Origin of the sequence: Klebsiella sp. 1SOBk10mer, from assembly GCF_046602535.1 — a bacterium.
Lineage (GTDB): Bacteria > Pseudomonadota > Gammaproteobacteria > Enterobacterales > Enterobacteriaceae > Klebsiella > Klebsiella quasipneumoniae.
This window is the reverse complement of sequence record NZ_JBKIUP010000012.1, coordinates 1-57,047: the sequence shown is the minus strand read 5'-3', so window position 1 is coordinate 57,047 and position 57,047 is coordinate 1. Positions and strand designations below refer to the sequence as shown.

Sequence of the window (57,047 nt, the reverse complement as noted above, 5' to 3'; positions counted from 1 at the left end):
GCGTACCTCATCGCGGCTGGCGGGGCGCGGGTTACACGGCGCGCACGGGTCGGCCAGCGCTTTGTCCAGCCAGCCTTCGATATCGGCTTTGCTGACGCCAAGCTGGCTGAAGCCCTGGGGGATCCCTACGCGTTTGCTCAGCGTGCGGATGGCATTGATGGCCTCCATGCTGGCAGCCTCATCGCTCATGCCGCGGGTATCGACGCCCATCGCCTGCGCCACGCGGGCGAAGCGCGCCACCGCGTTCGGGCGGTTAAAGTTTTCGATGATCGGCAGCAGGATGGCGTTGCACACTCCGTGTGGCAGGTTGTGGGTGGCGCCAGGCTGATGGGCCAGGGCGTGTACCAGCCCGAGACCGGCGCTGTTGAACGCCATGCCCGCCAGGTACTGGCCAAACGCCATCTGCTCGCGGGCCTGCAGATCGTGCCCATCGTCTACCGCTTTCGGCAGCCACAGGTTGATCAGGCGGATGGCCTCGAGGGCGTTGGCGTCGGTGAGGGGATGGGCGCCAACGGAGACAAAGGCCTCGATGGCGTGGGTCAGGGCGTCCATGCCGGTGGCGGCGGTAACGGCTGGTGGGATGTCGAGCATCACGCTGGCGTCGTCGACGGCGATATCCGGGATCAGGTTCGGGTCGATAATCACCTCTTTTACCTGACGCTCGCTATCGATAATCACGGCGTTGCTGGTCATCTCCGCCGCCGTGCCGGCGGTGGTGTTGATGGCCACCAGCGGCACGCCAGCGTTTTTCACTTTGCCGACGCCGGAGTAGGCGGTGGAGGGGCCTGGGTTGGCGGTGAGGATTTTTATCGCTTTGGCGGTATCAATCGGGCTGCCGCCGCCGAAGGCGATCAGGTAATCGCAGCGGGCCGCCTGGTACGCCGCATAGCCTTGCTGCACCAGCGCTTCGGTGGGGTTGGGGAACACGTCGTCAAACAGCTGATAAGCCATCTGCTGTTCATCCAGCGCGGAAAACAGACTGTCCAGCAGGCCCAGCTTCACCAGTTGACCGTCGGTGACGATCAGCGCCTTGCCCCACTGTTTGCCCGCTACCAGCTTGACCATATCACCGATAGCGCCTGCGCCGTGGAGGCTGATTTTAGGTAGTGCCAACATAAAACTCATGATAATTCTCCTTAATGTTGATTTTGGGATATCCGTTTCCCCTCATCCCGCCCTTCTCCCTTGGGGAGAGGGCCAGGGCGAGGGGGAAATTAACATCGTCTTCGCTGCAGCATCCGCCGGGCCATAATCGGCAGGGAGATCACCACGATCAGCATCGCGCCGATAATCACCGACATCACGATGCCGGGGACGTTCAGCAGGCTCAAGCCGAAGGTCACCAGCCCCATCAGAAAGGCGGCGATGATCACCCCGGGCATGCTGCCGGAACCGCCAAGAATATTGACGCCGCCGAGCACCTCCATGGTGACAACCGCCAGCTCCCAGCCCATCGCCAAAGTGGGGCGGGTACTGCCGAGCCGTGAGGTCAACAGGACCGCCGCCAGCCCGGCCATCAGCCCGACCAGCGCGAACAGCGCGAGGTTATGTCGCTTCACGTTGATCCCGGAGTACCAGGCGCCGGTCGGGTTATTGCCGATGGCGTAGGTTCGGCGGCCAAAGTTGGTTTTATGCAGCAGGAAGGTGAAGGCAGCCGCGAGGAGGATAAACAGCGCAAACTCAAAAGAGAGCGCCCCCCACACGTACCCCTGGCCGAACCAGGCAAAGCTCTCCGGGTAGTGGTTGAGCGCCTGATCGCCCAGCAGGATATAGGTGATGCCGCGATACAGGCTCATGGTGCCGATGGTGATCACAATGGACGACAAGTTAAAGCGAGTCACCAGCAAGCCGTTGAACAGGCCGCACAGCAGACCTACGCCCAGGCCGATGACCACCAGCAGCGGGGTGCCCATCCCCGCTGCCGCGCAGAAGCCCATCACCGTTGAGCTGAGCGCCATCGTCGAGGCCACCGACAGATCGATTTCCCGGGCGATAATCAGCATCGCCATCGGCAGGACGACGATCGCCTTCTCGGTAAAGGTAAAGGTCGCGTCCGAGAGGTTCCAGATATTGAGGAAGTACGGGGAAGCCACCGCGTTGCCGATAAATACCGCCAGGGTGACCGCCAGTAAAAACCCTTCCCAGCACAGCAGGCGGCGCAGCGGCGACGGCGCGGCCGGGGCGTTTTTCATCTCTTCAGATACCATCATCTTGCTCATGATTTTACCGCCTGTTTCTGTCGGGCTAACGCCGCGTTACGCAGGATTAACCGCCCGTGACCGCGATTGCCGCGCTCGTTAAGCAACACCGCCATGACGATCACCGCCCCGGAAATCGCCATTTGCCAGAACGGCGAGATGCCGATCACCGGCAGGGCATTATTGATGACCCCGAGGAACAGCGCGCCGCACAGGCAGCCCAGTACCCGTCCGCTTCCGCCCATGGTGCTGATACCGCCGATCACGCAGGCGGCGACCACCTGCAGCTCAAAGCCGTTCGCCACATCGACATAGGCGACGGCGAAGCGCGAGATCCACAGATAGCCGCAGAAGCCAGCCAGCGCGCCGGAGAGGCAGAAGCTGACGAACTGCATTTTCCCGGCGTTAATGCCGGTGTAATACGCCGCCGTCGCGTTGCCGCCCGCGGTATACAAGGCCCGGCCGGTGCGGCTGTAGCGCAGGAAGTAACCCACCAGCAGCAGCGCGGCGATGGCGCACCAGCTCAGCAGCGGCAATCCCAGGAGGGTGCTGCGCGGCAGACTGAGAAAATCAGCGCTCATCTGATGTGAGTTAACCCAGCCGCCGTCGGTCAGCAGGAAGATAATGCCGCGATAAATGCTCATGGTGCCCAGGGTCACCACGATGGCGGGAATGCCGAGGCGCCAGACCAGCAGGCCGTTAATCATCCCCATCAGCAGGCCCAGCAGGGTTGCCAGCGCCAGCAGCGCTACCACCGGAATACCCGGATTATGGGCATTGAGCAGGGCGACGATCATCCCGGTCAGCGCCAGGTTGGCGGCCATCGACAAATCGATGCCTTTGGTGAGCAGCACCATCATCTGTCCGAGGGCGAGAATGATAAGGATGGCGGTATCGTTAAACATCTCCACCAGATTACCCGGTGAAACGAACGACGGCGCCCGGCTGCCAATGGCGCCGATCATCAAAATGATGACCAGCGCCAGCAGCGCTTCGCGATGCTTCAGCCATGCGTGTCCCATCATGCTGCCTCCTGGCCGATGCCGCTGGCGGCGCTAACGATGGTTTCCGCCGTCGCTTCCCCGGCCCGGTACTCGGCGACCATCAGCCCTTCATGCATCACGATAATCCGGTCGGCCATGCCCATCACTTCCGGCAGCTCTGACGAGACTATAATCACCGCCAGCCCCTGGCTGACCAGCTCGGACATAAACTGATGCACAGCGGCTTTTGAGCCGATATCGATGCCTTTGGTCGGCTCATCGAGGATGATCACCTCGGGCTGGGTCGCCAGCCATTTGCCGATCACCACTTTCTGCTGGTTGCCGCCAGAGAGGGTCTCCACCGGCTGCCGCCAGCTGGAGGCTTTAACCTGCAGGCGCGAGGCGTACTCGTCCGCCAGCCGCCATTCCCGGGCGTCGTTCAGGACGCCGTTAGGATTGAGCTTGCTCAGCTGCGGCAGACTGATGTTCTGGGCGATAGGCAGGGCGATGATCGCCCCCTGTTTCTGTCGCTCTTCCGGTACGCAGACGATGCCCGCGCGGATAGCGTCGGCGGGTTGGCGAAAGCGCATGGGGCTGCCGTTCAGTCGGATCTCGCCGGAGGAGGGATGCGTTACGCCGGAGAGCGCCTGCATCAGCTCGGTGCGTCCGGCGCCCACCAGGCCGTAAAAGCCGAGAATTTCTCCCTTGCGCAGGCTGAAGCTGATATCGGCAAACTCGGTAGGATGACAAAGATCGTTGACCTCCAGCACCGTTTCCCCTGGGGTACAGTCGACTTTCGGGTAGGTTTGGCTGATCGCCCGGCCCACCATCATCGACACCATCCGCTCTTCGGTAATATCGCTCATTATCCCGGAGCTGACGTACACCCCATCGCGCAGGATGGTGTAATAGTCGGCCAGCTCGAAAATTTCATCGAACTTATGCGAGATAAACAGGATCGCTTTGCCGTCCTGCTTCAGACGCTCAACGATGTGATAAAACTCCAGGATTTCATGCTGGGAAAGCGCGGCGGTCGGCTCATCGAGGATCACCGCCTGGGCGTCGAAAGCCAGCGCCCGGGCAATCGCCACCATGTGCCGCTGGGCGATGCTGAGCGTTTTTAACGTTGCCCGCGGGTCGATCTGGACTTCCAGCCGGGCGAGGATCTCACCAGCCCGGCGGTGCATCGCCGGCCAGTCGAGCGTTTTGAGCAGCCCTTTATAAAGATACTGACCAACGAAAATATTTTCGCTGACCGAAAGTTCGTCAAACAGTATGGTTTCCTGGTGAATGGCGGTGATCCCCATCTTATGCGCCGACTCCGGCGTTGGCAGATGAATGGGAATCGCTTTATAGAGGATCTCCCCCTCTTCGGGCTGATAAATACCGGTCATCACTTTGACCAGCGTGGATTTCCCCGCGCCGTTTTCGCCGATGAGGGCGGTCACTTTGCCGGGCCAGAGATCGAGCTGCACGTTTTCAAGGGCGCGCACACCGGGAAAAATCTTGGTGATCCCCTTCAGCGACAGCAGTGGCGTTGATGCTGACATGATAGTTCTCCGTAAAATCGCCCCTCACCCTAACCCTCTCCCCAAAGGGGAGAGGGAACGGTCCGGCGCCCGCAGGCCGCATCGCGCAGAGGGCCAGCCATTCCCCCTCTCCCTCTGGGAGAGGGCCGGGGTGAGGGAACAAGGGTTAGAAAATTTTCGAGAACTTATCGATGTTGCTCGCATCGTAGACAAACGGCTCGGCCATCGCGCCATTCCCTTCGGCGTCCAGCTTCACTTTGCCCAGCTTGCCCATACTGGCTTCGGTTTTGGTCGCCGTGCCTTTGACTAAATCGTCGGCCAGATAGGTGGCGGCGTAACCGAGGTCAATCGGGTTCCAGATGGCGAAGCTTTTGCTGGCGCCAGACTTGATCGCGCCGGCCATTTCCGACGGCAGCCCCAGCCCGGTGACATAGACTTTGCCAATTTTTCCCTGGTCCTTCACCGCCTGCGCGGCGGCAACAATTCCCACCGATGACGGCGAAACAATGACTTTCAGATCCGGATATGATTTCAGCAGGCCCACCGCTTCGCGGTAGCTTTTATCCGACAGATCGTCACCGTAGGCGACGGTCACCAGATTGACGGACGGATACTGCGGCAGCACCTTTTTCATCTCCTCAATCCAGATATTCTGGTTAGTGGAGGTCGGGGTGGCGCTTAACACCGCCACATCCCCCTTCTCCACGTTCAGCGCCTTCAGCGCATCGGCGGCGAGCTTGACGTTGGTCTCGCCAATTAAGGCGTTATTGGAAGGATTAAGATGGATCTGGCGGCCTGCCGGCGCCACGCCGGAGTCCCAGGAAACCACTTTGATGCCGCGCTGCATCGCTTTTTTCAGCACCGGCACCACCGCGTCCGGATCGTTGGCGGAAATGGCGATCGCATCCACCCCCTGGGCGATCAACCCGTTCAGCACATCGATCTGCGCTTCGGCGGTGGTGGTGGTCGGGCCGGTGTAGATCACTTTGACATCACCTAACTCTTTGGCGGCCTGTTGGGCGCCAACGTTGGCGGCTTCGAAGAAGCCATTTCCCAGCGATTTCGCCACGAGGGCGATTTTAACTTCTGCTAAGGCGGAACCGGACAACGCCAGGGCGGCAACGGTGAGGATCAAGCTTGTCTTTGTTTTCATTGCTTTTACTCCACATGAGTCAGTTTTGTAGGGTTTGCAGGTGAGGCTTCGCCCCGTCTCGGTGAGCGGGGCGCGATGTTGTTATGGATAAAGATCTAACGCGGACTGCAGCGGCTGGACGTTGAAGCGTTTGCCAAGAGCGATAAGCTCTTCGCGAGTGATGGTCTGCTTCATCCCGCCCATGGATAGGACTTTCACCAGCACTTCGGCGGACTTCTCGGCAGTGTCGATCAGGCCGAAGGTCTCATCCAGGGTTGGGCCGCTGCCGAAGACGCCGTGGAACGGCCACAGCACCAGCGAGTGTTTTTGCATGGTTTCCGCAGTCGCCTGGCCGATTTCATCTGTGCCTGGCACCATCCACGGCAGAATGCCGACGCCATCCGGGAAGACCACCAGACATTCGGTGCTACCTTCCCACAGCTTGCGGGTGAACAGATCGCTGTGGTTCTCCAGGACGTAGGTCAGGGCGATCAGATTGGTGGCATGACAGTGCATGATCACCCGGTCCTTGCCGTCGGTCAGTTTGATGCGCTCGCTGTGCGACAGGAAGTGTGCCGGCAGCTCGGAGGTCGGCACCGCATCCTCCGTCAGACCCCACAGGATATGGTATCCCGCGCCGTCGCTGTCGACTTTCACCACGCCAAGGTTAGCGGCCGGGTCGAGCTGGACATTACGGAAGAATTTGCCGGAACCGGTGACGATAAACGGCTGGTTGGCCAGGGTTGGCATCGGCTGGCTGAGGGCGATATAGCGGGGTTTAGCGTGGAAATCCGCCGCGTAAGGTTCGATATCCGCCTCATCCAGACGCAGCGTCAGGTTGCCGCCGTTGCGCTCGTCCCAGCCTTTCAGCCAGGCGTCGGAGGTGGCTTTGATCATGCCCTGGACGAACCAGGCGTCGATAATGGTCTGCATAGTCTTGTCTTTCCTGTTAATTCGGTGGGGGTAGCCCCTCACCCTAACCCTCTCCCCACAGGGGAGAGGGAACGGTTCGGTGCGCTCTGGCAACATCGCGCAGTTCGTAGCCCGGGTAAGGCGTCAGCCGCGACCCGGGGAAGCCCGTGCATTACCCGCGCTGGCTCAGAACCGCATTCTCATAAGCCCGCACGTTGTCCAGCCACTGGCTGCCCGCCGGCGTGTCGTGACGCTGGCAGTACATCTCCCAGATGGCCTGCCACGGCAGGGATTTTTGCTCTTCGAGCAGTGCCAGGCGGGCGGTGTAATCGCCGTCGTTCTCCAGCTGGCGCAGCTGGTTGGTCGGTTCCAGCAGGGCGCGCAGCAGCGCTTTTTTCATATTGCGGGTACCAATCACCCAGGCCGCGATGCGGTTGATGGAGGCATCGAAGAAGTCGAGGCCGATGTGCACGCGGTCAAACAGGTTATGGCGAATGATTTCGCTGGCGATGGCCTGAGTCTCATCATCCAGCAGCACCACGTGGTCGCTGTCCCAGCGCACCGGGCGGCTGACGTGCAGCAGCAGGCGCGGGATGTAGAGCATGGCGGCGGAGATCTTGTCGGAGATGACCTCCGTCGGGTGGAAGTGGCCGGCATCCAGGCACAGCGCCGTCTGGCGGCTGGTGGCATAGCCCATATAGAACTCGTTGGAGCCGACGGTGTAGCTTTCGGCGCCGATACCGAACAGCTTGCTCTCGACGGCGTCAATGTGGTGCGCCGGGTCGAATTTTTCGCTGATGACTTCATCCAGCGCGTTCAGCAGCCGCTGGCGCGGCGCGAAGCGGTCAACGGTAATGTCCTTCATGCCGTCCGGCACCCAGATATTCATCACCGACGGGGTGCCCAGCTGCTCGCCAAAATAAGCGGATACGCGGCGGCTGGCTTTGCAGTGGTCGATCCAGAACTGGCGGATCTCATCGTTGGCATGCGACAGGGTAAAGCCGTCGGCGCTCAGCGGATGCGAGAAGCAGGAGGGGTTGAAATCCAGCCCCAGTTTGTTGGCTTTCGCCCACTCGACCCAGTTTTTAAAGTGCTCCGGCTTTATCTCATTGCGCGCCACCGGCGCGTCGGCTTCCAGATAAATAGCGTGCAGGTTGAGACGTTTTGGCCCCGGAATCAGGCTCAGCGCCTGCTCAAGGTCGGCGCGTAGCTCCTGAGCATTGCGCGCTTTGCCCGGGTAATTGCCGGTGGCCTGGATGCCGCCGGTCAGGCTTCCCGCCGGGTTTTCGAAACCGGCGACGTCGTCACCCTGCCAGCAGTGCATGGAGACGGGCAGACGGTCCAGCTGGCGCAGGGCCTCCTCGACATCCACGCCGACGGCGGCGTAGCGCTGCTTAGCAATTTCCCAGGCTTGTTCAAGTTGAGTGGTCATGCGCAAAGCTCCTTGGTCTGTTGTGGCTGAAACTGCGCCACGAAACGGGCAATTTCACTATCAGGATTGGGGGTAAAGGCGGTGAGGGACGCATTGCCGCGCACCACCTGACGAAACTCATCGACGCTGGCCAGCTCGTCGAGGGTCATTAACTGGATGCCGATATTGCCGAGGGTGGAGGCCTCTGTCGGGCCGGCCACGACGGCGATCCCGCAGGCGTCGGCGCACAGCTGGTTGAGCAGTTCGTTCTGGCAGCCGCCACCGACGATATGCAGCTGGCTGAAGGGCTGGCCGCGCAGCGCCGCCAGCTCGTTAAGCACCCGGGCGTAAAGCAGCGCCAGGCTGTCGAAAATGCAGCGCGCCAGTTCGGCGTCGCTGTGAGGAACCGGCTGGCCGGATCCGCGGCAGGCGGCCTGGATCTCGGCGCTCATACTGGCCGGGTTGATAAAGCGGTCGTCATTGCAGTCAATGATGAAGCGACACGCCGGCAGCGCGGCAGTGCGGGCGATCAGCCCCTGCAGGTCGCTGACGTTTTGTTCTTTCAGCACCCGCTGCAGCAGCCACAGGCCCATGATATTTTTCAGCACCCGATAGCGGCCTTCGGCTCCGCCTTCGTTGGTGATATTGGCCTGCAGCGCCGCGTCGCAGGTGTAAGGGGTCAGGCTTTCAAACCCCATCAGCGACCAGGTGCCGGAGGAGAGATAGGCGGCGTGGCGGTCGGCCAGCGGGGAGGCGATCACCGCGCTGGCGGTGTCGTGACTGGCGACGGCGACCACTGGAATACGGTTGCCTTGCGGGCAGATCCAGTGGCCTGTCACATTGCCGGGATGCGTCGGGGTGCCAAACCACTCGCGCGGCGCGCCGGTCCAGTTCAGCAGCGTCTCATCCCAGTTATCGCTGTGGATGTTGACCAACTGGGTGGTGGTGGCGTTGGTATATTCCCAGTTCAGATTGCCGGTCAGGCGGAAGCTGAAATAGTCGGGGATCAGCAGGGCATGGGCGGCCTGACTGACCAGCTCCGGCTGCTGTTCCACCAGGGCGCGCAGCTGATAAAGGGTGTTAAACGGCAGAAACTGAATGCCACTGCGGCGATAGATCTCCGCCCGGCCCAGCTGTTCTTCAGCGTGACGTAGCAGGCCCTGGGTGCGATCGTCACGATAGGAGACCGGCAGCCCGACGCGCTGACCCTGCTTATCCAGCAGGACATAATCCACGCCCCAGGTATCGATGCCGATGCTGTCGATCAGGATGCCCTGCTCACACACTTTCTCCAGCCCGCGGCGGATCTCGCCTTCGAGGCTATCGAGATCCCAGCAGTCGAAGCCATCGACCTTCTGCAGGCTGTTGGTGAAGCGATGAATTTCACGCAGCGTCAGGGCGCGCGGCCCGGACTGATAGCTGGCGAGCATGACCCGCCCGCTGGAGGCGCCTAAATCGACGGCGACACAATGACGAATACTCATGAAACGATCCTTCTTAAAATCATTGTCCGCAGTCTAAAAAAGGGCGCTGACTCACACCTTCTCGCTACGGACAGCCGAAACTGGCCGCTGGCAAGAAAGCAAAGGTGACCGTGAGGAAAATCACAAATTGCGGTTTTGGGCGGTGGTGAGGAGGATGTGATGGGGTCCGCAGTTCCGCATCTTTCCGGCTGATTCTTGAAAAAGCGGCAGGATTTACGAATTTTGCGGTCAAAAATTGAAGGCTGGATAGCCAACCCTTCATTACTATCAGCCGGTGACTGATAATTTTTCTCATTACGAGGGTGGCATCATGACCATATTGCACAGTACGGATTTCTTTAAGGCCGGGATCTCGACGGTGGCTATTGAACCCCGCCTCCCTCAGTCGGCCTTTCCTGAGCATCACCATGATTTTCATGAAATTGTCATCGTTGAGCAGGGTACGGGCATTCACGTCTTCAATGGCCAGCCCTATACCATCGGCGGCGGCTCGGTCTGCTTTATTCGCGATCACGACCGGCATCTTTACGAGCACACGGACAATCTGTGTCTGACCAACGTGCTTTATCGCGCGCCGGATGCGTTTCGGTTTCTCGCCGGGGTCAGCCAGCTGTTGCCCCAGGAGCAGGAGGGCAACTACCCGTCGCACTGGCGGGTGAACCAGACGGTTCTGCAGCAGGTGCGGCATATCGTGGCGCAGATGGAGGCCATGGGGAGCGAAACGGATACCCATGCCGTCGCCAGCCGTGAGATCCTGTTTATGCAGCTATTGGTGCTGCTGCGGAAAAGCAGCCTTGCGGAAGAGGCCACCAACAACGATGCACGGCTTAATCAGCTGCTGGCCTGGCTGGAAGACCATTTTGCGCAGGAGATCTGCTGGGAGGAGGTGGCGGCGCAGTTTTCGCTATCGCTGCGTACACTACACCGTCAGCTGAAGCAGCAGACCGGCCTGACGCCGCAGCGCTATCTCAATCGGGTGCGCCTGATGAAAGCCCGCCACCTGCTGCGCCACAGCGATGAAAGCGTGACGGATATCGCCTATCGCTGCGGATTCGGCGACAGTAACCACTTTTCGACGCTTTTTCGCCGCGAGTTTTCCTGGTCGCCGCGCGATATCCGCCAGGGGCGCGACGCTATTCTTCAGTAACGCGAGAGGAGTCAACGTATTGCGGAGCAAAAACGCGAATAATGCGCCGTTATCCGCGTTGGGAGTGTGAGCCGTGGCCGGTTTGATTCTACGTAAAGAGGAATTTTTCCCTTCCGCCACGCAGGCGGTGGCGGTGGCTGACCGCTACCCGCAAAACGTCTTCGCTGAACACACCCATGAGTTCTGCGAGCTGGTGCTGGTGTGGCGGGGCAACGGGCTGCATGTTCTCAACGACCGTCCCTGGCGCATTACCCGCGGCGATCTGTTCTATATTCGCGCCGAAGATAAACACTCCTATGCTTCCGTTAACGATCTGGTTCTGCAGAACATCATCTATTGCCCGGAGCGGCTGCAGCTCAATTTCGACTGGGCGGGGGCGATCCCTGGCCTCTTCGGCACCCCGTGGAAGCCCCACTGGCGCATGGGCAGCACCGGTATGGCGCAGGCGCGTCAGGTGATTAGTCAGCTTGAGCATGAGTGTTCCCGGCACGATGCGCAGGGGAATGCGATGGCCGAGCTGTTGTTTGCTCAGCTGGCGCTGACCCTCCAGCGGCATCGCTACGCGACGGATAATCTGGCGGCGACGCAGCGCGAAGCGCTGTTGGACAAACTGCTGGCCGCGCTGGCGGCCAGCCTGAGCCGCCCCTTTGTCCTGGAGCGTTTCTGCGAGCAGGAGGGCGGCAGCGAGCGGGCGCTACGTCAGCAGTTTCGCCAGCAAACCGGGATGACCATCAATCACTATTTACGCCAGCTGCGGATCTGCCATGCGCAGTATCTGTTGCAGCATACCGAGCGCTTAATCGGCGATATCGCCATGCAGTGCGGCTTTGAGGACAGTAACTACTTTTCGGTGGTGTTCAGCCGGGAAATCGGCATGTCGCCGGGGCAGTGGCGGCAGCGCAGTCGCGCCGCCGCCTGAAGCGCGTCTTTGTCAGGCAAATGCTCCGGTGCTTAACGGGCCATTCCCAGACCGACGATGTTGGCGGCGATGATGATCACCACGCAGCCGAGGCTCAGGACGCTCACCGGACGACGACCGGCGTTGTTCCACTCTTTCAGCACCAGACCCACCAGACCGCCGCACAGTACGTAGAAGCTCATGTGCAGCATCCAGCTCATATAGTCATACTGCGCCGGAATGCTGGCATGGCCCCAGGCATAGAAGAAGAACTGGAGATACCACATCAGGCCGCCGAGGGCGGAAAGCAGCAGGTTGCTGATGATGAGGGGTTTGGCCAGCGAGAAATCGGCTTTGACGGACAGGCTCTTCACTTTTGCCAAACGAATAAAGCAGAAGCCAAGGTTAACCAGCGCCCCGCCGCCCATAATCACCACGTAGCTTGGCAGCGCCGCATATAACGGGTCGACGCCGAGCGCCGCGGCGGCATCATGCATCGGTTTGGCGGCGTTCATCGCGAACGACATCCCTGCCGAGAAGATACCGCACATCACCGCCAGCAGAAGCCCTCTCTTCAGATTGAACTCTTCGGCTTTGATGCCCATTTTGCGCTCTTTCAGCTGGCCCGCGCGGGTGACGATGCCAACGCCAACCACCGCCACCAGCACGCCGAGCAGCGTCATTTGACCGCCCTGGGTGTGCATCAGCACCGAAAACTGACCGTTAATAATCGGCGTCATCAGCGTACCGACAATCAGCGTGATGCCAATGGCGATGCCAATCCCCATCGACATGCCGAGATAGCGCATGGTCAGGCCATAGTTGATATTACCGATACCCCACATGGCGCCGAACAGAAAGACCGGCAGCAGCGTGGAGGCGTTAAAGGAGCGGTAGTAGGCCCAGAAATCGGGTAACAGCGTGGCGCTGATGGCCCAGGGCAGGATCAGCCAGGAGACGATCCCCCCGACCGACCACATGGTTTCCCACGACCAGTGTTTTACTTTCTTGAACGGGGCATAGAAACAGGCGGCACTGGCGGCCCCTATCAAATGCCAAAAAATACCCATCGTAATCGCGTGGTTCATTGATTTTATCCTCATCTTTTTTTATCGGAGACGGCGGCTTCCGATGCGATGAGTGTAAAAATTAGCCGCTTTGGCCGCCTTCAGGACGTTGCCACAGGATGGCGAACTCTGGCAACCATGGGCTTAATTAGTTGTTCTACATCACAAAACGGCGGGTATTTCTTCTGGTTATATCCATATGAAAAATACGGCATTGATAAGCATTTTCAATACCATTTAATTAACTATAATGGACAAACTGCTTACGCGGCGTTAACACTTGAGCCGCTCGACAATAATGGAGATGATTATGAGCTATACCCTGCCATCCCTGCCGTACGCTTACGATGCTCTGGAACCGCACTTCGACAAGCAGACGATGGAGATCCATCACACCAAACACCATCAGACCTACGTGAACAATGCCAACGCCGCGCTGGAAAGCCTGCCGGAGTTCGCTAACCTGTCCGCTGAAGAGCTGATCACCAAGCTGGATCAGCTGCCGGCTGACAAAAAAACCGTACTGCGTAACAACGCCGGCGGCCACGCGAACCACAGCCTGTTCTGGAAAGGCCTGAAAACCGGTACCACCCTGCAGGGCGATCTGAAAGCGGCTATCGAGCGCGATTTCGGCTCTGTGGACAACTTCAAAGCGGAATTTGAAAAAGCCGCTGCTACCCGTTTCGGTTCCGGCTGGGCGTGGCTGGTCCTGAAAGGTGACAAACTGGCCGTTGTCTCCACCGCTAACCAGGATTCCCCGCTGATGGGCGAAGCCATTTCCGGCGCTTCCGGCTTCCCGATCCTGGGTCTGGACGTGTGGGAACACGCTTACTACCTGAAATTCCAGAACCGTCGCCCGGACTACATCAAAGCCTTCTGGGATGTGGTGAACTGGGACGAAGCTGCAGCGCGTTTTGCCGCCAAAAAATAAGGTTGCAATGTGCTAAGAGAGAAGCGAGTCTGATGGCTCGCTTTTTTTATATCGGTAGCAAGGAGAGCAGAGATGCATTATCCGGTGAATGTCTTTGTTGGCAAAATCAGGGACTACACGGGCAGTCGTCCCAGCGCGATCGGCAAAATCCAGGTTGACGGCGAGTTGCAGCTCGGCGATCTCGGTCTCGAAGGGGATGAGCAGGCGGAGAAGAAAATCCACGGCGGGCCGGACCGCGCGTTGTGTCACTATCCGCGCGAACACTATGCCGACTGGATCCGTGAATTCCCCCAGCAGGCCGATCGGTTCTGCGCCCCGGCGTTCGGCGAAAACCTTTCCACCACCGGGCTCACCGAACAAAACGTCTGCATTGGCGATATCTTTCGCTGGGGCGAGGCGCTGATCCAGGTCACCCAGCCGCGCTCTCCGTGCTTCAAGCTCAACTTTCATTTTTCGATCAATGACATGGCTCAGCTGATGCAAAACAGCGGGAAGACCGGCTGGTTGTATCGGGTGATCGCCGGGGGGAAAGTCTCCAGCGATGCACCGCTCGAGCTGGTCTCTCGCCTGAGTGAGGTCAGCGTCCATGAGGCCGGGGCGATTGCCTGGCATATGCCGTTTGATGACGATCAGTACCACCGCTTATTGTCGGCCGCGGGCCTGTCGGTGAGCTGGAGCAGAACCATGCAGAAGCGCCGTTTAAGCGGTAAGATCGAGGATAGTTCGCGGAGATTATGGGGGAAATAATTCCCCCATATTGAGTATTTCCGGGGATGCTCCCGGCTTAGCGTAGCGCAAGCCGGGATAGCATCAGGTGCGCTTATACAGCGGTAGCCAGAGGGTTAAGCGCAGACCGCCCAGCGGGCTGTCGTCGGCCTTCACCCAGCCACGGTGCTGCTGAATAGCGGTTTCGACAATCGCCAGCCCCAGGCCGGTGCCGCCGGACTCGCGGTCGCGCGCCTCGTCGGTCCGGTAGAATGGCCGGAAAATCTGCTCGCGATCCTCCGGACTGACTCCCGGGCCGTCGTCATCGACGTTAACCGTAATCCCGTCTTTATCCACCGAGAAGCTGACGGAAATCTTCGTGTGCGAGTAGCGCAGGGCGTTGCGGACGATGTTCTCCAGCGCGCTTTCCAGCGCATTGGGGTTACCGTACAGCGGCCACGGGCCCGGAGGATACTCAACGGTGAAGGATTTACCCATCTGCTCGGCTTCAAACGCCGCGTTGTCCAGCACTTCACTCCACAGCTGATTGGCTTTGACCGTCTCGCTCACCAGGGCGTTTTTCGCCTGATTGCGCGACATCACCAGCAGGTCGTTGATCATGCTGTCCAGCCGGTGCGCTTCAGTTTCGATGCGCTCCAGCTCCTTGCTCTCACCGCTGCGGCGGCGCAGCAGGGCGGTGCCCAGCTGCAGGCGCGTAAGCGGCGTGCGCAGCTCGTGCGAGATATCGGACAGTAGCCGTTGCTGGCTGGTCATCATCCGCTCCAGGGCCGTCACCATCTGGTTAAAGCTGGCGCCGGCGGCTAAAAACTCCTGCGGTCCAGCTTCCAGCTCCGGATGCTGCCGCAGGTTGCCCTGGGCGACCTCGTCGGCGGCATTTTTCAGCTTACGCGCTGGTTTCGCCAGGCTCCACGCCAGCCACAGCAGCAGCGGGGCGCTAACCAGCATTGTGACGATCAGCAGCAGCAGCGGCCGGTCAAACAGCAGGTTGATAAAGTCGGATTGTGAGGTGCTGGCGGGACGGATCAGATACAGCTGATAGTTATCCTCCCCATCCCTGACGGAGAACGGGCCCACCATTTCCAGGCGGCCATAGCGTTTTTTCTGCGGATGATCGGCGTTATCGGCCTGGCCGATAAAGTTGCGAATGATCTGCATCTCGTTGCGTTCTGCGCCGATCACGCGGCCTTCGCTGGTCACCAGCAGCAGGCGTTGCCCAGGAGGCGCCCATTTATCGATGGCGCGAAACAGACGACGCCACCACATCAGGTCGTTCGGCGGATCGTTGGCCAGCTCGGCCTCAACGTGCTGCTCGATCATGATGCCTTGACGCTGCTCGCTTTCCAGCAGCTCGGTCATCTGCCGGGAGTCCAGTTTGGGCAACATCAGCACCAGCATCAACACCAGCGCCAGCGTGAGCCAGAAGATGGCGAAGATGCGTGCAGTCAAACTTCCAATCATGAAGCTGAAACCATCAGATACCCGCGGCCACGCAGCGTTTTAAACCACGGATGGCCATCTTTGCGCTCCGGCAGCTTACGCCGCAGGTTGGAAATATGCATATCGATAGCGCGGTCGAACGGCGTCAGGCGCTTGCCTAACACTTCCTGGCTTAAATGTTCGCGTGACACCACCTGGCCGAGATGCTGCGCTAACAGATAGAGCAGGGTGAACTCGGTGCCGGTGAGCTCCAGCGTCTGGCCATCGAAATTGGCTTCCTGACGGCCCGGATTGAGGCTTAAGGCATCCACTTCCAGGGTCGGCGAACCGGCTTCGGTCGTCTGCTGCTGTTCGCTCCAGTGGGAACGGCGCAGAATCGCGCGTATACGCGCCACCAGTTCACGATCGTTGAACGGCTTAGGCAAATAGTCATCTGCGCCCAGCTCGAGGCCGAGAACGCGATCCAGCTCGCTCCCGCGCGCTGTTAGCATGATAACCGGTGTCTGGTGTGTCTGACGCAGCTCTTTCAGCGTATCGATACCGTTTTTCTTCGGCATCATTACGTCGAGCAGCAATAAATCAATGCTGTCGTCCAGAAGGGCCAGCGCCTGTTCCCCATCATGGGCCACCAGCACGTTAAAACCTTCCATATCGAGCAGCTCTTTTAACAGGGAGGTGAGCTCCCGGTCATCATCAACTAACAGGATTTTATTCATTGTTTAAATACCTCCGAGGCAGAAATTACGTCATCAAGGCCCGCTAATCCATGACTTTACGTTGTTTTACACCCCCTGACGCATGTTTGCAGCCTGAATCGTAGACTGTCTCTCGTTGAATCGCGACACAAACGTTTTGGGAGTATGTGATGCGCAATGTTATCGCTGCCGTCATGGCCTCAACGCTGGCGCTAAGTGCAATTAGCCAGGCCGCTGAAGTCGTTACCAGCGTTAACTGGCTCCCCGGAGACGAAGGGGGACAGCGCGGTAGCCAGAGCCATATGTTTGACGGCATAAGTTTAACCGAGCAGCAACGTCAGCAGTTACGGGATCTTATGCAACGGGCACGCCACGACAGGCTCCCCGTTAATGTTAGCGAAATGGAGACAATGCATCGCCTTGTCACCGCAGAAAATTTTGATGAAAACGCTGTGCGCGCTCAGGCAGAAAAGATGGCGCAGGAACAGGTTGCTCGCCAGGTCGAGATGGCTAAGGTCCGCAACCAGATGTACCACCTGCTTACGCCAGAGCAGCAAGCGGTTTTAAATGCTAAGCACCAGCAACGTATGGATCAGTTGCGTGAGGTTGCAAGGATGCAGAAAGGCTCAGCGATGATGCTTTCGAGTAGTAGCAACACCCTGCAACCCCAGTAACAAACCCTGTTTTCCTTGCCATAGACACCATCCCTGTCTTCCCCCCTCATGATGAGGGGGTTTTTTTTGCCCTTTTTTCGGCAAATCAACTTCTTCGCCTTTCCCGTGAGCGTCACAAGTTCAGGTTATACTAAGCGCAGTGCAGGAGAAGGAGCCTATATGAATCAATCTTATGGCCGGTTGGTCAGCCGCGCCGCTATCGCTGCGACAGCGATGGCCTCTGCGTTACTTTTGATCAAAATTTTTGCGTGGTGGTATACCGGTTCAGTCAGTATTCTGGCTGCGCTGGTGGATTCGCTGGTGGATATTGCCGCCTCGCTGACCAACCTGCTGGTGGTTCGCTATTCGCTGCAACCAGCTGATGAAGAACACACCTTTGGCCACGGCAAAGCGGAGTCGCTGGCGGCGCTGGCGCAAAGCATGTTTATCTCCGGCTCGGCGCTGTTCCTGTTTCTCACCGGTATTCAGCACCTGGTGCGTCCGGAGCCGCTGCAGGCCGCCGGCGTCGGGGTCGTTGTGACGCTGATCGCTCTCGTCAGCACGCTGGCGCTGGTGACTTTCCAGCGCTGGGTGGTGCGAAAAACCCAGAGCCAGGCGGTGCGGGCGGATATGCTTCATTATCAGTCTGATGTTATGATGAACGGCGCCATTCTGGTGGCGCTGGGCCTATCCTGGTACGGCTGGCATCGCGCCGATGCGTTGTTTGCCTTAGGAATTGGCATCTATATTTTATATAGCGCGCTGCGGATGGGCTATGAGGCGGTTCAGTCGTTACTCGACCGCGCTTTGCCTGACGAGGAGCGTCAGGACATTATCACCATCGTGACCGCATGGCCCGGCATCCGCGGGGCACACGATCTACGAACGCGGCAGTCAGGGCCGACCCGCTTTATTCAGATTCATTTGGAAATGGAAGATAACCTCCCGCTGGTGCAAGCCCACGTGATTGCAGACCAGGTGGAGCAGGCGATTCTGCGCCGTTTCCCGGGATCCGATGTCATTATCCATCAGGATCCCAGTTCTGTGGTGCCAGCGGCGCAGCAGGGCTTTTTTGAGCGTTAGGTTATAGTCTGTAAATTCGATGTAAAAATGTGGGTCAGCTCGGCATTTTTTGTATAAATTACCGCCGTTTGGTCTGACCTGAATCAATTCAGCTTGAGGCGTTTGATATACTATTGTCATTAGCGTCGTGCACTCCTGGTGAGGGAGCGCTTCAGGCAACAGAATTATTTTTTGCTTCCTAAGTTCAGAGGTAGTCATGATTAAGAAAATCGGTGTGTTGACAAGTGGCGGTGATGCGCCGGGCATGAACGCAGCAATTCGTGGCGTTGTGCGCGCGGCATTAACGGAAGGTCTGGAAGTTTTTGGAATCTATGACGGTTACCTCGGCTTGTACGAAGACCGTATGGTTCAGCTCGACCGTTACAGCGTTTCCGACATGATCAACCGCGGCGGCACCTTCCTGGGCTCCGCTCGCTTCCCGGAATTCCGCGAAGAACACATCCGCGCTGTGGCTATCGAAAACATGAAGAAGCGCGGCCTGGACGCGCTGGTGGTTATCGGTGGTGACGGGTCCTATATGGGGGCGATGCGCCTGACCGAGATGGGCTTCCCGTGCATCGGCCTGCCGGGCACCATCGACAACGATATCAAAGGCACTGACTACACCATCGGCTTCTTCACCGCTCTGAGCACCGTGGTGGAAGCGATTGACCGTCTGCGCGACACCTCCTCTTCGCACCAGCGTATCTCCGTGGTGGAAGTGATGGGCCGTTACTGCGGCGACCTGACTCTGGCGGCGGCGATTGCTGGCGGCTGTGAGTTCATCATGGTGCCGGAAGTGGAATATACCCGCGACGATCTGGTGGCTGAAATCAAAGCCGGCATCGCGAAAGGGAAAAAACACGCTATCGTGGCGATCACCGAGCACATGTGCGACGTTGACGAGCTGGCCAGCTACATCGAGAAAGAGACCGGCCGTGAAACCCGCGCCACCGTCCTCGGCCACATTCAGCGCGGCGGTTCCCCGGTTCCTTACGACCGTATCCTGGCTTCCCGCATGGGCGCCTATGCGATTGAGCTGCTGCTGCAGGGCCATGGCGGCCGTTGCGTCGGCATCCAGAACGAGAAGCTGGTGCACCACGACATCATCGATGCCATCGAGAACATGAAGCGTCCGTTCAAGAACGACTGGCTGGATTGCGCGAAGAAACTGTACTAAGTTACGCGCCGGATAAACAAAAGGCCTTCTCATGGAGAAGGCCTTTTTTATGGCGCAAGGCTTATTCGATATCCAGCGGGTCTTCCGACAGGATCATCCCGGTGTTATCGGCATACAGATGGTCGCCGCTGAAGAAGGTCACGCCGCCGAAATTGACGCGCACGTCGCTTTCGCCGATGCCTTCGCCAGCTGCGCCGACCGGAATGGCCGCCAGCGCCTGGATGCCGATATCCAGTTCCTCAAGGTCGTCAACCTGGCGCACCGCGCCATAGACCACCAACCCTTCCCATTCATTCTGTACGGCCAGACGCGCCAGGTCAGCGTCAATTAACGCGCGTCGTACTGAGCCGCCGCCGTCGATCAGGAGAATATGACCACGGCCATTCTGCTCGAGCAGATCGTAGAGCAACCCGTTATCCTCGAAACATTTTACCGTAATGATCTGTCCACCAAACGACGACCGTCCTCCAAAGTTAGAGAACAGCGGTTCCACGACGTTGACATCTTCCTGGTAGATGTCACAAAGCTCGGAAGTATCGTATTTCATAGGCTTAACGTTCAGTTGCTGCGAGAGTTTTTAGTATATCCCGCGAATCGCATTGTTGGCAAAATCATCAATTGTTAATTGATATTTGTCAGTTAAGCCGCCAGCTTACTGGCAATAATCCCGATAACAAACAGCAGGTTGGTCAGTAAAGCCCCTTTGACCGTCTTTTCGAGCATCGGCCGCATCGCCAGCGGATCGGATTCGCGCAGGACGTAACGCGCCTGTTTGACCAGCAGCGGCGTAGCGAGAATAAACAGCCAGCCCCAGGCTGAATGCAGCGCCAGCAGGTTAAACAGCGCCAGACACAGCAGGGCGCCGAGCAGCAGGCAGGCATGATAGCGGCGGGCATTCACCGGCCCCAGGCGCACGGCGAGGGTGTTCTTCCCGTTCTGCCGGTCGCTGTCGATATCACGCAGGTTATTGATGTTCAGCACGGCGGTCGCCAGCAGACCGCAGGCCGTTGCCGGCAGAAAGATGGCCGCTTCCACATTATGCGCTTGCAGATACCAGCTGCCGAGGACGCTCAGCCAGCCGAAGAAAACGAGTACCGAAATATCACCAAGGCCGATATAACCATACGGGCGGGTGCCCACCGTGTAGGTGATGGCGGCCACGATCGACAAGCCACCCAGCGCGAGGAAGCCGATGAAATCGCCGACGCTCTGCCAGGCGACGCACAGCAGCGCCAGACCAAACAGACAGATCAGCGCGACGGTGACAATCAGGGCGCGCTTCATCTGCTGGGGGGTAATCATCCCTTTCTGCATCCCGCGCAGCGGCCCGATGCGGTCCGGTTTATCGCTCCCCTTGACCGCGTCGCCGTAGTCATTGGCGAGGTTGGAAAGAATTTGCAGCAAGCCGGCGGTGATCAGCGCCAGCAGGGCGACCCAGGGATCAAAATGCCCCTGCTCCCAGGCAAGGACGGTGCCAACAATAATCGCGGCAAATGCCAGCGGTAACGTTTTAGGACGCAGGCTTTCCAGCCACGCCTGAGAACGGCTGATATCAGTCATAGTTATTCTAGCCAATAAAAATGGGGGCGATAGCCCCCATCAACAGTGATGAAAATGCATTGCACCGGATTATAGGATAAAACGGCTCAGATCTTCATCTGCCACCAGAACATCCAGGTGCTTACTCACATATTCGGCATCGATAGTGACGGTCTGGCCGTTCATCTCGCTGGCATCATAGGAGATATCTTCCACCAGGCGCTCCAGCACGGTGTGCAGACGGCGCGCGCCGATGTTCTCGGTGGTTTCGTTTACCTGCCATGCGGCCTGAGCGATACGCTTGATACCGTCTTCGGTAAATTCGATATTCACCCCTTCGGTCGCCATCAGCGCCTTGTACTGCACGGTGATGGAGGCGTTCGGTTCAGTCAGGATGCGCTCAAAGTCGTGGGTGGTCAGCGCCTTCAACTCAACGCGGATCGGCAGACGCCCCTGCAGTTCCGGGATCAGATCGGACGGGCTGGCCACCTGGAACGCGCCCGAGGCGATGAACAGGATGTGGTCGGTCTTGACCATCCCGTGCTTAGTGGAGACGGTGCAGCCTTCCACCAGCGGCAGCAGGTCGCGCTGTACGCCTTCACGGGAGACGTCCGGGCCGGAGGTGTTGCCGCCGCGCTTACAGATTTTGTCGATTTCGTCGATAAAGACGATACCGTGCTGCTCTACAGCGTCGATGGCCTCCTGCTTCAGCTCTTCCGGATTGACCAGTTTGGCCGCTTCTTCTTCAATCAGCAGCTTCATTGCGTCTTTGATTTTCAGCTTACGCGGTTTCTGCTTCTGGCCGCCGAGGTTCTGGAACATGGACTGCAGCTGGCTGGTCATCTCTTCCATGCCCGGAGGGGACATGATTTCAACGCCCATCGGCGCCGCGGCGAGATCGATTTCAATCTCTTTATCGTCCAGCTGGCCTTCACGCAGTTTCTTACGGAACGCCTGGCGCGCCGCAGACGGTTCCTGCGACGGCTCAGTCTGGCCCCAGTTGTTCTTCGCCGGTGGGATCAGCACGTCAAGTACGCGCTCTTCAGCCAGCTCTTCCGCGCGGTAACGGTTCTTTTCAATGGACTGCATACGAACCATTTTGATCGCCGCATCGGTCAGATCGCGGATGATAGAATCCACTTCTTTACCGACATAGCCCACTTCGGTGAACTTCGTCGCTTCAACTTTAATAAACGGCGCGTTGGCCAGTTTCGCCAGACGACGAGCGATTTCGGTTTTACCGACGCCGGTTGGGCCGATCATCAGAATGTTTTTCGGCGTGACTTCATGACGCAGCTCTTCGTTAAGCTGCATCCGGCGCCAGCGGTTACGCAGGGCGATAGCAACAGAACGCTTGGCGGCGTCCTGGCCGATAATGTGTTTGTCCAGTTCGCTGACAATTTCGCGTGGGGTCATTTCAGACATGGGAGATCCTTACGCTTTAGAAGGTAATTCTTCGATGGTGTGGAAATGGTTGGTATAGATGCAGATATCACCTGCAATATCCAACGCTTTCTCGGCGATATCGCGCGCGCCCATATCGGTGTTTTCCAGCAGCGCGCGGGCCGCGGCCTGGGCGTAAGGACCGCCGGAGCCGATAGCAATCAAATCGTTTTCCGGCTGTACCACGTCACCGTTACCGGTGATGATAAGCGACGCGTTTTCGTCCGCGACGGCCAGCAGCGCTTCCAGCTTGCGCAACATCCGATCGGTTCGCCAGTCTTTAGCCAGCTCAACGGCGGCCTTCACCAGATGGCCCTGGTGCATTTCCAGTTTACGTTCAAACAGTTCGAACAGCGTGAAGGCGTCGGCGGTGCCACCAGCGAAACCGGCAATCACTTTGTCGTTGTACAGACGACGCACTTTTTTCACGTTGCCCTTCATTACGGTGTTGCCCAGCGTGGCCTGGCCATCACCGGCAATAACAACATGGCCGTTACGGCGAACACTTACAATTGTAGTCACGAGCAGACCCCTTGGTTGCAAAAGCGGAACAGGGGCCCCGCGCTGTCCGCGGGGCCGAATGCAATTATAGATGGGGGGGTTTTTGAGGGTTTCAACCCCTGGCGGCGAGACGAATGCAGTTCGCGTGTCCAGCCATCTTCAGGCGGGTGATCATCTCGTTGGCGCTTTCTTTGCCTTTCAGCGGGCCAATGACCACGCGGTTCCAGCCGTTGTTGGTGGTGATGTGCGAAGCAAACCCTTCGAAAGCCAGCTGAGCGCGGACGGTTTCGGCCTGCTCGGCGCCTTTAAAGGAGCCGCACTGGATCATCCAGCTACGATCGTCTTTCTTCTCGGCGGTGGTTTTCGGCGCTTCTTCCACCCGAGTTACCGGCGCCGCGGCCTGGGTACGCGGCTGCGTGGTATTGGTATGCGCTGGCGTCTGCAGCAGATCCTGGTACGGCTGCTGGTTTGACGCGGTCTGCTTCGGCTGTTGCTGCTGGACCGGCTTCGGCTGCTGAACGCGCGGCGGCTGCTGCACGGTCTGCGGCTGAGTTTGCGCCCACTGTTGCTGTTGCGCCTGCTGCTGTTGCTGCGCTAAACGCTGGCGCTGTAGCGTCTGCTGGCGCTGGGCCGGCGTTTGTTCGTTCCACGGCACTTCGGTCAGCTGAGTCGGCTGTTGACGCATATCGGCCTGCATCTGGGCCAGCAGCTGGCGCTGTTCGTCAGTCAGCTGCTCCGGTTTCATCACTTCGCCGCCGGCGGTCGGTTCGGTCGGCGCGCGAACGCCCGGCTGTCGGCTTTCCAGCTCTTTAATATAGCGCCAACGCTCTTCCGGTTTTGGCGGCAAGCCGTTGCCGGCGGCCTGGCGATTTTGCATCGCTTCCGCTTCTTCTTTCTTATGGTGCGTAATGAAATAGAGTCCACCGATAAAGGCCACCAGCACAGCCGCCGCGATCGCCACCATAGCCGGTGAAATTGCCGGAAGGCTGCTTTGCTTATTCCTTGAGCTTCGGGTAGTGCTCTTTTTGCGCCGCGAAGAAGCCGGTTGGCTGCGGCGTACATAATCTCGTTGTGCCACTATCGTTTCGCTGTCTTATATTCGTTCGTCAGCCCGCCATGTTACTTAAGCGGCGGGCCTTTGACCAGAAGAGCAGGCCCGAAAGCCTGATGGTTATCGTCTGATTTTTTGCGTACTGCCGCGAACTATCAGTTCGCAATCGAGCAGGCGCGAGCCGCTGTTCACGTTATGACCCTGCATTTGCTCAAGTAATAGCAGCATTCCTTCACGGCCGATATCAAAACGCGGCTGTGACACGGTGGTCAATGGCGGATCGCAAAATTCAGACAACGCGATGTTATCGAAGCCGACAATCGACAGGTCGTCCGGCACTTTCAGACCGCGGCGTTTCGCCAGCGATAAGGCGCCCAGCGCCATCACATCGCTATGGCAAAAGACCGCCGTGGGCGGTACCGGCTGCGACAGCAGCTGCTCCAGCGCATTGGCGCCAGCTTCGAAGGTAAAGTTGCCGCGAGCGATATAGTGCGGATCAACGGTGATACCGCTGCGGCGCAGCGCCTGCACGTAACCCTGCAGGCGATAATGGCACAGCGGCATATCTTCCGGGCCGGCGATGCAGCCGATACGCTGGTGTCCCAGCTCGTGAAGGTAGTTTACCGCGTTAAAGGCCGCCGTCAGGTTATCGATGTGGACGGTGGGCAGCTCCAGTTCCGGCGCGAACTCGTTCGACATGACCATCGGTGGCAAATTGCGCTGCTCTTCCACGCTGGCGTCAAACGGCAGGCGCGAGCTGAGCAGCACCATGCCGTCAATCTGCTTGGTGATGATAAGGTCGATAAAGGTTTTTTCTTTCTGATTCTGGTGAGCGCAATCGCCGATTAACACCAGATATCCATGCTCGGCGGCAGTGACTTCAATACCGCGGATCACTTCGCTAAAAAAGGGATCGCAGATATCCGGAACGATCACGAGGATCGTCCGCGATTCGTTGCGCTTCATATTGCGTCCGAGCGACTGCGGTAAATAGCCGACTTCCAGCGCCGCCTGCTCGACCCGGTTACGGGTGGCTTGCGACACCTTATCAGGGTTCATCAACGCTCGGGACACGGTTGCCGTGGAAACGTTTGCCTTTAAGGCGACGTCTTTCATGGTGGCGGCAACCACTTGTTTTTTGGGCTTCACCTGGTTTCTCCTCGCTGAATGGCGCTGGCATTTCCCTTGCGCGCTAACTGCTGCATCTTTTTTATCAGATAGTCGCGGCAGTGAGTTACAGAATTTTCATGAAAAACGTGATGCTTGTTGAATTTTTCGATCCGGCTCGCAAGAGAAGGCTTACCCTTCAATAGGATCGACATCCAGCACCCACTTCACTTTTTTCGCCTCCGGCAGCGTATTGATCAGCGCCAGCGTACCGCTGACGATATGCTGCAGGCGCACCCGCGAAGGATGCTGCAGCAATATCTGCCACCGCCAGCGGCCGCCGCGCTTCGGCGCCAGCGCCGGAACCGGACCGAGCACCCATAGCTTGTCGTCGGCCAGCGGACTGGCCTGCAGCAGATTGCGCAGCTGTTGTAAAAACAGCGGCGCCTGCTGGTTGTTATGGTCTTCCGCACGAATCAGCACATGGCTGGTCCACGGCGGTAGCTGCATTGTCTGCCGCTCTGCCAGCGCCTGTTCGGCGAAAGCGTCGTAGCCTTTATACAGCAGGGTCTGCAGCAGAGGGTGTTCCGGATGGTGGGTTTGCAGGATCACTTCGCCCTGTTTTCCTGCCCGCCCCGCTCGCCCGGAGACCTGGGTATAGAGCTGAGCGAAACGCTCGGCGGAGCGGAAATCCGCGGAAAACAGCGCCCCGTCGACGTCCAGCAGGGAGACGAGGGTGACGTCCGGGAAGTGGTGGCCTTTGGCCAGCATCTGGGTGCCAATTAAAATACGCGCCCCACCGCGATGGACGGCGGCGAGATGCTCTTCCAGCGCCCCTTTGCGGCTGGTGGTATCGCGGTCGATACGCGAGATAGGCACGTCAGGAAACAGCGGCGCCAGGGCCTGCTCCAGCTGTTCGGTGCCGATACCCACCGGCACCAGGTGCGTGGAGCCGCAGGAGGGGCACTGGCGCGGGATAGGGCGCTGACTGTCGCAATGGTGGCAGCGCAGATGGTGCTGCGCCTGGTGCAACGTATAGTAGCTGTCGCAGCGCGGACATTCCGCTATCCAGCCGCAGTCGTGGCACAGCAGCGCTGGCGCAAAGCCGCGGCGGTTAAGAAACAGGATCACCTGGTTATCCGCCTGCAGATGCTGACGCATACGGCCAATCAGCGCGGGAGACAGACCTGCCTGCAGCGGTTGCCCTTTGAGATCGAGCACGTGCTGCTGGGCAGGGCGCGCATTGCCCGCGCGTTTGCTTAAGGTTAACTGGCGGTATTTGCCCTGGCGGACGTTATGCAGGGTCTCCAGCGCCGGCGTCGCCGAGCCGAGAATTATCGGGATCTGTTCGCTGTGGGCGCGCCATACCGCCAGGTCGCGGGCATGGTAGCGCCAGCCCTCCTGCTGCTTGTAGGAGCTGTCATGCTCTTCGTCGATGACGATGACGCCGAGGTCTTTAAACGGGGTAAACAGCGAGGAGCGGGTGCCGATCACAATGGCCGCTTCGCCGTTTTTCGCCTTCAGCCAGGCCGAGAGACGTTCGCTGTCATTGAGCCCGGAGTGCAGGACTTCCACCGGCGCGTTAAAGCGCTGGCGAAAACGGGCGATGGTTTGCGGCGTCAGGCCGATCTCTGGCACCATCACCAGCGCCTGGCGCCCCTGCGCCAGCACATTCTCCAGCACGCTCAAATACACTTCCGTTTTCCCGGAGCCGGTAATACCCGCCAGCAGCCAGGCGGAGAAGCGATCGGCGGCGCTGTGGATCGCGCCGACGGCGGTGGCCTGCTCGGTATTAAGACGCAGGCGTTCGCCAGCCACCGAATACGCGCTGCGCCAGTCGGTGAGGGTGGGCGCTTCGCAGGCCAGCTCCGCCAGCCCTTTGCCGCGCAGCGCCTGCAGCGCCGCTTCATTAAATTCCAGTTCGCCGACCTGATGACGCCAGATTTTGCCCTGGCGCAGCGCCGCCAGCGCCTGCTGCTGCTTCGGCGAGCGTTTCAGACCGTTAAGATCGACGGCCTGCCCCTGCTCGGTGGCGAACCAGTACCACAGCGGCGTAGCGCTGGCGGGTTTACCCTGGCGCAGCAGAATGGGCAACGCATGGAACAGCACATCGCCGATCGGGTGATGGTAGTACTCAGCCGCCCACATCAGCAACCGCCAGACGGTACCGGAGAAGACCGGTTCGTCGTCCAGCGCTTCCGCGACCGGTTTTAGCTCGTCCAGCGGCAGCTCGCTGCGCTCGCTGACCGCCGCGACAATGCCGATCCGCTCCTGTTTGCCGAACGGCACCCGCACCCGACAGCCCGCTTTGACCGCCATGCCGTCAGGCAGCAGATAGTCAAAGGTGCGCGGTAGCGGAACGGGTAGGGCAACGTGGGCGACGGGCATGTCATCTTCCTGACTTGAAATCTGGCGGGATAGTATACACATTACGATAAGGCGGCGCGGATCAGTTTGCATATGCTGGTCAAATTCTGTATGATTCGCCGCCTTTGATGCGCTTTATATCGCATTGAAGATTGACCATTACCGTGTGCTTCACGCTGTCAGCAGCGTAGAGGGCGACGGGAAATTACTAATATCGCGTGGTGTCTGGCGTTAGGGCTGGAAGAGCGACGCGGCCTTAACTGAGGTTCTCCCATGAAAAAAGGTATTCACCCAAATTACGACGAAATTACTGCTACCTGTTCTTGCGGTAATGTCATGAAAATCCGCTCCACTGTAGGTCATGACCTGAACCTCGACGTGTGCGGCAAATGCCACCCGTTCTTCACCGGCAAACAGCGTGATGTTGCTACCGGTGGCCGTGTTGACCGCTTCAACAAGCGCTTCAGCATCCCAGGCAGCAAGTAAGTTGCCAGAAGAAGCCGCCTCAGGGCGGCTTTTTTGTGTCTCTCGCCTGCCTGGGCGAGAAAGAAAAAGGGCGGAAGAGTGCTTCCGCCCTTTTTATTGTCTCAGTATTCCCACGTATCCGGGTCGATACCCAGTTCACGCATAATCGCTTTCGCTGCTTCCGGGATCTCATCGCTGCGCTCTTTACGCAGGTCTTCATCGTTAGGCAACGGTTGTCCGGTAAAGGCATGCAGGAACGCTTCGCACAGCAGCTCGCTGTTGGTCGCGTGACGCAGGTTATTCACCTGACGACGCGTACGTTCATCGGTGAGGATTTTTAACACCTTCAGAGGAATGGAAACCGTAATTTTCTTTACTTGCTCACTCTTCTTACCGTGCTCAGCGTATGGGCTGATATATTCGCCGCTCCATTCAGCCATGAGATACCTTAATCCTCTGTTTATTAGTGAAGGGCCAGAATATTCCGCCCGGGCTATAATTGCGCGTAGTTTACCGTAAGCGCAGGCTTTCTGACATGAGATAAGCCGCCGCCGACGTGCGCTAATGCATATAATTTTAACGGCTATTTGCACTTTGCTCAATCTATACGCAAAGAAGTTTAGATGTCCAGATGTATTGACGTCTATTGTGACAATGATTACTCTGGAGCCTGACTTTTCACCGATTCAGCCCAGGAACTTCCCAACATGACGCGTAAACAGGCCACCATCGCAGTGCGTAGCGGTTTAAATGACGACGAGCAGTACGGTTGCGTTGTCCCGCCGATCCACCTCTCCAGTACCTATAACTTCACCGACTTTAATGAACCTCGCGCTCACGACTACTCCCGCCGCGGCAACCCGACGCGTGATGTGGTGCAGCGTGCCTTAGCGGAGCTGGAGGGCGGCGCTGGCGCGGTGCTGACCAATACCGGTATGTCGGCGATCCTGCTGGTGACGACGGTGTTCCTTAAGCCTGGCGATCTGCTGGTGGCGCCGCACGACTGCTACGGCGGCAGTTACCGTCTGTTCGATAGCCTGGCGAAGCGCGGCTGCTATCGCGTTCAGTTCGTCGATCAAAACGATGAGCAGGCGCTGCGGGCGGCGCTGGCGGAAAAACCGAAGCTGGTGCTGGTCGAAAGCCCAAGTAATCCATTGCTGCGGGTAGTGGATATTGCGAAAATCTGTGGTCTGGCGCGCGAAGCCGGGGCGATCAGCGTGGTCGATAACACCTTCCTGAGTCCGGCGCTGCAAAACCCGCTGGCGCTGGGCGCCGATCTGGTGTTGCACTCCTGTACTAAATACCTTAATGGTCACTCTGATGTGGTGGCCGGGGTGGTGATTGCCAGCGATCCGGCGACTGTCACTGAACTGGCATGGTGGGCGAATAATATTGGCGTCACCGGCAGCGCCTTCGACAGCTATCTGCTGTTGCGCGGGCTGCGGACGCTTTCTCCACGCATGGAAGTGGCGCAGCGTAATGCCCTGGCGATTGTCGAGTATCTGAAAACCCAGCCACTGGTGAAAAAGCTGTATCATCCGTCGCTGCCGGAAAACCAGGGGCATGAAATTGCGGCGCGTCAGCAAAAAGGTTTTGGCGCAATGTTAAGCTTCGAGCTGGACGGTGACGAGCAGACGCTGCGCCGTTTCCTGAGCGGGCTGTCGCTGTTTACACTGGCGGAATCGCTGGGGGGCGTTGAAAGCCTGATTTCCCATGCGGCAACGATGACGCATGCCGGCATGGCGCCTGAAGCGCGTGCCGCCGCCGGAATTTCAGAAACGCTCCTGCGTATTTCGACCGGTATTGAAGATGGTGAAGATTTAATTGCCGACCTGGAAAATGGCTTCCGGGCAGCAAACGAGGAATAAAGATGAGTGTGATTGCGCAGGCAGGGGCGAAGGGTCGTCAGCTGCACAAATTTGGTGGGAGTAGTTTAGCGGATGCGAAATGTTACCTGCGCGTCGCGGGGATCATGAAGGAGTATTCGCAGGCGGGGGACATGATGGTCGTCTCCGCCGCTGGCAGCACCACCAACCAGCTGATCAGCTGGCTTAAGCTTAGCCAGAGCGATCGCCTTGCTGCGCATCAGGTTCAGCAGTCGCTTCGCCGCTATCACACCGAACTGATTGGCGGTCTGGTGGAGCCTGCGGCGGCGGATACGCTGATAGCCGCCTTTATCCACGACCTTGAGCGTCTGGCTGGTCTGCTGGACGGCGGGGTTTCCGAAGCGGTCTATGCGGAAGTGGTCGGCCATGGGGAAGTGTGGTCCGCGCGCCTGATGGCGGCGGTTCTCAACCAGCTGGGAATGGAAGCCGCCTGGCTTGACGCGCGCGCGTTCCTGCGCGCGGAACGTGCCGCGCAGCCGCAGGTGGATGAAGGATTATCCTATCCACTGCTGCAGCAGCTGATGGCGCAGCATCCTAACAAACGTCTGGTGGTGACCGGCTTTATCTCCCGCAACCAGGCCGGTGAAACCGTCCTGCTGGGCCGTAACGGGTCTGACTACTCCGCCACCCAGATCGGTGCGCTGGCGGGCGCTTCCCGCGTCACTATCTGGAGCGACGTCGCCGGGGTGTACAGCGCGGATCCGCGCAAGGTGAAAGACGCCTGTCTGCTGCCGCTGCTGCGTCTGGACGAAGCCAGCGAGTTGGCGCGTCTGGCCGCGCCGGTGCTCCATGCCCGCACGCTACAGCCGGTTTCCGCCAGCGATATCGATCTGCAGTTACGCTGTAGCTATACGCCGGAACAGGGTTCCACGCGCATTGAGCGCGTACTGGCCTCCGGTACTGGCGCCCGGATTGTCACCAGCCATGACGACGTCTGCCTGGTGGAGTTCCAGGTGCCGGCCGGTCACGATTTCAAACTGGCGCATAAAGAGCTGGACGCCCTGCTCAAACGCGCCCAGCTGCGCCCGTTAGCCGTTGGCGTCCATGCCGACCGCAAGCTGCTGCAGTTTTGCTATACCTCCGAGGTGGCCGACAGCGCGCTGAAGCTGCTCGATGAAGCAGGTCTGCCGGGCGAGCTGCGTCTGCGTCAGAAGCTGGCGCTGGTGGCGATGGTGGGCGCTGGCGTCACCCGTAACCCCCTGCATTGCCACCGTTTCTGGCAGCAGCTGAAAGGGCAGCCAGTGGAGTTCACCTGGCAGTCGGAAGAAGGAATCAGCCTGGTGGCCGTGCTGCGCGCCGGGCCGACGGAAAGCCTGATCCAGGGGCTGCACCAGTCCTTGTTTCGTGCCGAAAAGCGTATTGGCCTGATGCTGTTCGGCAAAGGAAACATCGGTTCCCGCTGGCTGGAGCTGTTCGCCCGTGAACAAACCACGCTCTCGGCGCGCACCGGCTTTGAGTTTGTTCTCGCCGGCGTGGTCGACAGTAAACGCAGTCTGCTGAACTATGACGGGCTGGACGCCAGCCGGGCGCTGGCTTTCTTCAACGATGAAGCGGTGGAGCAGGATGAAGAGTCGCTGTTCCTGTGGATGCGCGCGCACCCGTACGATGATTTAGTGGTGCTGGACGTCACCGCCAGCGAACAGCTGGCCGACCAGTATCTTGATTTCGCCAGCCATGGCTTCCACGTGATCAGCGCCAACAAGCTGGCGGGGGCCAGCAGCAGCGATAAGTATCGCCAGATCCACGACGCGTTTGAGAAGACGGGGCGCCACTGGCTGTATAACGCCACCGTGGGCGCCGGCTTGCCGGTGAACCATACGGTGCGCGACCTGATCGACAGCGGCGATACCATCCTCGGCCTGAGCGGTATCTTCTCGGGAACGCTCTCCTGGCTGTTCCTGCAGTTCGATGGCACCGTGCCGTTCACCGACCTGGTGGATCAGGCGTGGCAGCAGGGGCTGACCGAGCCGGATCCGCGTGTCGATCTGTCCGGTAAAGATGTGATGCGCAAGCTGGTGATCCTCGCGCGGGAAGCGGGCTATGACATCGAACCGGATCAGGTGCGCGTGGAATCACTGGTCCCGGCGCACTGTGAAGAGGGTTCGGTTGATCACTTCTTTGAGAATGGCGAAGAGCTGAACGAGCAGATGCTGCAGCGCCTGGAGGCGGCCCGCGAGATGGGGCTGGTGCTCCGCTACGTGGCGCGCTTTGATGCCAACGGCAAAGCTCGCGTCGGCGTGGAAGCGGTACGCGAAGAGCACCCGCTGGCGGCGCTGCTGCCGTGCGATAACGTGTTTGCTATCGAAAGCCGCTGGTATCGTGATAATCCGTTGGTGATCCGCGGGCCCGGCGCCGGGCGTGACGTGACCGCCGGGGCGATCCAGTCGGATATTAACCGTCTGGCGCAGCTGCTGTAATCCCGAGAAAAAGACCAGGCCAGGCCTGGTCTTTTTTGTTAGTGCGCCGCAAAAACCGCTTTAGCGGCAAACAGGCCGTTTAGCGCCGCCGGGAATCCGGCGTAGACCGCCATCTGCATGATCACTTCCGTAATTTCCTCTTGCGTCAGACCAACATTTAATCCCGCGGCAATATGCACTTTCAGCTGCGGCTCGGCGTTACCCAGCGCGGTGAGCGCGGCGATGGTGGCGATTTCCCGGCTGCGCAAATCAAGCCCTGGCCGGGCGTAAATATCGCCGAAGGGGAACTCAATCAGATAGCGGGCGAAGTCGGGGGCGATATCCCGCAGGCTGTCGACGACGGCTTCCCCGCCGCGACCGTCCACACGCTGAAGCATTTCCTGACCGGTGATATAACGTTCGCTGGACATCGTTTTTTCCTCTCTGTGATGATGCGTTGAGAGGAAGGGTAGGGAAGTTTGCCGGACTTGAGTAATACCCTTTTCGTGATACCTTTTCAGTATGACAACTTCGCGATTGCATTCTCTCGATATCCGCCTGCTGCGCGCCTTTGCGGTGGTGGCGGAGGAAAATAACATCAGCCGGGCGGCGCAGCGGTTATTTATCTCGCAGCCGCCGCTGAGTCGCCATATGCGCCATCTGGAAGCGCAGCTGGGGGTGACGCTGTTTCAGCGCCATAGCAAAGGCCTGATCCTTACCGACGCGGGCAGAGAGGTGCTGGCGATGATTCGGCCCATGCTGGCGCTCCAGGAACGCACGCTGGCGGCATTGAGTGAGCTCTCCGTTCACTCGCCGCCGTCTCTGCGTCTGGGCGTGACTACCGCCTTCGAACAAGGCATTTTCGCCGCTGTTGAATCTGCGCTGAGCGAACATACCCGCGCGTTGCATATCACCCGCCACGCTTCACCGGCGCTGGCTCAGCAGGTGCGCAAAGGCAAACTCGATGCGGCGCTGGTTGCGCTGCCGCTCAATACTGAAGGGCTGCACTTGCACCCATTGCCGTATCAGGAGCCGCTCATCGCGGCAGTGCCAGCCTCCTGGCCGGAAGCCGCCACACCAGCGTTAACGCTAAGCGCGCTCAATCACCGGCCGCTGTTCTGGTTTAAACGTGAGCGTAACCCCGATTTCTTTGACTACACGCGACGCATTTTCGACCGGGCTGGCTATACCCCCGCTTATGTGGAAGAGCCTGCCGAACATGATGTGCTGCTGGCGAGAATTGCGCGTGGGGAAGGCATGATCCTCCTGCCGGCGTCCTTTTCCGCAATCCAGCGTCAGGGGGTGGTGTTCTGTCCTGTCGCTGAAGGCGACAGCATGCCGTTAAGCCTTGGGGTGATCTATGCGCCTCACCGGGCAGAATCCGTGCAGCAATGGCTCTCACTGCTGGATGAGCACCTGACGACTGGCTAGCCTCAGGCTGACTCTCGAGCCTCAGGCTGACTCTCGAGCCACCAGCTGTCCGGAAAGGGTAATGCGCTGGGTCGGCAGGGCAGGTTCTTTGATTTTGCGGATAATGAGCGAGGCTACCTGACGTCCTGTCTCTTCGCTGGCGGAAGAGACATAAGTGAAGGATGGCGAGGTCAAATTAACGTGCATCATGTCTTCAAAACCCACCAGCGCCACCTGCTGAGTGAGAAAGACATCTTTTCCCACCGTGCGTCCAACCTGATGAATGCCGCTGAGGCAGCCAATCATTGCATCCGGTGAGTGGCACAGCAGGGCGGTAATGGCATTATTTTTTTCCAGCAACTGGCGGGTAGCGATACTGGCAGCCTGCGTATTGTCGCTGCAGGCAGGAGCAAATTCCTCCCGTACGGTCATGCCGTTTTTCTCCAGCGTACTGTATAAGCCAAGCAGCCGCTGCTGACGAATCAGGTCATTATCCTGTCCGCCAATATAGGCGATGTAGCGATGGCCGCGTTCAATCAAATAGCGGGCGGCGATACTGGCGGCCTGGCGATTATCGCGGACCACCTGGTCATGATGGCCGGAGAGCGGCGTTTGCGAGACGGCGACCAGCGGCAGAGGACATGCTTGTAACGCCGCAGGCAGCGCATTGCTGGTGGTATCGGCATCAAGATATATCACGCCGGCGACGCCCTGCTGTTTAAACGACAGCAGGCAGCGGGCCAGATAGTCATGATCGTCGCGCGGCTGGCCGAGGATCACCATATAGCCTTGCTTCTCCAGCTCCTGGACGATATTCGCCATCACTTTAATGGAAAAACTGTCGTTGAAGTCGCGCAGGATCAGGCCGATCAAATTGGTGGTATTGGCGCGAAGGTTAGCGGCGGCGACGTTATGTACATAGCCAAGTTCCTGGATGGCCGCGTTGACTTTTTCGATGGTGGCGTCGGAGATCTTCCCTTTCTGGCGTAATACCAGCGACACCGTCGAAACGGAGACGCCGGCCAGTTTCGCCACATCTATAATGCTGACTTTCTTCAAAATCGCTCCATGACAACGCGTGTATTACCGTCAGATCGCAGACATAGGCTTACCCACGGTAAGCCTACTTCCACACCATAACACCTTCTTGTTATTTGCCAATCATCCCCGACATGGTTTGCGCGATAAATTGCGCCCTGGCGCCAAAAATAATCTGGATGCCGTTATCGCCGACGAAGACCACCCCGCGTGCGCCGATGCCGTTGAGGCCATCTTTATCAACCGCATCGCGCTCAGCCACTTCCAGGCGCAAGCGGGTGATACAAGCCCCGACGGAATCGATATTTTGTGAACCACCGAGAAGATTGACGATCTCCGTTGCCAGCTCCGCGTCGGTTTTATCATCGGCGGTGACAGTGATATCGGTACGGCCTGGTGTTTTCACATCAAAGCGACGGATAACGAACCGGAAGGTGAAATAATAAATTAGCCCCATCGGCACGCCAACGATAACCGCGTTGAGGAAGTGGGTTTGATAGCCGTTCAGCGACGGCAGAATACCGAAGGAGATATAGTCAATTAGCCCCGCCGAGAAGGATTTAGCGATATGCGCATGCAGCAGATACATTGTCATGTACGAGAGCCCCGCCATGATGGCGTTGAAGACGTACAGGATCGGCGCCACGAAGATAAAGGTAAATTCTACGGGTTCGGTAATGCCGGTCAGGAAGCAGGTCAGCGCGGCAGAGAAGAGAATACCGGCCGCGATTTTTTTATTCTTAGTATGCGCTTCGTGATACATCGCCAGACAGGCAGCTGGAAGCGCGAACAGCATAAGCGGGAATTCCCCCTGCATAAACTTCCCAGCGTTTTGGTAGCTATCGGAGCTAAAAGATTTCACCCCTTCTTCCAGCATTTTAAACCAGATGGTCTGGTCGCCGTGGATCACCTGGCCTGCCTGAGTGGTGTAATCGCCGAAAGAGTACCAGAAGGAGGGATACCATATGTGGTGCAGTCCCAGTGGGATCAGCGCCCGTTCAACGAGGCCGAAAATAAAGGTCGATGCGGCCTGGTTGTCGCCGTTTACCACCATCGACAGTGAGTCAATACCGGCCTGGATATGTTGCCAGACATAAGGCAACAGCAGGCCGAGGATAAATGAGAGAAATGCCGTGGCGATCGCCACGAAACGCTTACCCGAGAAGAAGCCAAGGAACTCAGGCAACTGCATCGCATGGAAGCGGTTATAGCACCACGCCGCGAGAATACCGCAGATGAGACCGCCAAAAACCCCCATCTGCAGCGTCGGGATGCCGACGACCATGGCATATTTTCCGCCCTGAGAGGCCATCTCCGGCGTAATGCCGAGCACAGTGCTAATGGTGATATTAGTGATGAAGACGGAGACGGCTGCCGACAGCGCAGCGATACCCGATTCTGATGCCAGCCCCACGGCTGAACCAATTGCGAACAGCATTGGCAGGTTATCAAAAATGATACCGCCGGCGTTCATCATCAAGGGCATATGGAATTTATCCCCGAAGGCCAACAGTAAGCCGGCGGCCGGGAGGAGCGAAATCGGCAGCATCAAGGCGCGGCCGATCATCGACAGTTTTGATAATGATTTTATGAACCCTGACCACAGACTCATGGTGATATCCCCGAATAGATTTTATAAGCATTATTGCGTAAGTAGAACGTTCTAGTAGAACGTTCTACTTACTCTGAACCAAGCGATAAGCGGCTGCAATAACAATCGCTATGGCCAACATGGGGAGATGCTGGTTTTTTGAACTGCTTCAAATTTCATCGGATCGAATTCTTCCTGCGCGGCATCCATTCTGGCCGGAAGATGAATTTTTTTCATATTGGCCGCCTTTTCCTCACTCTTTACGCAGATTTTTCTATTGACGCCCGCGCGCTTTTCCGTCATTTTTACATCTGGACGTCTAAACGTATAGAAGTTCGCAATACAACAGCCATTACATGCGATTGATGAGGTAAGGTATGAGCTTTTTTCACGCCAATCAGCGGGAAGCCCTGAATCAGAGCCTGGCGGAAGTCCAGGGCCAGATTAATGTGTCCTTTGAATTCTTTCCGCCGCGCACCAGTGAAATGGAGCAAACCCTGTGGAAATCCATCGATCGCCTGAGCAGTCTGAAACCGAAGTTTGTCTCGGTGACCTATGGCGCGAACTCCGGCGAGCGCGATCGCACCCACAGCATCATCAAGGGCATTAAAGAGCGAACCGGTCTGGAAGCGGCGCCGCACCTGACCTGTATCGATGCGACTCGCGATGAGCTGCGCACTATCGCCCAGGATTACTGGAACAACGGCATCCGCCATATCGTCGCGCTGCGCGGCGACCTGCCGCCGGGCAGCGGTAAACCGGAGATGTATGCCGCCGATCTGGTCAGCCTGCTGAAAGAGGTGGGGGATTTCGATATCTCTGTTGCCGCGTATCCGGAAGTGCATCCGGAAGCGAAAAGCGCGCAGGCGGATTTACTCAACCTGAAACGCAAAGTCGAGGCAGGCGCCAACCGCGCGATCACCCAGTTCTTCTTCGATGTGGAAAGCTACCTGCGTTTTCGCGATCGCTGCGTCTCAGCGGGCATCGACGTGGAAATTATTCCGGGTATCCTGCCGGTATCCAACTTTAAACAGGCGAAAAAGTTTGCGGATATGACCAACGTTCGTATCCCGGTGTGGATGTCGAAAATGTTCGAAGGTCTGGATAACGATGCCGAAACCCGTCAGCTGGTGGGGGCTAACATCGCTATGGACATGGTGAAGATTTTAAGTCGGGAAGGGGTAAAAGATTTCCACTTCTACACCCTGAACCGCGCCGAAATGAGCTACGCCATCTGCCATACGCTGGGCGTGCGTCCGGCCTGAGTGCTTGCCGTTTCCGCCGCCAGTGGGCGACACGTCCGGCAGATAAACATAAAAAACACCCGGCTGACGCCGGGTGTTTTGTTTTGCTCTGGATTATTCCCATTCCTGCAGGAAGCGCTGGCCATATTGGTCGGCGACCAGCAGCGCGGCGTAGACCTGGTCGGAGTTAACCCCGCCCGGCATATTGTGAATGGTTTCGCCTTCAGCGCAGGCGGCTTCCGCCACCAGGCGCATCTTGGTCGGGATGTCGCCTTTGATATCCAGCTGCGCCAGGGTGATCGGCAGCCCAACGCTGTGACATAGCGCGGCGACGGTCTCGATCTCTTCCACCGGCGCGTTTTCCAGCACCAGCTGCGTCAGGGTGCCGAACGCCACTTTTTCACCGTGATAATAGTGGTGAGCGTCAGGGATGGCCGTCATGCCGTTATGAATCGCGTGGGCTGCCGCCAGGCCACCGCTTTCAAAACCGACGCCGCTCAGATAGGTGTTGGCTTCCACCACCCGCTCCAGCGCCGGAGTGACCACGTGCTGTTCGGCGGCCAGCATCGCTTTTTCACCCTCTTCGAGTAAGGTGTTGTAGCACAGCTCGGCCAGCGCCAGCGCCGCCTGGGTGCATTTCCCGCCCGCCATGGTGGTGGCGCCGCTGCGTGAGCAGGCGCGGGCTTCGAACCAGGTGGCCAGCGCATCGCCAATTCCGGCTGCCAGCAGGCGAGCCGGCGCGCCGGCAACGATCTGCGTATCGACAATGACCATGTTAGGGTTATGCGGCAGCATCAGATAGCTGTCGAACTCCCCTTCGTCGGTGTAAATCACCGACAGCGCGCTGCACGGCGCATCGGTGGAGGCGATGGTAGGGGCGATCGCCACCGGCACCTTCATAAAATGGGCCAGCGCTTTCGCGGTATCCAGGGTTTTACCACCGCCGATCCCCAGCACGGCGGTGCATTTCGCACTGCCGGCGATATCGCGCAGGCGATTGATTTCATTATGCGAACATTCACCGCCAAACGGCGCGATTTCCGCCGCCAGGCCGGCATCGGCCAGGCTTTTGCGTAGCATCTCTTCCGCGAATCCCAGCACGAATTTATCGCCAACGACCAGCCAGCGTTCGGCCAGCGGTTTCAGATAGTCGCCAAGGCGCTTGATGGCGCCTGCGCCCTGAATGTATTTGCCTGGTGATTGAATAATGCGATCCATTACGATTCCTCCTCGATGACCGTGATGCCGCCCACAGGCGGCGCGCGGGTCCGGTTACAGGTTCAGCGTGCCAAAGGCGTTATTCCAGTCCTGTTCAAACTTCTCTATGGCTGACTCTACCGCAGGGGTGCCGAGCATTTGTTGCGCTACATCTAGTGGAAGGGTGATGGCTTCGCAGCCAGCCAGCAGGCAATCCAGCGCCTGACGGGGCGTTTTGAAGCTCGCCGCCAGCACTTTGCTTTCGGGCGCATGCATTTCCAGCAGGGATTGCAGTTCCTGCACCATGCGGATGCCGTCTCCGCCCTGAGCGTCGACGCGGTTAACGTAAGGCGCGACGTACTTTGCGCCGGCCAGCGCGGCCAGCAGACCCTGTGAAGCGCTGTAGACGGCGGTGCCAAGGGTCGGGATGCCTTCTTTCTTCAGCAGCTTGATAGCGGCGAGGCCTTCGGCGGTGACCGGGATTTTGACCACGATGCCCGGCACGGCGTTGCTCAGGCGTTTGGCTTCTGCCACCATGCCCTGCGCATCGCGGCTCATGGTCTGCGCGAACAGAATCCCTTCCGGGCCAACGGCTTTTTGCAAGCGCGGCAGTACATCCCAGACCGGGACTTTACCGGCGGCGATAATGCTCGGGTTGGTGGTTACCCCGGCCAGCGGGTAGATGCGGGCCAGGCGTTCCACTTCGGCGACGTTGGCGGTATCCAGATAGAGTTCCATAGTGTTTTCCTCAATGCTTAATTCGGTGCTGTCGTTGAGGTAAGCATACGGCCTTCGTTTGAAGGATCGCCAGATGACAAATTTGCCAAAAACTGGATAAATGTACGCATCGCGATTAAGGATGATTTAGATCACATTTATCGACGCTGCCTGGGATGAGAGGAAACTATAGCGCGCACAAAAGTCAGGTTTAACACACAAAAATCTAGTTTTTTACCGGGGATGATTTTTCCGTCAGCTGGCTATGGTACTGGCGGCGGTATTCAGACGGCGAGCGTTCCGTGGTTTTGCGGAACAGGCGGCAGAAGTAGTTACTGTCGGCGAAGCCGCAGGCGTGGGCGATGTCTTTCACTTTCATATCGTGGCCCTTCAGCAGCATACGGGCCTGTTCGAGACGAATGTGGTTCAGATATTCATTGAAGCCCATTGGCCCACATTTCTGGAACAGATGAGAAAGATAGTTAGGAGAGAGATAGAACGCCTGGGCGACCGATTCCCGGCTCAGCGGCTCCGGGTAATGGACCTCGATGTACTGACGGATTGCCTCGAACAGCGCCTGGCTGCGCGAGGAGGTTTGCGCCTGGCTGCCGAGAAGATCATGGCAGTGGCTGAGCAGGCTGATGACGATGCTGCGGGCGGTTTGCTGCTCCTGCGGCTGCATCCGGATCTCGTTGAGCGCCTGCAGCAGAAAGGAACCGACGCGCGGCCCGCGACGCAGCGCCTGTAGTTTTTCAACAACGGCGATCGTCTTGCCATTCCAGCGCTGCAGCGAGCACTCCAGCTGCTGCTTAGCGAACAGGATGCTTAACAGCAGGCAGGGCGCCTGCCACTGTGGGCAGTTCCAGCTATCGCCAGGAATATAGAGCACGTCATGGGTCTCCAGGGGCGGGGCGTTATCGCCGAGCGCCTGGTCGCGCAATTGCCCATCGAGGAGGATATTCAGACGGGGAAAATCAACCTGCACCACCGGTTCAGCAGGCGAGCGCGTCTCGCCGGCGAAATAAACCCGGCCGAGGCTGGTCTGCTTTTTTAGCAATGCATCAATAAGTTGATTGATATCGTTGTCCATCATTGTTCCGCCCCGCGCATCACCCTTTTCATCATACCGGACATTATTCCAGCGGTAAAAGCGCCAGCCTGTCGCTATTGCTTCTCACTTAAGATATGTTATATCGTAACAATTTGTCGCCATTGATAACAAACTCAGGAGAGAGTAATGACCAGAAAGATCCCCCTGCTGGCCTTGGGACTCGGCATGGCGCTAGCCAGCGCCCAGGCGTTCGCCCACGGCAACCATAGCCATGGGCCGGCGCTAACCGAAGTGGAGCGTCAGGCCAGCGAAGGCATTTTTGCGGATAAAGATGTGCAGGACCGCGCGCTGAGCGACTGGGAGGGCGTCTGGCAGTCGGTGAACCCATATCTGCTCAACGGCGATCTCGATCCGGTGCTGGAGCAGAAGGCGAAAAAGCCCGGCGGCAAGAGCGTGGAGGAGTATCGCGCCTATTATAAGAAGGGCTACGCCACCGATGTGGAACAGATTGGCATTGAAGATGACGTGATTGAGTTCCACGTCGGCGAGACCGTCAACAGCTGCAAATACCGCTATTCAGGCTTCAAAATTCTGCATTACGCCTCCGGTAAGAAGGGCGTACGTTATCTGTTCGAGTGCCAGCAGGGCGATGCCAACGCGCCAAAATATGTCCAGTTCAGCGACCATATCATTGGTCCGCGTAAATCGCAGCATTTCCATATTTTCATGGGCAATGAATCACAGGAAGCGTTGTTGAAAGAGATGGATAACTGGCCGACCTATTATCCGTATGCGCTGGATAAAGAACAGATCGTTGATGAGATGTTGCACCACTAAAACGGGTGAAAAATCCCCCGGCCGGGCGGCCGGGGGAAAAACATTGATTAGCCGGTGTTACGCATACCGGCGGCGACGCCGGCGATGGTGACCATCAGCGCTTGTTCAACGCGCGGATCCGGGTCTTTGCCCTCTTCTTCAGCCTGGCGTGAACGGTGCAGCAGTTCCGCCTGCAGGACGTTCAGCGGGTCGGTATAGATATTACGCAGCTGGATAGACTCGGCGATCCACGGCAGGTCAGCCATCAGATGGGAGTCGTTGGCGATGGCCAGCACGACGTTGATATCGGCAGCCAGCAGCTTGCGCAGCTCGGTACCCAGCGCCCACAGCTCCGGTTTCACCAGGCGCTGATCGTAATACTCAGCCAGCCACAGGTCGGCCTTCGAGTAAACCATCTCCAGCATGCCGAGGCGGGTGGAGAAGAACGGCCAGTCGCGACACATCGCTTCCAGTTCACTCTGTTTTCCGCCTTCGACTACCTTCTGCAGCGCAGCGCCAGCGCCCAGCCAGGCCGGAAGCATCAGGCGGTTCTGGGTCCAGGCGAAGATCCACGGAATGGCGCGCAGCGACTCGACGCCGCCGGTCGGGCGACGTTTTGCCGGGCGCGAACCCAGCGGCAGTTTGCCCAGCTCCTGCTCCGGAGTGGCGGAGCGGAAGTAAGGTACGAAATCTTTGTTTTCACGCACATAGCCGCGATACATCTTGCACGACACGTCGGACAGCTCGGCCATGATGTCGCGCCACTGCGGTTTGGGTTCCGGCGGCGGCAGCAGGTTGGCTTCGAGGATCGCGCTGGTATAGAGCGACAGGCTGCTGATGGTGACTTCCGGCAGGCCATACTTAAAGCGGATCATCTCACCCTGCTCGGTAACGCGCAGGCCGCCTTTCAGGCTTCCCGGCGGCTGTGAGAGGAGCGCGGCGTGGGCCGGCGCGCCGCCGCGGCCAATGGAGCCACCGCGACCGTGGAACAGCGTCAGTTCGATCCCGGCTTTCTCACAGGTTTTGATCAACGCATCCTGCGCCTGGTACTGCGCCCAGGAGGCGGCCATCACCCCTGCGTCTTTCGCGGAATCAGAGTAGCCGATCATGACCATCTGTTTGCCCTGGATAAAGCCGCGGTACCAGTCGATATTCAGCAGCTGGGTCATGACGTCGTTGGCGTTGTTCAGGTCGTCCAGCGTTTCGAACAGCGGAGCCACCGGCAGGGCGAATCCAATCCCGGCCTCTTTCAGCAGCAGGTGAACCGCCAGCACGTCGGACGGCGTTTTGGCCATCGAGATCACGTAGGCGGCGATCGATCCGCGCGGCGCCTCGGCGATCACTCTGCAGGTGTCGAGAACTTCGCGGGTCTCTTCGCTCGGCTCCCACTGGCGCGGCAGCAGCGGACGTTTGGAATTCAGTTCGCGGATCAGGAAAGCCTGTTTGTCGGCTTCTGACCAGCTTTCGTAATCGCCGATCCCGAGGTAACGGGTCATTTCGCCCAGCGCTTCGGTATGGCGAGTGCTTTCCTGACGGATATCAATACGCACCAGCGGTACGCCGAAAGACTTCACGCGGCGCAGGGTGTCGAGCAGCTCGCCGTTGGCGATAATGCCCATGCCGCAGGCCTGCAGCGATTTATAGCAGGCGTACAGCGGCTCCCACAGCTGCTCGTTCTGCGTGATCAGTCCCGCCGGTTTCGGCAGCTTCTGACCTTTCAGGCGCGCTTCCAGCCAGGCCTGGGTCTCCATCAGCTGAGTGCGCAGTTTTTTCATCAGGTAACGGTACGGTTCCTGAGCGCCCTCGGCGCCGGCCAGGGCGCGCAATTCGTCGGTACACTCCACCATCGACAGCTCGGAGATCAGCACCTGCACATCTTTAAGGAACAGATCGGTCGCTTTCCAGCGGCTGAGCAGCAGCACGTGGCGGGTGATATCGGCGGTCACGTTCGGGTTGCCGTCGCGGTCGCCGCCCATCCACGAAGTGAAACGCACCGGGACAAAGTCCACCGGCAGCTGATAGCCAAGGTTGGCTTCCAGCTGTTCGTTCAGCTCGCGCAGGTAGTTAGGCACCCCTTCCCACAGGCTGTTTTCCACCACCGCGAAGCCCCATTTGGCTTCATCGACCGGGGAAGGGCGGTGCTTACGGATTTCATCGGTATGCCAGGACTGGGCGATCAGCTGGCGCAGACGGCGCATCAGCTGGTGGTGCTCGTAGTCCGCGATATCTTTGTTATCCAGCTGCTTGAGGCAGTTGTTCACTTCCACCATTTTATGGATCAGCGTCCGGCGGGTGATCTCGGTCGGGTGGGCGGTTAACACTAGCTCCAGGGAAAGAGATTCCACCGCTTTTTTGATGGTCTCTTCGTTGAGATTGGGTTGGTCTTTGAGCTTTCTCAGGGTACGCGCAATGACTTCCGGATTGCTGGCCGCTTCGCCATTCGGCGAAATGCTGTGGTACTGCTCAGCGGTGTTAGCCAGATTCAGGAACTGGCTGAAGGCACGGGCTACCGGCAGCAGTTCGTCGTTAGACAAATTCTGCAGCGTGGTCAGCAGCTCCTGGCGGTTAGCTTCGTTGCCGGCGCGTGAAGATTTGGACAACTTACGGATAGTTTCGACACGATCAAGAATATTTTCTCCCAGTGCATCCTTGATGGTATCGCCCAGCACCTTGCCGAGCATACTGACATTACTACGCAATGCGGAATATTGTTCGTTCATGTTACCCCAGACACCCCATCTCATTTTATTTTGTTATATCCGCTGCGCTGGAACGTGAGCAACGGATAAGCAACCCGTCTTTTATAAAGCCACGTAAATACCCCCACGTCAATTACTGCGAAATCGCTTCAGCAAACGAGTAAATACCCGTAATTTGCGAAATTTAACTCAGGGGGCGCTGGATAAGCATCGCTTATGGAAATGTGACGATCGTCACCGTTCCGCCCCGGGAGAACGGGGCGGAAAAAGAGGGCGATTTTAGTGCCAGCAGAAGTGGTGGACCACCTGGCTAATCAGCTCCCGCGTCGGCTTGATAAAGCGCGTCTCCAGAAACTCGTCAGGCTGATGGGCCTGGTTGATCGAGCCCGGGCCGAGAACCAGCGTTGGGCACAGCGTCTGGATAAACGGCGCTTCGGTACAGTAGTTCACCACGTCGGTCTGGGCGCCAAGCAGTTTCTCAACCACCTGCACCAGCTTATGGTCCGGTGGGCACTCATAGCCGGGGATCGGCGGATGCAGCTCCGAGACCGTCAGGCGGCCTGGCCAGCGTTCGCTGACCGGGGCCAGCGCCTCGCCCAGCAGACCATTAAGGTCGTTGAGGGTCATCCCCGGCAGCGGGCGGATGTCCATATGCAGTTCACAGCAGGCGCAGATACGGTTTGAGGCATCGCCGCCATGGATGGCGCCGAGGTTGAGGGTCGGGTAAGGGACCGTGAACGCCTCGAAGTGGTAGCGCTCTTTTAGCAGATCGCGCAGCTGCATAATCCGGCCGATGGCGTCGTGCATCAGCTCGATCGCGTTGACCCCGCGCGCCGGATCGCTGGAGTGGCCGGACTGGCCCTGAATACGGATCGCGTTGGACATATGTCCTTTATGGGCGCGGATTGGCTGCAGGGAGGTGGGCTCGCCGATGATGGCGCAGTCCGGGCGCAGCTGGGTGGTTTCGGCAAAATAGCGCGCGCCAGCCATGCTGGTCTCTTCGTCGGCGGTGGCCAGAATATACAGCGGTTTTTTCAGCGTGGTGACGTCGACATCGCGCAGGGCGTCGAGAATAAAGGCGAAAAAGCCTTTCATATCGGCCGTGCCGAGGCCGTAGAGCTTGTTATCGTGTTCGGTGAGGGTGAACGGGTCGCGCGTCCAGCGGCCATCATCGAACGGCACGGTATCGGTATGCCCTGCGAGCAGCAGGCCGCCGGCGCCGTGTCCGGTGCTGGCCAGCAGATTGAATTTATGGCGCGTATCCGGCACTGGCTGTACCTCGACGTTGAAGCCGAGATCGCGGAACCAGCCGGCCAGCAAATTGATTAAAGACTCATTGCTTTGATCGAGAGCCTCTTCGGTCGCGCTGATGGACGGTGTGGCGATCAACGCGCGGTAGATCTCGATAAAGGGCGGTAAATTGTTTTTCATTGTTGACACACCTTGGGTCGTGATAGTATCAATATTCATGCATTTATTGTGAATAAAAATACAATATCGTTGAGCGTAAGAAAACCCATCGAATGTAAGGAGATGCGCTTCCAATGTTAAATACGCTGATTGTGGGTGCCAGTGGTTATGCCGGCGCAGAGCTGGTGACCTATATCAATCGTCATCCGCATATGAACATAACCGCTTTGACGGTCTCCGCGCAAAGCAATGATGCGGGAAAATTAATTTCCGACCTGCATCCGCAGCTCAAAGGCATTGTCGATATGCCGCTGCAGCCGATGTCCGATATCAGCGAATTCAGCGCTGGCGTGGACGTGGTGTTTCTCGCCACCGCGCACGAAGTGAGTCACGATCTGGCGCCGCAGTTCCTTGCCGCCGGCTGCGTGGTGTTCGATCTCTCCGGTGCCTTCCGCGTTAACGATGGGGCGTTCTACGAAAAATATTATGGTTTCACTCATCAGCATCCCGACCTGCTCAAACAGGCGGTGTATGGTCTGGCGGAGTGGAGCGCGGATGCGCTTAAAGAAGCGCAGTTAATCGCGGTGCCTGGCTGCTACCCAACGGCGGCGCAGCTGTCGCTGAAGCCGCTGATCGATGCCGGTCTGCTGGATCTCAACCAGTGGCCAGTGATCAACGCCACCAGCGGGGTGAGCGGCGCGGGACGCAAAGCCGCGATCGGCAACAGCTTCTGTGAAGTCAGCCTGCAGCCGTACGGCATATTTAACCATCGTCATCAGCCGGAGATTGCCAGCCACCTCGGAGCGAAAGTGATTTTTACCCCGCACCTGGGTAATTTTAAACGCGGTATTCTGGAAACCATTACCTGCCGCCTGAAGCCGGGCGTTGGCCATGCGCAGATCGCGGCGGTTTACCAGCAGGCTTACGCCGATAAACCGCTGGTACGTTTATATGATAAAGGCGTGCCCGCAGTGAAAAGCGTCGAAGGTCTGCCATTCTGTGATATCGGTTTTGCCGTGCAGGACGATCATCTCATCGTCGTCGCGGCAGAAGATAATCTGCTGAAAGGCGCCGCAGCGCAGGCGGTGCAGTGCGCGAATATTCGTTTCGGCTTCGCTGAGACGCAGTCTCTTATTTAAGGTGTGATGATGAACCCATTAATTATCAAACTCGGCGGCGTATTACTCGATAGCGAAGAAGCGCTGGAGCGTCTGTTTACCGCGCTGGTCAATTACCGTGAAGCGCACCAGCGTCCGCTGATTATCGTCCACGGCGGCGGCTGCGTGGTGGATGAGCTGATGAAGCAGCTCAATCTGCCGGTGCAGAAGAAAAATGGTCTGCGGGTGACGCCGGCTGAGCAAATCGACATCATCACCGGCGCGCTGGCGGGAACCGCTAACAAGACGCTGCTGGCGTGGGCGAAAAAGCACGGTCTGGCCTCTGTCGGCCTGTTCCTCGGCGATGGCGATAGCGTGAAGGTGACGCAGCTGGATGCTGAGCTGGGCCATGTCGGGCTGGCGCAGCCGGGCTCTCCGACGCTGATCAACACCCTGCTGGCGGGCGGTTACCTGCCGGTGGTGAGCTCTATCGGCGTGACCGATGAGGGCCAGCTGATGAACGTCAATGCTGACCAGGCGGCGACGGCGCTGGCGGCTACCCTGGGGGCGGATCTGATTCTGCTGTCTGACGTCAGCGGTATCCTCGACGGTAAAGGGCAGCGCATTGCCGAGATGACCGCCGAGAAAGCGGAGCAACTGATCGAGCAGGGGATTATCACCGACGGCATGATTGTCAAAGTGAATGCGGCCCTCGACGCCGCGCGCGCTCTGGGCCGTCCGGTGGACATCGCCTCCTGGCGTCACGCCGAGCAGCTGCCGGCGTTGTTTAACGGCACGCCTATCGGCACACGTATTCTGGCTTAAGATTTCATGCCCGGCGGCGCGTTGTCTGCCGGGCTTACAAGACCGTAGGCCGGGGAGGCACAACGCCACCGGCGGAACTAACGAATAAAGGAAGCATGTTATGGCACTTTGGGGCGGGCGTTTTACACAGGCAGCAGATCAACGGTTTAAACAGTTCAATGACTCGTTGCGCTTCGACTATCGTCTGGCGGAGCAGGATATCGTTGGCTCTGTCGCCTGGTCGAAAGCGCTGGTAACGGTCGGCGTTCTGAGTGCCGCTGAACAGCAGCAGCTGGAAGAAGCGCTGAATGTGCTACTGGAAGAGGTGCGCGCCAATCCGCAGCAAATCCTCGCCAGCGATGCCGAAGATATTCACAGCTGGGTGGAAGGCAAACTGATCGACAAAGTGGGCCAGTTGGGCAAGAAACTGCATACCGGCCGCAGCCGTAACGACCAGGTCGCTACCGATCTTAAACTGTGGTGCAAAGATACCGTTGTCGAATTGCTGTCGGCGAACCGCCAGCTGCAGAGCGCGCTGGTGGAGACGGCCCAGCAGAACCAGGACGCGGTGATGCCGGGGTACACCCACCTGCAGCGCGCCCAACCGGTGACGTTCGCGCACTGGTGTCTGGCCTATGTCGAAATGCTGGCGCGCGACGAAAGCCGCCTGCAGGACGCGCTGAAGCGCCTCGACGTTAGCCCGCTGGGCTGCGGCGCGCTGGCGGGAACGGCGTATGAGATCGACCGCGAGCAGCTGGCCGGGTGGCTGGGCTTTGCCTCCGCCACCCGAAACAGCCTCGACAGCGTGTCCGACCGTGACCATGTTCTGGAGCTGCTTTCCGATGCCTCTATCGGCATGGTGCATCTGTCGCGCTTTGCGGAAGATCTGATTTTCTTTAACTCCGGCGAGGCGAATTTCGTCGAGCTTTCCGACCGCGTAACCTCAGGCTCCTCGCTGATGCCGCAGAAGAAAAACCCGGACGCCCTGGAGCTTATCCGTGGCAAATGCGGTCGCGTGCAGGGCGCGCTGACCGGCATGATGATGACCCTGAAAGGGCTGCCGCTGGCCTACAACAAAGATATGCAGGAAGATAAAGAGGGGCTTTTCGACGCCCTGGATACCTGGCTCGACTGCCTGCATATGGCGACCCTGGTGCTGGATGGCATCCAGGTAAAACGTCCGCGCTGTGCGGAAGCGGCGCAGCAGGGCTATGCCAACGCCACGGAGCTGGCGGATTATCTGGTGGCGAAAGGCGTACCGTTCCGCGAGGCGCACCATATTGTCGGTGAAGCGGTGGTGGAAGCCATTGCGCAAGGGAAACCGCTGGAAGCGCTGGCCCTGGCCGATCTGCAGAAATTCAGCCCGGTGATTGTGGACGATGTTTATCCGATCCTGTCGCTGCAGTCCTGCCTGGATAAACGCGCGGCAAAAGGCGGCGTCTCGCCGCAGCAGGTGGCGCAGGCTATCGGCGAGGCGAAGGCCCGTCTGAGCTAATCCTTAGATATCTGCCCCCCCTGACCCGGCCGAGCCCAGCGACGCCGGGTTTTTTATGCAAAAAAAAAAGCGGACGCAAGGTCCGCAAAAGTTCACGTTGGCTTTAGTTGTTCGGGTAGAGAAACAGTGTGACGGGCCAGTGGTTTTCAGAGGTTCACCGTCTTTATGGGTGTATTATTGAACAGAAAACTTGATAGGGATAATCGTTCGTTGCTATGCTATCTATCGCCATGGACTATCGTGGCGATGGAGGATGAATAATGAATATTCGCGATCTTGAATACCTGGTAGCGCTCGCCGAACACCGCCACTTCCGGCGGGCGGCTGACTCATGCCATGTGAGCCAACCGACGCTCAGCGGACAGATCCGCAAGCTGGAGGATGAGCTTGGCGTCATGCTGCTGGAGCGCACCAGCCGTAAGGTTCTGTTTACCCAGGCGGGGCTGTTGCTGGTGGATCAGGCGCGTACCGTGTTACGCGAAGTAAAAGTGCTCAAGGAGATGGCAAGCCAACAAGGGGAAACCATGTCCGGGCCGCTGCATATCGGCCTGATCCCGACAATTGGCCCGTACCTGCTGCCGCACATCATTCCGATGCTGCATCAGACCTTCCCGAAGCTGGAAATGTATCTGCACGAAGCGCAGACCCATCAGCTGCTGGCTCAGCTCGACAGCGGTAAGCTCGACTGCGCCATCCTGGCGCTGGTCAAAGAGAGCGAGGCCTTTATCGAGGTGCCGCTGTTCGATGAGCCGATGATGCTGGCTATCTATGAGGATCATCCGTGGGCAAACCGCGATCGGGTGCCGATGTCGGATCTGGCCGGTGAAAAGCTGCTGATGCTGGAGGATGGGCACTGCCTGCGCGATCAGGCGATGGGCTTCTGCTTTGAAGCGGGGGCGGATGAGGATACCCACTTCCGCGCGACCAGCCTGGAAACGCTGCGCAATATGGTAGCGGCAGGCAGCGGTATTACCCTGCTGCCTGCGCTGGCGGTGCCGCAGGAAAGAAAACGCGATGGCGTGGTCTACCTGCCGTGCATTAAGCCAGAGCCAAGACGCACCATCGGTCTGGTTTACCGTCCGGGCTCACCGCTGCGCAGCCGCTACGAACATCTGGCGGAGGCCATCCGCGGCACGATGGATGGCCATTTCGACAAGGCGTTAAAACAGGCGGTTTAAGCCGTTCAGCGCGGCAACCCGGTACGCTTCCGCCATGGTCGGGTAGTTAAAGGTGGTGTTGACGAAGTACTCAATGGTGTTACCACCACCTTTCTGCTCCATGATTGCCTGGCCGATGTGAATGATTTCGGCTGCGCGTTCGCCAAAGCAGTGAATGCCGAGGATCTCCTTGGTCTCCCGATGGAACAGGATCTTCAGGGTTCCCACGCTCATGCCAACGATTTGCGCCCGCGCCAGGTGTTTAAACTGAGCGCGACCCACCTCATACGGCACTTTCATCGCCGTCAGCTGCTGCTCGGTTTTCCCGACGGAGCTGATTTCCGGAATGGTGTAGATCCCGGTCGGGATATCTTCAATCAGATGCGCTGAGGCTTCGCCTTTCACCAGCGCCTGGGCGGCAATGCGTCCCTGATCGTACGCCGCGGAGGCGAGGCTCGGATAGCCGATGACATCCCCAACCGCATAGATGTGCGGAAGGGCGGTCTGATACATGCTGTTGACCTTCAGCTGACCGCGGCTATCGGTCTGCAGACCGATATTTTCCAGCGCCAGAGTGTCGGTATTGCCGGTGCGGCCGTTGGCGTACAGCAGGCAATCGGCTTTCAGTTTTTTACCGGACTTCAGGTGCATGATCACCCCGTCATCCACCCCCTCAATTTTCTCATACTCCTCGTTGTGGCGAATGACCACGCCGCTGTTCCAGAAGTGATAAGAGAGCGAATCTGACATCTCCTGATCGAGGAAGGCCAGCAGACGATCGCGGGTGTTGATCAGATCGACCTTCACCTCCATGCCGCGGAAGATCGACGCATATTCACAACCGATTACCCCGGCGCCGTAAATGATCACATGGCGCGGCTCATGCTGCAGGCTGAGAATCGAATCGCTGTCATAGATGCGCGGGTGGTGGAAATCGACATCCGCCGGATGGTAGGGGCGAGAGCCGCAGGCGATAACGAATTTCTCCGCGGTCACCGTCTCAACCGTGCCGTCATGACACTCCAGCGCCAGAGTATGCTCATCAACGAAGTGGGCATTGCCCTGCAGAATTTCACAGTGGTTGCGCTCATAGAATCCCTGGCGCATATGAGTCTGCTGGTTGATGACGCTGTCGGCATGGTTAAGGATGTCGGCGAAAGAAGAGCGAAGAAGGCGGGAGTGGTCGCTGTAGAGGGGGTTTTGGTTAAACTCGATAATACGGCTGACGGCATGGCGGAGGGCTTTCGACGGGATGGTGCCCCAGTGGGTGCAACCGCCGCCGACATTATGGTAGCGCTCGATGACGGCAACGCGTGCTCCCTGTTTCACCAGGCCCATGGCGGCGCCTTCGCCGCCAGGACCGGAACCAATCACTATTGCATCATAATCCCAAGAGTGTGACATGGCATTACTCACCTGTTTTATACATAAAATAAACACGATGATAACATTCGCTGCGCTTTAACCCAATTATCGTTGTGCTTTTTTGCGGCATAAAAGCAGAAACGGCTCGTAAACAATCATTCACAATCCAGGGCAAACCGATTAGTTTTAATCTCTGGTATAGTGCCAGCAGGGCTATTGGAAGGATTCATACATCGTGATGGGCGTAAGAGCACAACAAAAAGAAAAAACCCGCCGTTCGCTGGTGGAAGCGGCATTCAGCCAACTTAGCGCTGAGCGGAGTTTCGCCAGCCTGAGCTTGCGTGAAGTGGCGCGGGAAGCAGGGATCGCGCCGACGTCCTTTTATCGTCATTTTCGCGATGTCGATGAGTTAGGCCTGACGATGGTCGATGAGAGCGGACTGATGCTGCGCCAGCTGATGCGCCAGGCGCGCCAGCGGATTGCCAAAGGCGGCAGCGTGATCCGCACCTCGGTCTCGACCTTTATGGAGTTTATCGGTAACAACCCGAACGCCTTCCGCCTGCTGCTGCGCGAGCGCTCGGGAACTTCTGCGGCGTTTCGCGCCGCCGTCGCACGCGAGATCCAGCACTTTATTGCGGAACTCGCCGACTATTTAGAACTCGAAAACCATATGCCGCGCGCCTTTACCGAAGCGCAGGCTGAAGCTATGGTTACCATCGTTTTTAGCGCTGGCGCGGAAGCGCTGGATGTCGGCCCTGAACAGCGCCGACAGCTGGAAGAACGGTTGGTACTGCAGCTCAGAATGATCTCTAAAGGCGCGTATTACTGGTATCGCCGTGAACAAGAAAAAATGTCACACCATTCCGAATAACGTGAAGGACGAGCAATGAAACACTCAGTTCAAGATAAAGGTACGCTGCTGCTGGCGCTGATTGCCGGGTTATCTATTAATGGCGCCTTTGCGGCGCTGTTCAGTTCGATAGTTCCGTTTTCCGTCTTCCCCATCTTATCCCTGCTGCTGACGGTCTACTGTCTGCATCAGCGCTATCAGAATCGCAGTATGCCCGTCGGGCTACCGGGCCTCGCCGCCGCCTTTTTTATTCTCGGGGTGCTGTTGTACAGCACCGTCGTGCGTGCGGAGTACCCTGATATCGGCTCTAACTTCTTCCCGGCCGTTCTGTCCGTCGTGATGGTCTTCTGGATCGGCTACAAGATGCGTAACCGCAAAAATACGGCAGCCGAATAAGCCGCCAGTGATAAAAAACCGGCAATATGACGTTGCCGGTTTTTTTTGGCCTATTTCCGGGTCAACAGCACGCCGCATTCCATGTGATGGGTATACGGGAACTGGTCGAACAGCGCCAGCCGGGTAACATTATGCGTCTGGCTTAGCGTTTCCAGATTGCGGCACAGCGTTTCCGGGTTGCACGAAATGTACAGAATACGCGGATAGGCCTGCACCATTTTTTCCGTTTCACTGTCCAGCCCGCTACGCGGCGGATCAACGAAAATGGTCTCGCACTGATAGCTTTGCAGATCGATACCCTGCAGCCGGTTAAACTCACGCACGCCGTTCATCGCCTGAGTAAACTCTTCCGCCGCCATGCGGATAATCTGCACGTTGTCGATATGGTTGGCGGCTATGTTGTACTGCGCCGCCGCCACCGACGGTTTGGCGATTTCGGTGGCCAGGACGCGATCGAAATTACGCGCCAGCGCCAGCGAGAAGTTACCGTTGCCGCAGTACAATTCCAGCAGGTCGCCGGTCGCTCCTTTGGTGACATCCAGCGCCCACTCCAGCATTTGAATGTTCATTGCCGCGTTCGGTTGGGTAAAGCTGTTTTCCACCTGACGGTAGATCATCTCCCGACCGCCAACCGGCAGACGTTCATCTATATAATCCTGATCGAGCTCGATTTTAGTTTTGGTCGCCCGACCAATGAGATGCACATTGAGCCCCTGGGCTCGCAGGGCGTCACGCAGCGCCTCCGCTTGCTCACGCCAGGCATCATCGAGTTTTTTATGATACAGCAGCGAGACGACCGCCTGATTGCTGAGGGTGGTCAGATAGTCAATCTGGAACAGCTTATGGCGCAGCACGGGATTGTTGCGTACGCCCTCCAGCATGGCGGTCATCAGCTGATTGATGAGCGCGCTGGCGGCCGGGAAGCTGTCAACGCGAATCCGCGACCGGGTCTGCTGATCGAAAATTATATGGTACAGGTCGTCGCCATCGTGCCACAGACGGAACTCGGCGCGCATACGGTAGTGGCTGACCGGCGAACGAAACACTTCCGGAACCGGCGCGGCAAAAGGCGCCATCATGGTTTGCAAACGGACGACTTTTTCTGCCAGTTGCGCTTCGTATTGTTCGGTAGGAAGGTGTTCGGGGGTCATGATGTATCCTGAATAAAATAAGTACGCGGGGATTGTAGGGAAAGCGCCGGGGATGTCCAGCCTCGAATGCCGCGGGAAATATAATTAGCAGTCTGGACATCTATATGATTCTGATTGTAGCATTCGCCTACCGGTCCTGTGAGTTAAAAGGGAACCCAGTGGAAATCTGGGGCTGACGCGCAGCGGTAAGGAAGGTGAGAAATGAGCGCACTCGGTGCAGACACTGCGGTTAGCCGTGGGAAGTCATTATTTCTTGAAACAGCCTCCAAGCCCGAAGACCTGCCGGAATACGTCGCACTGGGTTTTATCGTCGCGAGCAACTGATAAAACCTGCGGCATCCTTTTTCTGTTTCGGATGCTTTTACAATGATTAAAAAAGCTTCGCTGATGACGGCCTTATCCGTCACGGCATTTTCCGGCTGGGCGCAGGATAGCAATTCAGATACGTTGGTGGTGACAGCAAACCGTTTTCAACAGCCGGTCAATACCGTGCTGGCGCCGACCGATATAGTGACGCGTGATGACATCGATCGCTGGCAGTCCAAAGATTTAAACGATGTCATGCGTCGTCTTCCCGGGGTCGATATTGCCCGCAATGGCGGCATGGGGCAGAGCGCTTCGCTGTATGTTCGGGGGACGGAGGCTCGCCACGTGCTGGTGCTGATCGATGGTGTGCCGATGGCGCGTCCGGGGATCTCCAATGGCGTGGATATCAGTCAGATCCCTATCTCTCTGGTCCAGCGGGTGGAATATATCCGCGGCCCGCGCTCCGCGGTGTATGGCTCCGGAGCGATCGGCGGGGTGGTGAACATTATCACCATGACCGACGCTGAGCGTTCGCAGATCAACGCCGGCGCGGGAACGAACGGCTATCAGTCCTATGATGGCGCCTTCAACAAGCGGTTTGGCGATACGCTGGTTACCGCTGCCGGCGCCTATCAGACCACCAAAGGGTTTAACGTCCAGCCGAACTCCTCTTATAGCGGCGACAGCGATCGCGACGGCTACCGCAATAAAATGCTGTGGGGCGGGGTACAGCATCAGTTCGATGATAACTTCTCGGGATTCTTCCGCGGCTATGGTTATTCCGCCAATGCTGACTATGACCAGGGTAACTGGGGCTACGCAGGTGGAAACGATGAAAATCAGTCCTATACCCAATCCTGGGATACCGGTCTGCACTACCACTCCGGAATTTACTCCTCCCAGCTGATTGCGAACTATCAGCGTATTAAAGATTACAACTACAGCAGCGACGCTGGCCGCTATGCCGCGGGCACCACCCTGGATGATATGGAACAGCGCTATATCCAGTGGGGAAATAATGTTGTGGTGGGCCATGGCGCGGTGAGCGGCGGCGTAGACTGGAAACAGGAGAAGCTGAAATCCAGCGGAACGACCAGTACCGACGTGTATAAGCGCGATACCACCGGTCTTTATCTGACGGGCCAGCAGCAGATTGACAGCGTGACGCTGGAAGCTTCCGGCCGTGAGGATCATGACGAGCAGTTTGGCTGGCACGGTACCTGGCAGACGGCGGCAGGCTGGGAATTTATCGACGGTTATCGGACAACGCTCTCGTACGGCACAGGATTCCTCGCCCCCTCCCTCGGGCAGCAGTACGGCGCAGAACGCTTTGGCATCGCCTCTAACCCGAACCTGAAGCCAGAGGAGTCGAAGCAGTGGGAAGCGGGCCTTGAAGGGTTAACGGGGCCGGTCGACTGGCGTCTCTCCGCGTATCGCTATGAGATTCAAAACCTCATCGATTACGACAACAACGCCTATTACAACGTCAAGTCGGCGACGATCAAGGGGCTGGAGTGGACGGGAAATGTCACCACAGGGCCGGTGGAGCACCATCTGACGCTGCAGTATGTTGACCCTCGCGATGATGAAACTAACAAGATCCTCTATCGCCGGGCGAAGCAGCAGGTGAAATACGAGCTGAACGGCCAGGTCTACGATCTGGGGTGGGATGTGACGTATCACTACATCGGCAAGCGCTACGATTATGATTACGACAATTCGCGTACCGTCAATATGGGTGGGTTGAGCCTCTGGGATGTCGGTTTATCGTATCCCGTCACCTCACACCTGACAGTTCGTGGTAAAATAGCCAACCTGTTCGATAAAGATTACGAGACAGTTTATGGCTACCAATCTGCAGGACGGGAATACACCTTGTCTGGCAGCTACACCTTCTGATCCACGTCCCACCGTGCTGGTGTTTGATTCCGGCGTCGGTGGGTTGTCGGTTTATAATGAGATTCGGCAGCTGCTGCCGAATCTGCATTACATCTATGCTTTCGATAACGTTGCCTTCCCCTATGGCGAGAAGAGCGAGGAGTTTATCGTTGAGCGCGTTGTGGAAATCGTCACCGCTGTCCAGCAGCGTTATCCCCTGGCGCTGGCGGTGATCGCCTGCAATACCGCCAGTACCGTCTCCCTGCCTGCCCTGCGTGAAAAGTTCGCCTTCCCCGTTGTTGGCGTGGTGCCGGCGATCAAGCCCGCCGCCCGCTTAACGGCGAACGGCATTGTTGGTCTGCTGGCGACGCGCGGTACCGTAAAGCGTCCTTATACCCGTGAGCTGATCGATCGCTTTGCCAATGAATGTCGGATTGAGATGCTGGGGTCGGCGGAGCTGGTGGAGCTGGCGGAAGCGAAGCTGCACGGCGAGCCTGTGCCGTTAGAAGAGCTGCGCCGTATCCTGCGCCCGTGGCTGCGGATGCAGGAGCCGCCGGATACGGTGGTGCTGGGCTGCACCCATTTTCCTCTTTTACAGGAGGAGCTGCAGCGCGTTCTGCCGGAAGGCACGCGGCTGATTGATTCCGGCGCGGCGATTGCCCGTCGCACCGCCTGGCTGTTAGAGCATGAAGCGCCGGATGCGAAGTCCAGCGACGAGAATAAAGCATTCTGCATGGCGTTGACGGCAGAAACGGAACAACTTTTACCCGTTTTGCATCGCTATGGCTTCTCGACGCTGGAAAAATTACCGCTTTAACGGCGTTTTGCACAAAAAAGAGACGGTTGAATAATTTTTTGAAAACAGGGCTTGTCAACGTCTCAGAACTCCCTATAATGCGCCTCCACTGACACGGAACAACGGCAAGCGAGCCGCCGGGTCAGCAGGGTTTCGGCGATGAAGTTCAGCGCTGAAAACCGACAGAGAAAAGCAAAATAAGGGCTTGACTCTGAATGAGGAAAACGTATTATACGGGACCTCGCAACGGTGAGCTGAAAGCCGCGTTGCAACTGCTCTTTAACAATTTATCAGACAATCTGTGTGGGCACTCAAAGTGACATGGATTCTTAATGTCTTCGGACAATAAATGAATACCAAGTCTCAAGAGTGAACACGT

The 57,047-nt window shown here is 58.1% G+C and carries 51 protein-coding genes and 1 riboswitch (1 of these 52 running past the window's edge); of the genes, 21 read left to right on the top strand and 30 right to left on the bottom strand.

Going from position 1 to position 57,047, the window contains the following annotated elements; all coding sequences use genetic code 11:
* The 8 genes from fucO to rhaB form a co-directional block, all read right to left on the bottom strand.
* On the bottom strand, positions 1-1,125 hold the 5' portion of the coding sequence (gene fucO, locus ACLH1I_RS22620; protein ID WP_004203657.1) for a lactaldehyde reductase. The gene continues 24 nt to the left of window position 1, outside the view; only the first 1,125 of its 1,149 coding nucleotides appear in the window; its start codon is at positions 1,123-1,125; the stop codon falls past the left edge of the window.
* An 89-nt stretch (positions 1,126-1,214) separates the two neighbouring features.
* On the bottom strand, positions 1,215-2,219 hold the full coding sequence (locus tag ACLH1I_RS22615) for an ABC transporter permease (RefSeq protein WP_198080078.1): 1,005 nt from the start codon (positions 2,217-2,219) through the stop codon (positions 1,215-1,217).
* A complete protein-coding gene (locus ACLH1I_RS22610; protein ID WP_074195334.1) occupies positions 2,216-3,223 on the bottom strand; it encodes an ABC transporter permease in 1,008 nt (335 codons plus the stop codon). The genes ACLH1I_RS22615 and ACLH1I_RS22610 overlap by 4 nt, the downstream gene beginning before the upstream one ends.
* Positions 3,220-4,731 (bottom strand): sugar ABC transporter ATP-binding protein, encoded by a 1,512-nt coding sequence (locus ACLH1I_RS22605; RefSeq protein WP_151629331.1) that lies wholly within the window; start codon positions 4,729-4,731, stop codon positions 3,220-3,222. Before ACLH1I_RS22605 ends, ACLH1I_RS22610 begins: the two co-directional genes overlap by 4 nt.
* A 145-nt stretch (positions 4,732-4,876) precedes the next feature.
* A complete protein-coding gene (rhaS, locus tag ACLH1I_RS22600) occupies positions 4,877-5,863 on the bottom strand; it encodes a rhamnose ABC transporter substrate-binding protein (protein ID WP_004203661.1) in 987 nt (328 codons plus the stop codon).
* An 81-nt stretch (positions 5,864-5,944) separates the two neighbouring features.
* Complete coding sequence (gene rhaD / locus ACLH1I_RS22595; RefSeq protein ID WP_004203662.1) at positions 5,945-6,775, bottom strand: rhamnulose-1-phosphate aldolase; 831 nt, start codon at positions 6,773-6,775, stop codon at positions 5,945-5,947.
* 151 nt (positions 6,776-6,926) lie between these two features.
* Positions 6,927-8,186 carry an L-rhamnose isomerase gene (locus ACLH1I_RS22590; RefSeq protein ID WP_004203663.1) on the bottom strand — a complete coding sequence of 420 codons (1,260 nt, stop codon included), beginning with the start codon at positions 8,184-8,186 and terminating at the stop codon, positions 6,927-6,929.
* Positions 8,183-9,649 carry a rhamnulokinase gene (gene rhaB, locus ACLH1I_RS22585; RefSeq protein ID WP_004203664.1) on the bottom strand — a complete coding sequence of 489 codons (1,467 nt, stop codon included), beginning with the start codon at positions 9,647-9,649 and terminating at the stop codon, positions 8,183-8,185. The genes ACLH1I_RS22590 and rhaB overlap by 4 nt, the downstream gene beginning before the upstream one ends.
* A 310-nt stretch (positions 9,650-9,959) precedes the next feature.
* Between rhaB and rhaS (ACLH1I_RS22580) the strand changes: the two genes are divergently transcribed.
* Both rhaS (ACLH1I_RS22580) and rhaR read left to right on the top strand, forming a co-directional pair.
* Complete coding sequence (gene rhaS, locus ACLH1I_RS22580; protein WP_004203665.1) at positions 9,960-10,796, top strand: HTH-type transcriptional activator RhaS; 837 nt, start codon at positions 9,960-9,962, stop codon at positions 10,794-10,796.
* Positions 10,797-10,869: 73 nt separating this feature from the next.
* Positions 10,870-11,715 carry an HTH-type transcriptional activator RhaR gene (rhaR, locus tag ACLH1I_RS22575; RefSeq protein ID WP_004203666.1) on the top strand — a complete coding sequence of 282 codons (846 nt, stop codon included), beginning with the start codon at positions 10,870-10,872 and terminating at the stop codon, positions 11,713-11,715.
* A 32-nt stretch (positions 11,716-11,747) separates the two neighbouring features.
* Here rhaR and rhaT read toward each other — a convergent pair whose 3' ends face one another.
* On the bottom strand, positions 11,748-12,782 hold the full coding sequence (gene rhaT, locus ACLH1I_RS22570) for an L-rhamnose/proton symporter RhaT (RefSeq protein ID WP_004203667.1): 1,035 nt from the start codon (positions 12,780-12,782) through the stop codon (positions 11,748-11,750).
* Between the two features lie 289 nt (positions 12,783-13,071).
* On the opposite strand from rhaT, the gene sodA reads away from it, so the two are divergent.
* Both sodA and yiiM read left to right on the top strand, forming a co-directional pair.
* Positions 13,072-13,692, top strand: coding sequence for a superoxide dismutase [Mn] (sodA, locus tag ACLH1I_RS22565; protein ID WP_004203668.1), 621 nt, complete (start codon positions 13,072-13,074; stop codon positions 13,690-13,692).
* A 72-nt stretch (positions 13,693-13,764) separates the two neighbouring features.
* On the top strand, positions 13,765-14,439 hold the full coding sequence (yiiM, locus tag ACLH1I_RS22560) for a 6-hydroxyaminopurine reductase (RefSeq protein WP_043521908.1): 675 nt from the start codon (positions 13,765-13,767) through the stop codon (positions 14,437-14,439).
* A 63-nt stretch (positions 14,440-14,502) separates the two neighbouring features.
* Here the strand turns inward: yiiM and cpxA are convergent, their stop codons facing one another.
* Positions 14,503-15,876 carry an envelope stress sensor histidine kinase CpxA gene (gene cpxA, locus ACLH1I_RS22555; RefSeq protein WP_004203670.1) on the bottom strand — a complete coding sequence of 458 codons (1,374 nt, stop codon included), beginning with the start codon at positions 15,874-15,876 and terminating at the stop codon, positions 14,503-14,505.
* Complete coding sequence (gene cpxR, locus ACLH1I_RS22550) at positions 15,873-16,571, bottom strand: envelope stress response regulator transcription factor CpxR (protein ID WP_004203671.1); 699 nt, start codon at positions 16,569-16,571, stop codon at positions 15,873-15,875. Before cpxR ends, cpxA begins: the two co-directional genes overlap by 4 nt.
* A 149-nt stretch (positions 16,572-16,720) precedes the next feature.
* Here cpxR and cpxP point away from each other — a divergent pair, with 149 nt between their 5' ends.
* From cpxP to pfkA, 3 genes are all read left to right on the top strand, one after another.
* Positions 16,721-17,224 carry a cell-envelope stress modulator CpxP gene (cpxP, locus tag ACLH1I_RS22545; protein WP_004203672.1) on the top strand — a complete coding sequence of 168 codons (504 nt, stop codon included), beginning with the start codon at positions 16,721-16,723 and terminating at the stop codon, positions 17,222-17,224.
* A gap of 159 nt (positions 17,225-17,383) precedes the next feature.
* Positions 17,384-18,286, top strand: coding sequence for a CDF family cation-efflux transporter FieF (fieF, locus tag ACLH1I_RS22540; RefSeq protein WP_002882907.1), 903 nt, complete (start codon positions 17,384-17,386; stop codon positions 18,284-18,286).
* A gap of 196 nt (positions 18,287-18,482) precedes the next feature.
* Complete coding sequence (gene pfkA / locus ACLH1I_RS22535) at positions 18,483-19,445, top strand: 6-phosphofructokinase (RefSeq protein ID WP_002882911.1); 963 nt, start codon at positions 18,483-18,485, stop codon at positions 19,443-19,445.
* A 61-nt stretch (positions 19,446-19,506) separates the two neighbouring features.
* Here pfkA and rraA read toward each other — a convergent pair whose 3' ends face one another.
* From rraA to priA, 7 genes are all read right to left on the bottom strand, one after another.
* Positions 19,507-19,992, bottom strand: coding sequence for a ribonuclease E activity regulator RraA (gene rraA, locus ACLH1I_RS22530; protein WP_002882913.1), 486 nt, complete (start codon positions 19,990-19,992; stop codon positions 19,507-19,509).
* Between the two features lie 92 nt (positions 19,993-20,084).
* Positions 20,085-21,005 carry a 1,4-dihydroxy-2-naphthoate polyprenyltransferase gene (gene menA / locus ACLH1I_RS22525; RefSeq protein ID WP_043521913.1) on the bottom strand — a complete coding sequence of 307 codons (921 nt, stop codon included), beginning with the start codon at positions 21,003-21,005 and terminating at the stop codon, positions 20,085-20,087.
* 69 nt (positions 21,006-21,074) lie between these two features.
* A complete protein-coding gene (gene hslU / locus ACLH1I_RS22520) occupies positions 21,075-22,409 on the bottom strand; it encodes an HslU--HslV peptidase ATPase subunit (protein ID WP_004203674.1) in 1,335 nt (444 codons plus the stop codon).
* A 9-nt stretch (positions 22,410-22,418) separates the two neighbouring features.
* Complete coding sequence (gene hslV / locus ACLH1I_RS22515; protein ID WP_002882918.1) at positions 22,419-22,949, bottom strand: ATP-dependent protease subunit HslV; 531 nt, start codon at positions 22,947-22,949, stop codon at positions 22,419-22,421.
* Positions 22,950-23,040: 91 nt separating this feature from the next.
* Positions 23,041-24,006: a cell division protein FtsN gene (ftsN, locus tag ACLH1I_RS22510; protein ID WP_004203675.1), complete on the bottom strand. Its 966-nt coding sequence runs from the start codon at positions 24,004-24,006 to the stop codon at positions 23,041-23,043.
* Between the two features lie 93 nt (positions 24,007-24,099).
* Complete coding sequence (gene cytR / locus ACLH1I_RS22505; protein WP_004203676.1) at positions 24,100-25,128, bottom strand: DNA-binding transcriptional regulator CytR; 1,029 nt, start codon at positions 25,126-25,128, stop codon at positions 24,100-24,102.
* Between the two features lie 150 nt (positions 25,129-25,278).
* Complete coding sequence (gene priA, locus ACLH1I_RS22500; protein WP_032455464.1) at positions 25,279-27,474, bottom strand: primosomal protein N'; 2,196 nt, start codon at positions 27,472-27,474, stop codon at positions 25,279-25,281.
* Positions 27,475-27,726: 252 nt separating this feature from the next.
* On the opposite strand from priA, the gene rpmE reads away from it, so the two are divergent.
* Positions 27,727-27,939 carry a 50S ribosomal protein L31 gene (rpmE, locus tag ACLH1I_RS22495; RefSeq protein ID WP_002882922.1) on the top strand — a complete coding sequence of 71 codons (213 nt, stop codon included), beginning with the start codon at positions 27,727-27,729 and terminating at the stop codon, positions 27,937-27,939.
* Positions 27,940-28,040: 101 nt separating this feature from the next.
* Here the strand turns inward: rpmE and metJ are convergent, their stop codons facing one another.
* Positions 28,041-28,358: a met regulon transcriptional regulator MetJ gene (gene metJ, locus ACLH1I_RS22490; protein ID WP_002882924.1), complete on the bottom strand. Its 318-nt coding sequence runs from the start codon at positions 28,356-28,358 to the stop codon at positions 28,041-28,043.
* Positions 28,359-28,625: 267 nt separating this feature from the next.
* Here metJ and metB point away from each other — a divergent pair, with 267 nt between their 5' ends.
* Both metB and ACLH1I_RS22480 read left to right on the top strand, forming a co-directional pair.
* Positions 28,626-29,786, top strand: coding sequence for a cystathionine gamma-synthase (gene metB / locus ACLH1I_RS22485; RefSeq protein ID WP_032455465.1), 1,161 nt, complete (start codon positions 28,626-28,628; stop codon positions 29,784-29,786).
* Positions 29,787-29,788: 2 nt separating this feature from the next.
* Positions 29,789-32,221: a bifunctional aspartate kinase/homoserine dehydrogenase II gene (locus ACLH1I_RS22480; protein WP_023291529.1), complete on the top strand. Its 2,433-nt coding sequence runs from the start codon at positions 29,789-29,791 to the stop codon at positions 32,219-32,221.
* 38 nt (positions 32,222-32,259) lie between these two features.
* Here the strand turns inward: ACLH1I_RS22480 and ACLH1I_RS22475 are convergent, their stop codons facing one another.
* Positions 32,260-32,631, bottom strand: a complete 372-nt coding sequence (locus ACLH1I_RS22475) for a carboxymuconolactone decarboxylase family protein (protein ID WP_017899820.1) — start codon at positions 32,629-32,631, stop codon at positions 32,260-32,262.
* A 91-nt stretch (positions 32,632-32,722) separates the two neighbouring features.
* On the opposite strand from ACLH1I_RS22475, the gene ACLH1I_RS22470 reads away from it, so the two are divergent.
* The gene (locus ACLH1I_RS22470; protein WP_048326182.1) at positions 32,723-33,631 is read left to right on the top strand and encodes a LysR family transcriptional regulator; all 909 of its coding nucleotides are present in this window, start codon (positions 32,723-32,725) and stop codon (positions 33,629-33,631) included.
* A 21-nt stretch (positions 33,632-33,652) separates the two neighbouring features.
* Here the strand turns inward: ACLH1I_RS22470 and ACLH1I_RS22465 are convergent, their stop codons facing one another.
* From ACLH1I_RS22465 to ACLH1I_RS22455, 3 genes are all read right to left on the bottom strand, one after another.
* Entirely contained in the window at positions 33,653-34,669 is a 1,017-nt protein-coding gene (locus ACLH1I_RS22465) for a substrate-binding domain-containing protein (protein WP_023319431.1), read from the bottom strand.
* Between the two features lie 91 nt (positions 34,670-34,760).
* Entirely contained in the window at positions 34,761-36,260 is a 1,500-nt protein-coding gene (locus ACLH1I_RS22460; RefSeq protein ID WP_023319432.1) for a PTS transporter subunit EIIC, read from the bottom strand.
* Between the two features lie 108 nt (positions 36,261-36,368).
* Positions 36,369-36,542: a hypothetical protein gene (locus ACLH1I_RS22455; protein WP_017899816.1), complete on the bottom strand. Its 174-nt coding sequence runs from the start codon at positions 36,540-36,542 to the stop codon at positions 36,369-36,371.
* 74 nt (positions 36,543-36,616) lie between these two features.
* Between ACLH1I_RS22455 and metF the strand changes: the two genes are divergently transcribed.
* Positions 36,617-37,504 carry a methylenetetrahydrofolate reductase gene (gene metF, locus ACLH1I_RS22450; protein WP_004203682.1) on the top strand — a complete coding sequence of 296 codons (888 nt, stop codon included), beginning with the start codon at positions 36,617-36,619 and terminating at the stop codon, positions 37,502-37,504.
* A 93-nt stretch (positions 37,505-37,597) separates the two neighbouring features.
* Here metF and ACLH1I_RS22445 read toward each other — a convergent pair whose 3' ends face one another.
* The 3 genes from ACLH1I_RS22445 to ACLH1I_RS22435 form a co-directional block, all read right to left on the bottom strand.
* Positions 37,598-38,701: a glycerol dehydrogenase gene (locus ACLH1I_RS22445; protein ID WP_004203683.1), complete on the bottom strand. Its 1,104-nt coding sequence runs from the start codon at positions 38,699-38,701 to the stop codon at positions 37,598-37,600.
* A 54-nt stretch (positions 38,702-38,755) separates the two neighbouring features.
* Complete coding sequence (gene fsa, locus ACLH1I_RS22440; RefSeq protein ID WP_108450760.1) at positions 38,756-39,418, bottom strand: fructose-6-phosphate aldolase; 663 nt, start codon at positions 39,416-39,418, stop codon at positions 38,756-38,758.
* 205 nt (positions 39,419-39,623) lie between these two features.
* Entirely contained in the window at positions 39,624-40,565 is a 942-nt protein-coding gene (locus ACLH1I_RS22435; protein ID WP_225983768.1) for an AraC family transcriptional regulator, read from the bottom strand.
* 69 nt (positions 40,566-40,634) lie between these two features.
* Here ACLH1I_RS22435 and zinT point away from each other — a divergent pair, with 69 nt between their 5' ends.
* Positions 40,635-41,285, top strand: coding sequence for a metal-binding protein ZinT (zinT, locus tag ACLH1I_RS22430; RefSeq protein ID WP_151629329.1), 651 nt, complete (start codon positions 40,635-40,637; stop codon positions 41,283-41,285).
* 47 nt (positions 41,286-41,332) lie between these two features.
* Here zinT and ppc read toward each other — a convergent pair whose 3' ends face one another.
* Both ppc and argE read right to left on the bottom strand, forming a co-directional pair.
* Complete coding sequence (gene ppc / locus ACLH1I_RS22425; RefSeq protein ID WP_017899812.1) at positions 41,333-43,984, bottom strand: phosphoenolpyruvate carboxylase; 2,652 nt, start codon at positions 43,982-43,984, stop codon at positions 41,333-41,335.
* A gap of 258 nt (positions 43,985-44,242) precedes the next feature.
* A complete protein-coding gene (argE, locus tag ACLH1I_RS22420; protein ID WP_004203688.1) occupies positions 44,243-45,394 on the bottom strand; it encodes an acetylornithine deacetylase in 1,152 nt (383 codons plus the stop codon).
* Between the two features lie 113 nt (positions 45,395-45,507).
* On the opposite strand from argE, the gene argC reads away from it, so the two are divergent.
* From argC to oxyR, 4 genes are all read left to right on the top strand, one after another.
* Positions 45,508-46,512, top strand: a complete 1,005-nt coding sequence (gene argC, locus ACLH1I_RS22415) for an N-acetyl-gamma-glutamyl-phosphate reductase (protein WP_004203689.1) — start codon at positions 45,508-45,510, stop codon at positions 46,510-46,512.
* Positions 46,513-46,518: 6 nt separating this feature from the next.
* Positions 46,519-47,295, top strand: a complete 777-nt coding sequence (gene argB, locus ACLH1I_RS22410) for an acetylglutamate kinase (RefSeq protein ID WP_085955164.1) — start codon at positions 46,519-46,521, stop codon at positions 47,293-47,295.
* 100 nt (positions 47,296-47,395) lie between these two features.
* A complete protein-coding gene (gene argH / locus ACLH1I_RS22405; protein WP_017899811.1) occupies positions 47,396-48,769 on the top strand; it encodes an argininosuccinate lyase in 1,374 nt (457 codons plus the stop codon).
* Positions 48,770-49,029: 260 nt separating this feature from the next.
* The gene (oxyR, locus tag ACLH1I_RS22400; protein WP_002883015.1) at positions 49,030-49,947 is read left to right on the top strand and encodes a DNA-binding transcriptional regulator OxyR; all 918 of its coding nucleotides are present in this window, start codon (positions 49,030-49,032) and stop codon (positions 49,945-49,947) included.
* On the opposite strand, the gene sthA is transcribed toward oxyR, so the two are convergent.
* Positions 49,930-51,330: a Si-specific NAD(P)(+) transhydrogenase gene (gene sthA, locus ACLH1I_RS22395; RefSeq protein WP_002883016.1), complete on the bottom strand. Its 1,401-nt coding sequence runs from the start codon at positions 51,328-51,330 to the stop codon at positions 49,930-49,932. The genes oxyR and sthA overlap by 18 nt on opposite strands.
* Before the next feature lie 196 nt (positions 51,331-51,526).
* Between sthA and fabR the strand changes: the two genes are divergently transcribed.
* On the top strand, positions 51,527-52,162 hold the full coding sequence (gene fabR / locus ACLH1I_RS22390) for an HTH-type transcriptional repressor FabR (protein WP_004151856.1): 636 nt from the start codon (positions 51,527-51,529) through the stop codon (positions 52,160-52,162).
* Between the two features lie 15 nt (positions 52,163-52,177).
* On the top strand, positions 52,178-52,537 hold the full coding sequence (locus tag ACLH1I_RS22385; protein WP_064183861.1) for a YijD family membrane protein: 360 nt from the start codon (positions 52,178-52,180) through the stop codon (positions 52,535-52,537).
* Between the two features lie 50 nt (positions 52,538-52,587).
* On the opposite strand, the gene trmA is transcribed toward ACLH1I_RS22385, so the two are convergent.
* Entirely contained in the window at positions 52,588-53,688 is a 1,101-nt protein-coding gene (trmA, locus tag ACLH1I_RS22380; protein WP_004203692.1) for a tRNA (uridine(54)-C5)-methyltransferase TrmA, read from the bottom strand.
* Positions 53,689-53,802: 114 nt separating this feature from the next.
* Positions 53,803-53,990, top strand: a riboswitch (cobalamin riboswitch).
* Positions 53,991-54,054: 64 nt separating this feature from the next.
* On the opposite strand from trmA, the gene btuB reads away from it, so the two are divergent.
* Complete coding sequence (gene btuB, locus ACLH1I_RS22375) at positions 54,055-55,893, top strand: TonB-dependent vitamin B12 receptor BtuB (RefSeq protein ID WP_004203694.1); 1,839 nt, start codon at positions 54,055-54,057, stop codon at positions 55,891-55,893.
* Complete coding sequence (gene murI, locus ACLH1I_RS22370; RefSeq protein ID WP_023291541.1) at positions 55,838-56,689, top strand: glutamate racemase; 852 nt, start codon at positions 55,838-55,840, stop codon at positions 56,687-56,689. The genes btuB and murI overlap by 56 nt, the downstream gene beginning before the upstream one ends.
* Positions 56,690-57,047: the final 358 nt, after the last annotated feature.

Excerpts from the sequence above, each read along its gene's own strand:
- ACLH1I_RS22615 (WP_198080078.1), bottom strand. The coding sequence starts at position 2,219 with ATGAGCAAGATGATGGTATCTGAAGAGATGAAAAACGCCCCGGCCGCG.
- ACLH1I_RS22610 (WP_074195334.1), bottom strand. The coding sequence starts at position 3,223 with ATGATGGGACACGCATGGCTGAAGCATCGCGAAGCGCTGCTGGCGCTG.
- ACLH1I_RS22605 (WP_151629331.1), bottom strand. The coding sequence starts at position 4,731 with ATGTCAGCATCAACGCCACTGCTGTCGCTGAAGGGGATCACCAAGATT.
- rhaS (WP_004203661.1), bottom strand. The coding sequence starts at position 5,863 with ATGAAAACAAAGACAAGCTTGATCCTCACCGTTGCCGCCCTGGCGTTG.
- rhaD (WP_004203662.1), bottom strand. The coding sequence starts at position 6,775 with ATGCAGACCATTATCGACGCCTGGTTCGTCCAGGGCATGATCAAAGCC.
- ACLH1I_RS22590 (WP_004203663.1), bottom strand. The coding sequence starts at position 8,186 with ATGACCACTCAACTTGAACAAGCCTGGGAAATTGCTAAGCAGCGCTAC.
- rhaB (WP_004203664.1), bottom strand. The coding sequence starts at position 9,649 with ATGAGTATTCGTCATTGTGTCGCCGTCGATTTAGGCGCCTCCAGCGGG.
- rhaS (WP_004203665.1), top strand. The coding sequence starts at position 9,960 with ATGACCATATTGCACAGTACGGATTTCTTTAAGGCCGGGATCTCGACG.
- rhaT (WP_004203667.1), bottom strand. The coding sequence starts at position 12,782 with ATGAACCACGCGATTACGATGGGTATTTTTTGGCATTTGATAGGGGCC.
- sodA (WP_004203668.1), top strand. The coding sequence starts at position 13,072 with ATGAGCTATACCCTGCCATCCCTGCCGTACGCTTACGATGCTCTGGAA.
- yiiM (WP_043521908.1), top strand. The coding sequence starts at position 13,765 with ATGCATTATCCGGTGAATGTCTTTGTTGGCAAAATCAGGGACTACACG.
- cpxA (WP_004203670.1), bottom strand. The coding sequence starts at position 15,876 with ATGATTGGAAGTTTGACTGCACGCATCTTCGCCATCTTCTGGCTCACG.
- cpxR (WP_004203671.1), bottom strand. The coding sequence starts at position 16,571 with ATGAATAAAATCCTGTTAGTTGATGATGACCGGGAGCTCACCTCCCTG.
- cpxP (WP_004203672.1), top strand. The coding sequence starts at position 16,721 with ATGCGCAATGTTATCGCTGCCGTCATGGCCTCAACGCTGGCGCTAAGT.
- fieF (WP_002882907.1), top strand. The coding sequence starts at position 17,384 with ATGAATCAATCTTATGGCCGGTTGGTCAGCCGCGCCGCTATCGCTGCG.
- pfkA (WP_002882911.1), top strand. The coding sequence starts at position 18,483 with ATGATTAAGAAAATCGGTGTGTTGACAAGTGGCGGTGATGCGCCGGGC.
- rraA (WP_002882913.1), bottom strand. The coding sequence starts at position 19,992 with ATGAAATACGATACTTCCGAGCTTTGTGACATCTACCAGGAAGATGTC.
- menA (WP_043521913.1), bottom strand. The coding sequence starts at position 21,005 with ATGACTGATATCAGCCGTTCTCAGGCGTGGCTGGAAAGCCTGCGTCCT.
- hslU (WP_004203674.1), bottom strand. The coding sequence starts at position 22,409 with ATGTCTGAAATGACCCCACGCGAAATTGTCAGCGAACTGGACAAACAC.
- priA (WP_032455464.1), bottom strand. The coding sequence starts at position 27,474 with ATGCCCGTCGCCCACGTTGCCCTACCCGTTCCGCTACCGCGCACCTTT.
- rpmE (WP_002882922.1), top strand. The coding sequence starts at position 27,727 with ATGAAAAAAGGTATTCACCCAAATTACGACGAAATTACTGCTACCTGT.
- metJ (WP_002882924.1), bottom strand. The coding sequence starts at position 28,358 with ATGGCTGAATGGAGCGGCGAATATATCAGCCCATACGCTGAGCACGGT.
- metB (WP_032455465.1), top strand. The coding sequence starts at position 28,626 with ATGACGCGTAAACAGGCCACCATCGCAGTGCGTAGCGGTTTAAATGAC.
- ACLH1I_RS22480 (WP_023291529.1), top strand. The coding sequence starts at position 29,789 with ATGAGTGTGATTGCGCAGGCAGGGGCGAAGGGTCGTCAGCTGCACAAA.
- ACLH1I_RS22475 (WP_017899820.1), bottom strand. The coding sequence starts at position 32,631 with ATGTCCAGCGAACGTTATATCACCGGTCAGGAAATGCTTCAGCGTGTG.
- ACLH1I_RS22470 (WP_048326182.1), top strand. The coding sequence starts at position 32,723 with ATGACAACTTCGCGATTGCATTCTCTCGATATCCGCCTGCTGCGCGCC.
- ACLH1I_RS22460 (WP_023319432.1), bottom strand. The coding sequence starts at position 36,260 with ATGAGTCTGTGGTCAGGGTTCATAAAATCATTATCAAAACTGTCGATG.
- ACLH1I_RS22455 (WP_017899816.1), bottom strand. The coding sequence starts at position 36,542 with ATGACGGAAAAGCGCGCGGGCGTCAATAGAAAAATCTGCGTAAAGAGT.
- metF (WP_004203682.1), top strand. The coding sequence starts at position 36,617 with ATGAGCTTTTTTCACGCCAATCAGCGGGAAGCCCTGAATCAGAGCCTG.
- ACLH1I_RS22445 (WP_004203683.1), bottom strand. The coding sequence starts at position 38,701 with ATGGATCGCATTATTCAATCACCAGGCAAATACATTCAGGGCGCAGGC.
- fsa (WP_108450760.1), bottom strand. The coding sequence starts at position 39,418 with ATGGAACTCTATCTGGATACCGCCAACGTCGCCGAAGTGGAACGCCTG.
- zinT (WP_151629329.1), top strand. The coding sequence starts at position 40,635 with ATGACCAGAAAGATCCCCCTGCTGGCCTTGGGACTCGGCATGGCGCTA.
- ppc (WP_017899812.1), bottom strand. The coding sequence starts at position 43,984 with ATGAACGAACAATATTCCGCATTGCGTAGTAATGTCAGTATGCTCGGC.
- argE (WP_004203688.1), bottom strand. The coding sequence starts at position 45,394 with ATGAAAAACAATTTACCGCCCTTTATCGAGATCTACCGCGCGTTGATC.
- argC (WP_004203689.1), top strand. The coding sequence starts at position 45,508 with ATGTTAAATACGCTGATTGTGGGTGCCAGTGGTTATGCCGGCGCAGAG.
- argB (WP_085955164.1), top strand. The coding sequence starts at position 46,519 with ATGATGAACCCATTAATTATCAAACTCGGCGGCGTATTACTCGATAGC.
- argH (WP_017899811.1), top strand. The coding sequence starts at position 47,396 with ATGGCACTTTGGGGCGGGCGTTTTACACAGGCAGCAGATCAACGGTTT.
- oxyR (WP_002883015.1), top strand. The coding sequence starts at position 49,030 with ATGAATATTCGCGATCTTGAATACCTGGTAGCGCTCGCCGAACACCGC.
- sthA (WP_002883016.1), bottom strand. The coding sequence starts at position 51,330 with ATGTCACACTCTTGGGATTATGATGCAATAGTGATTGGTTCCGGTCCT.
- ACLH1I_RS22385 (WP_064183861.1), top strand. The coding sequence starts at position 52,178 with ATGAAACACTCAGTTCAAGATAAAGGTACGCTGCTGCTGGCGCTGATT.
- trmA (WP_004203692.1), bottom strand. The coding sequence starts at position 53,688 with ATGACCCCCGAACACCTTCCTACCGAACAATACGAAGCGCAACTGGCA.
- btuB (WP_004203694.1), top strand. The coding sequence starts at position 54,055 with ATGATTAAAAAAGCTTCGCTGATGACGGCCTTATCCGTCACGGCATTT.
- murI (WP_023291541.1), top strand. The coding sequence starts at position 55,838 with ATGGCTACCAATCTGCAGGACGGGAATACACCTTGTCTGGCAGCTACA.